The organism is Rivularia sp. UHCC 0363 (assembly GCF_034931125.1).
In the GTDB taxonomy this organism is placed as follows: Bacteria; Cyanobacteriota; Cyanobacteriia; order Cyanobacteriales; family Nostocaceae; genus Rivularia.
In genome coordinates this window covers 27,319-74,727 of sequence record NZ_JAYGHM010000017.1, presented here as the reverse complement: position 1 = coordinate 74,727, position 47,409 = coordinate 27,319, and the positions used below count along the sequence as shown (strand labels likewise).

44 protein-coding genes and 1 pseudogene are annotated in these 47,409 nt (G+C 37.6%); 19 read left to right on the top strand and 26 right to left on the bottom strand.

From position 1 onward, the window contains the following. Positions 1-34: 34 nt before the first annotated feature. Positions 35-970 carry an alpha/beta hydrolase gene (locus VB797_RS12095; RefSeq protein ID WP_323237933.1) on the top strand — a complete coding sequence of 312 codons (936 nt, stop codon included), beginning with the start codon at positions 35-37 and terminating at the stop codon, positions 968-970. A 799-nt stretch (positions 971-1,769) separates the two neighbouring features. Here the strand turns inward: VB797_RS12095 and VB797_RS12090 are convergent. The 5 genes from VB797_RS12090 to VB797_RS12070 form a co-directional block, all read right to left on the bottom strand. Continuing rightward, the gene (locus tag VB797_RS12090) at positions 1,770-2,444 is read right to left on the bottom strand and encodes a hypothetical protein (RefSeq protein WP_323237932.1); all 675 of its coding nucleotides are present in this window, start codon (positions 2,442-2,444) and stop codon (positions 1,770-1,772) included. A gap of 153 nt (positions 2,445-2,597) precedes the next feature. Further along, the gene (locus VB797_RS12085) at positions 2,598-3,662 is read right to left on the bottom strand and encodes a D-alanine--D-alanine ligase family protein (protein ID WP_323237931.1); all 1,065 of its coding nucleotides are present in this window, start codon (positions 3,660-3,662) and stop codon (positions 2,598-2,600) included. Between the two features lie 331 nt (positions 3,663-3,993). Next, the gene (locus VB797_RS12080; protein WP_323237930.1) at positions 3,994-4,431 is read right to left on the bottom strand and encodes a type II toxin-antitoxin system VapC family toxin; all 438 of its coding nucleotides are present in this window, start codon (positions 4,429-4,431) and stop codon (positions 3,994-3,996) included. Beyond that, entirely contained in the window at positions 4,428-4,802 is a 375-nt protein-coding gene (locus VB797_RS12075) for a type II toxin-antitoxin system HicB family antitoxin (RefSeq protein ID WP_323237929.1), read from the bottom strand. The genes VB797_RS12080 and VB797_RS12075 overlap by 4 nt, the downstream gene beginning before the upstream one ends. Before the next feature lie 88 nt (positions 4,803-4,890). Next, positions 4,891-5,928, bottom strand: coding sequence for a CHAT domain-containing protein (locus VB797_RS12070; RefSeq protein WP_323237928.1), 1,038 nt, complete (start codon positions 5,926-5,928; stop codon positions 4,891-4,893). 110 nt (positions 5,929-6,038) lie between these two features. Here VB797_RS12070 and VB797_RS12065 point away from each other — a divergent pair, with 110 nt between their 5' ends. Then, positions 6,039-6,275 (top strand): type II toxin-antitoxin system prevent-host-death family antitoxin, encoded by a 237-nt coding sequence (locus VB797_RS12065; protein WP_323237927.1) that lies wholly within the window; start codon positions 6,039-6,041, stop codon positions 6,273-6,275. Beyond that, positions 6,272-6,661: a type II toxin-antitoxin system VapC family toxin gene (locus VB797_RS12060; protein WP_323237926.1), complete on the top strand. Its 390-nt coding sequence runs from the start codon at positions 6,272-6,274 to the stop codon at positions 6,659-6,661. Before VB797_RS12065 ends, VB797_RS12060 begins: the two co-directional genes overlap by 4 nt. A gap of 471 nt (positions 6,662-7,132) precedes the next feature. On the opposite strand, the gene VB797_RS12055 is transcribed toward VB797_RS12060, so the two are convergent. Continuing rightward, entirely contained in the window at positions 7,133-7,342 is a 210-nt protein-coding gene (locus VB797_RS12055) for a toxin-antitoxin system, antitoxin component, Xre family protein (protein WP_323237925.1), read from the bottom strand. A gap of 197 nt (positions 7,343-7,539) precedes the next feature. Beyond that, positions 7,540-8,835: pseudogene (gene miaB / locus VB797_RS12050) on the bottom strand (tRNA (N6-isopentenyl adenosine(37)-C2)-methylthiotransferase MiaB); the annotation flags it as partial. Between the two features lie 120 nt (positions 8,836-8,955). Here miaB and VB797_RS12045 point away from each other — a divergent pair. Further along, positions 8,956-9,165 (top strand): immunity 17 family protein, encoded by a 210-nt coding sequence (locus VB797_RS12045; protein WP_323237923.1) that lies wholly within the window; start codon positions 8,956-8,958, stop codon positions 9,163-9,165. Between the two features lie 588 nt (positions 9,166-9,753). Then, positions 9,754-14,304, top strand: coding sequence for an eIF2A-related protein (locus tag VB797_RS12040; protein ID WP_323237922.1), 4,551 nt, complete (start codon positions 9,754-9,756; stop codon positions 14,302-14,304). 43 nt (positions 14,305-14,347) lie between these two features. On the opposite strand, the gene VB797_RS12035 is transcribed toward VB797_RS12040, so the two are convergent. The 3 genes from VB797_RS12035 to VB797_RS12025 form a co-directional block, all read right to left on the bottom strand. Continuing rightward, complete coding sequence (locus VB797_RS12035) at positions 14,348-15,787, bottom strand: carotenoid oxygenase family protein (RefSeq protein WP_323237921.1); 1,440 nt, start codon at positions 15,785-15,787, stop codon at positions 14,348-14,350. 316 nt (positions 15,788-16,103) lie between these two features. Further along, positions 16,104-16,364: a hypothetical protein gene (locus tag VB797_RS12030; RefSeq protein ID WP_323237920.1), complete on the bottom strand. Its 261-nt coding sequence runs from the start codon at positions 16,362-16,364 to the stop codon at positions 16,104-16,106. 82 nt (positions 16,365-16,446) lie between these two features. Then, positions 16,447-17,418 (bottom strand): hypothetical protein, encoded by a 972-nt coding sequence (locus VB797_RS12025; protein WP_323237919.1) that lies wholly within the window; start codon positions 17,416-17,418, stop codon positions 16,447-16,449. Positions 17,419-17,478: 60 nt separating this feature from the next. Here VB797_RS12025 and VB797_RS12020 point away from each other — a divergent pair, with 60 nt between their 5' ends. After that, on the top strand, positions 17,479-18,558 hold the full coding sequence (locus VB797_RS12020; RefSeq protein ID WP_323237918.1) for a DUF3616 domain-containing protein: 1,080 nt from the start codon (positions 17,479-17,481) through the stop codon (positions 18,556-18,558). A gap of 4 nt (positions 18,559-18,562) precedes the next feature. On the opposite strand, the gene VB797_RS12015 is transcribed toward VB797_RS12020, so the two are convergent. The 4 genes from VB797_RS12015 to VB797_RS12000 all read right to left on the bottom strand — a co-directional run bounded on the left by VB797_RS12015 (position 18,563) and on the right by VB797_RS12000 (position 25,099). Further along, positions 18,563-21,364: a tetratricopeptide repeat protein gene (locus VB797_RS12015; RefSeq protein ID WP_323237917.1), complete on the bottom strand. Its 2,802-nt coding sequence runs from the start codon at positions 21,362-21,364 to the stop codon at positions 18,563-18,565. Between the two features lie 654 nt (positions 21,365-22,018). Then, a complete protein-coding gene (locus VB797_RS12010; protein ID WP_323237916.1) occupies positions 22,019-23,422 on the bottom strand; it encodes an NAD(P)(+) transhydrogenase (Re/Si-specific) subunit beta in 1,404 nt (467 codons plus the stop codon). Positions 23,423-23,549: 127 nt separating this feature from the next. Continuing rightward, entirely contained in the window at positions 23,550-23,837 is a 288-nt protein-coding gene (locus tag VB797_RS12005) for an NAD(P) transhydrogenase subunit alpha (RefSeq protein WP_323237963.1), read from the bottom strand. A gap of 104 nt (positions 23,838-23,941) precedes the next feature. Continuing rightward, on the bottom strand, positions 23,942-25,099 hold the full coding sequence (locus VB797_RS12000) for a Re/Si-specific NAD(P)(+) transhydrogenase subunit alpha (protein WP_323237915.1): 1,158 nt from the start codon (positions 25,097-25,099) through the stop codon (positions 23,942-23,944). A gap of 1,008 nt (positions 25,100-26,107) precedes the next feature. Here VB797_RS12000 and VB797_RS11995 point away from each other — a divergent pair. Further along, on the top strand, positions 26,108-26,635 hold the full coding sequence (locus VB797_RS11995) for a DUF2808 domain-containing protein (protein WP_323237914.1): 528 nt from the start codon (positions 26,108-26,110) through the stop codon (positions 26,633-26,635). A 271-nt stretch (positions 26,636-26,906) separates the two neighbouring features. Then, on the top strand, positions 26,907-27,167 hold the full coding sequence (locus VB797_RS11990; RefSeq protein WP_323237913.1) for a hypothetical protein: 261 nt from the start codon (positions 26,907-26,909) through the stop codon (positions 27,165-27,167). A gap of 253 nt (positions 27,168-27,420) precedes the next feature. On the opposite strand, the gene VB797_RS11985 is transcribed toward VB797_RS11990, so the two are convergent. Then, positions 27,421-27,840: a type II toxin-antitoxin system VapC family toxin gene (locus VB797_RS11985; protein WP_323237912.1), complete on the bottom strand. Its 420-nt coding sequence runs from the start codon at positions 27,838-27,840 to the stop codon at positions 27,421-27,423. After that, positions 27,837-28,064 carry a hypothetical protein gene (locus VB797_RS11980; RefSeq protein WP_323237911.1) on the bottom strand — a complete coding sequence of 76 codons (228 nt, stop codon included), beginning with the start codon at positions 28,062-28,064 and terminating at the stop codon, positions 27,837-27,839. Before VB797_RS11980 ends, VB797_RS11985 begins: the two co-directional genes overlap by 4 nt. A gap of 277 nt (positions 28,065-28,341) precedes the next feature. On the opposite strand from VB797_RS11980, the gene rpmH reads away from it, so the two are divergent. The 9 genes from rpmH to VB797_RS11935 all read left to right on the top strand — a co-directional run bounded on the left by rpmH (position 28,342) and on the right by VB797_RS11935 (position 34,060). Further along, positions 28,342-28,476, top strand: a complete 135-nt coding sequence (gene rpmH / locus VB797_RS11975) for a 50S ribosomal protein L34 (protein WP_323237910.1) — start codon at positions 28,342-28,344, stop codon at positions 28,474-28,476. A gap of 28 nt (positions 28,477-28,504) precedes the next feature. Continuing rightward, the gene (rnpA, locus tag VB797_RS11970) at positions 28,505-28,924 is read left to right on the top strand and encodes a ribonuclease P protein component (protein WP_323237909.1); all 420 of its coding nucleotides are present in this window, start codon (positions 28,505-28,507) and stop codon (positions 28,922-28,924) included. Further along, positions 28,911-29,303, top strand: a complete 393-nt coding sequence (locus VB797_RS11965; protein ID WP_323237908.1) for a PH domain-containing protein — start codon at positions 28,911-28,913, stop codon at positions 29,301-29,303. The genes rnpA and VB797_RS11965 overlap by 14 nt, the downstream gene beginning before the upstream one ends. A 257-nt stretch (positions 29,304-29,560) precedes the next feature. Continuing rightward, positions 29,561-30,718 (top strand): membrane protein insertase YidC, encoded by a 1,158-nt coding sequence (gene yidC, locus VB797_RS11960; protein ID WP_323237907.1) that lies wholly within the window; start codon positions 29,561-29,563, stop codon positions 30,716-30,718. Beyond that, positions 30,718-31,233, top strand: coding sequence for a protein jag (locus VB797_RS11955; protein WP_416350861.1), 516 nt, complete (start codon positions 30,718-30,720; stop codon positions 31,231-31,233). Before yidC ends, VB797_RS11955 begins: the two co-directional genes overlap by 1 nt. A gap of 86 nt (positions 31,234-31,319) precedes the next feature. Then, positions 31,320-31,841 carry a YceD family protein gene (locus tag VB797_RS11950; RefSeq protein ID WP_323237905.1) on the top strand — a complete coding sequence of 174 codons (522 nt, stop codon included), beginning with the start codon at positions 31,320-31,322 and terminating at the stop codon, positions 31,839-31,841. A 36-nt stretch (positions 31,842-31,877) separates the two neighbouring features. After that, positions 31,878-32,204, top strand: coding sequence for a DUF433 domain-containing protein (locus tag VB797_RS11945; protein WP_323237904.1), 327 nt, complete (start codon positions 31,878-31,880; stop codon positions 32,202-32,204). Further along, the gene (locus VB797_RS11940) at positions 32,204-32,545 is read left to right on the top strand and encodes a DUF5615 family PIN-like protein (protein WP_323237903.1); all 342 of its coding nucleotides are present in this window, start codon (positions 32,204-32,206) and stop codon (positions 32,543-32,545) included. Before VB797_RS11945 ends, VB797_RS11940 begins: the two co-directional genes overlap by 1 nt. Before the next feature lie 1,089 nt (positions 32,546-33,634). Further along, the gene (locus VB797_RS11935; protein WP_323237902.1) at positions 33,635-34,060 is read left to right on the top strand and encodes a GNAT family N-acetyltransferase; all 426 of its coding nucleotides are present in this window, start codon (positions 33,635-33,637) and stop codon (positions 34,058-34,060) included. 27 nt (positions 34,061-34,087) lie between these two features. Here the strand turns inward: VB797_RS11935 and VB797_RS11930 are convergent, their stop codons facing one another. The 6 genes from VB797_RS11930 to VB797_RS11905 all read right to left on the bottom strand — a co-directional run bounded on the left by VB797_RS11930 (position 34,088) and on the right by VB797_RS11905 (position 39,261). After that, a complete protein-coding gene (locus VB797_RS11930) occupies positions 34,088-35,455 on the bottom strand; it encodes an alkaline phosphatase family protein (protein WP_323237901.1) in 1,368 nt (455 codons plus the stop codon). Positions 35,456-35,517: 62 nt separating this feature from the next. Next, positions 35,518-35,928, bottom strand: a complete 411-nt coding sequence (locus VB797_RS11925) for a hypothetical protein (protein WP_323237900.1) — start codon at positions 35,926-35,928, stop codon at positions 35,518-35,520. Positions 35,929-36,026: 98 nt separating this feature from the next. Next, positions 36,027-36,923 (bottom strand): AraC family transcriptional regulator, encoded by an 897-nt coding sequence (locus VB797_RS11920; protein WP_323237899.1) that lies wholly within the window; start codon positions 36,921-36,923, stop codon positions 36,027-36,029. Between the two features lie 90 nt (positions 36,924-37,013). After that, positions 37,014-37,445 (bottom strand): DoxX family protein, encoded by a 432-nt coding sequence (locus VB797_RS11915; RefSeq protein WP_323237898.1) that lies wholly within the window; start codon positions 37,443-37,445, stop codon positions 37,014-37,016. Next, positions 37,438-37,875 (bottom strand): DoxX family protein, encoded by a 438-nt coding sequence (locus tag VB797_RS11910; RefSeq protein WP_323237897.1) that lies wholly within the window; start codon positions 37,873-37,875, stop codon positions 37,438-37,440. The genes VB797_RS11915 and VB797_RS11910 overlap by 8 nt, the downstream gene beginning before the upstream one ends. Positions 37,876-37,965: 90 nt before the next feature. Next, positions 37,966-39,261, bottom strand: coding sequence for an NAD(P)/FAD-dependent oxidoreductase (locus tag VB797_RS11905; RefSeq protein WP_323237896.1), 1,296 nt, complete (start codon positions 39,259-39,261; stop codon positions 37,966-37,968). 575 nt (positions 39,262-39,836) lie between these two features. Here VB797_RS11905 and VB797_RS11900 point away from each other — a divergent pair. Next, complete coding sequence (locus VB797_RS11900; protein WP_323237895.1) at positions 39,837-40,898, top strand: hypothetical protein; 1,062 nt, start codon at positions 39,837-39,839, stop codon at positions 40,896-40,898. Between the two features lie 406 nt (positions 40,899-41,304). Next, the gene (locus VB797_RS11895) at positions 41,305-42,360 is read left to right on the top strand and encodes a hypothetical protein (RefSeq protein ID WP_323237894.1); all 1,056 of its coding nucleotides are present in this window, start codon (positions 41,305-41,307) and stop codon (positions 42,358-42,360) included. Positions 42,361-42,404: 44 nt separating this feature from the next. Here the strand turns inward: VB797_RS11895 and VB797_RS11890 are convergent, their stop codons facing one another. The 4 genes from VB797_RS11890 to VB797_RS11875 all read right to left on the bottom strand — a co-directional run bounded on the left by VB797_RS11890 (position 42,405) and on the right by VB797_RS11875 (position 47,400). Continuing rightward, entirely contained in the window at positions 42,405-42,977 is a 573-nt protein-coding gene (locus VB797_RS11890; protein WP_323237893.1) for a Uma2 family endonuclease, read from the bottom strand. An 80-nt stretch (positions 42,978-43,057) separates the two neighbouring features. After that, positions 43,058-43,843, bottom strand: a complete 786-nt coding sequence (locus tag VB797_RS11885) for an FHA domain-containing protein (RefSeq protein WP_323237892.1) — start codon at positions 43,841-43,843, stop codon at positions 43,058-43,060. Positions 43,844-43,977: 134 nt separating this feature from the next. Continuing rightward, entirely contained in the window at positions 43,978-45,714 is a 1,737-nt protein-coding gene (locus VB797_RS11880; RefSeq protein WP_323237891.1) for a sensor histidine kinase, read from the bottom strand. A 411-nt stretch (positions 45,715-46,125) separates the two neighbouring features. Next, on the bottom strand, positions 46,126-47,400 hold the full coding sequence (locus VB797_RS11875; protein ID WP_323237890.1) for a DNA double-strand break repair nuclease NurA: 1,275 nt from the start codon (positions 47,398-47,400) through the stop codon (positions 46,126-46,128). Positions 47,401-47,409 lie beyond the last annotated feature (9 nt).

Genomic DNA, 47,409 nt, shown 5'->3' with positions numbered 1-47,409 from the left:
TTGATAATTGATAATTGATAATTGATTTATTGTAATGAAAGATTGGTGGCAAAATACTTTTCCTCAAGGACAGCAGAAAGTAACAATTACTGATAGTCAAGGTTATCCCGTACAAATTGCCTATGGTGAAAAAGGTACGGGTAGACCTTTATTTTTACTGCATGGTATTGGTAGCTGGAGCTATAATTGGCGACATTTGATCGAACCTTTATCTAAATATTTTCGAGTTATTTGTTTTGATGCTAAAGGATTTGGATTTTCTGAGAAACCTTTGCATCGCGAAGAAACTACAGGTCATCAAGTAGTTGAATTACAGCGCATTATCAAATCATTATGCGATGAACCCGTAGCAATATTAGCAGAATCTTTGGGAGCTTTAATTGCGCTTGCTTTTGCTGAAGAATACCCTGAACTCGTTTCTCGATTAATCGTTGTTAATGTTCCAGTGTTTGCCAAAAAACTTCCTCATTGGGGTATGTCCGTACTCGCAAAAACACCTCTTGAATTAATAGAAACAATTGACAAATTACGTTTAAGCTACCTCTTTGCACCATTAATTAGAGAAATTATGGCAATAGAAAGACGTAACGTCCTATTTGACCCTTCTCTTTTGACTCAAGAAGATGTATTTTGGATAACTTACCCTTATATCGAGTTCCCCGGTACTTTTCTCAAAGTTGCTCAAGAATTACAACTTGCTGCACGAGAAATTGAGCATAATCAAAATAATCAACCTAATTGGTTGAGCAAAATTCAGGACAATTTAATTAATATTCAATGTCCTACATTAATTATGTGGGGAGAACAAGATAGCTGGTTCAAGATTGAAGACGGGATAAAACTGCATCAGCTTATTTCAAATTCTCAATTTCAAATTCTTAATGACTGTCACCATGATGCTTCCAGTGGTGCTGCGGATGCAATTAAAATAACCACTGTTGATTTTTTAAAAACTACAAAATTTTTATAGGAAGGGATTGTAGTAAGGGTAAGGAAGGCAAAGAAAGCCTGCTTTACCCATCAAAAACTACCCATAAAAATAAGAGTGGGAGGATGCATACCACAAGCATTCACTCCCACTCTTACATTTGCCGCTGAAGCGTTCAGGAATACGTACAAACACTGCCTTGATTTTGGGGGCTGTTTTTGGGTCAACGCAACATTTGTACGCGGTTGGTATTCCTAATGCGGCAAACTAAACTTAATTTTTCTAATATTTTGGATGATTGACAATTATCTATTTGACCTGTTAGGATATATATCCCATTCAGAAAAAGATAATTTGTTTGGTAAAAAGTGTATCACCATCGGTTATTAAAGTGATACACCCTGATAACAACACCCTTGAAGTCGTTTATCTTGATTAAAGATAACTGACTAAATCGCTAGTGAGTTGCCATTTTGGCAGGTTTTATAATTTATTTTAAAAAGCAGGCAAGAATACGGTTGATATCGTGTTTAATATAGATATTTCTCGGACTCTCAATCTCGTTCCTAAGCTCCATCCAGGGAACACAATTTTAAAGGCTCTACTTAAACGTAAATCCAGCATTCGCGCAAGGATGCTGTAAAGCACTTCGCGTTTGAATTCGCAGGATTTATATTTAAATTCGCTCAAATATAGCTTTCTTGTTCCTACAAAGAGAGAGCAGTTGGGTGTGAAGCTTGCACCTAAGCATACAAAAAACACGCATCTCGAAGGTAAGTTCGCGAAAGCGTGGAATAATGGGCTTTTGCTTTGATCGGAATTAATGCTTTAAAACTAATTACTACTTATGTAACATCGAGGACAAGGAATTCTGTTTGCGAATATCCATAATATCCGCTAAAGAATCTTGATTATTTTGATTAGGTTTAAAACTATGTTCGGGGGGTAAAACTGTAACCACAGGTTTTGGTTGCGGCTTTTGCGGAGGGACAGCCATTATAGGAGTCCTGCGTGTGTGGGACACGTAAGCAGGTGTTTTCCTTTTTGGTAAACGTGCTTCCATTGCTTGATAGCGTCGCTGTGATAAACGTATTTCATCGCGACTAATAACACGTTTGATAATTTTTTTTTGTCTGGGACGATTAATAAATCTTAAAATTACTAAGCATCCACTAGCGCAACTAAGAGCGATAGCAGCTACCATCCATAAGGGTATAGGCTCGTTGCTTTCCACAGCCTCAGCAGGTGACTGTGGTAGTGCAACTTCAGTTTGTAACGGTTCCGAATCTTTGCGTTTTAGATTTTCATCAACATAGCCCAAACTGTATATTGATAGCGCACCTCCTCCCAAAAACATCAACAATACACCAGTCAAAAATAGCCAAGGGTAATGCGTGAATAAATATATTGCTACATTTTTAAAGCTATTTATTTTTTTTGTTGATTCGTTCTCTGGAATAGGTGTTGACTCTTTGACTTTGGACCGCTCCTGCTGTACACTCTGATTGTTTTCCATGACTTTTTTCAGATTTGTACTTCTCAAGATATAGATTGTACTGGAGTAACAAGGTTTCATGTATCCGTAATCAATCTAGGAATTTAAGTAGTCTTTTTTAGAAATTTAGACTACTTAATCCATTAGTTATTAGGAAAATATGGGTGCTTAATGCTACTCGTGTTTTTCTGGGATTGAGCTTCTTTGCAAAGCGAGTTGAATCAATTGATCGACTAACTCTGGAAAAGAAACACCGCTGTTTGCCCAAAGCTGCGGATACATACTTGTTGAAGTAAAACCAGGCAGAGTATTGATTTCGTTGATCAAAACTTCTCCGGTCGCTTCAACGTAGAAGAAGTCTACTCGTGCTAATCCGGCGCAGTCAAGGGTGGTAAATGCCTGTATTGCTTTCTCTTGAATTTGTTGAATTACGGAATTAGGAAGCGGTGCCGGTATCAGTAAATCTGCCCTACCAATAGTATATTTAGTTTCATAGTCGTAAAAGTCACTTTCGTAAGTAATTTCACCGATGATGGAAGCTTTCGGGCTGTCATTTCCTAAAATAGCGCATTCAACTTCCCTTGCGGTAACTCCAGATTCGACAATAATTCTGCGGTCGTAACTTGCTGCACTATCCAAAGCGGCTTCTAATTCGGAGCGCGATCGCACTTTGGCAATACCGACGGACGAACCTAAGTTAGCAGGTTTGACGAAACAAGGATAGCCCAAAGTTTGCTCTATGTCATCGCATTTGGCAAAAATAGTGGACTTTGACCAAATTTCCTCTCTAGTTAGCGCCATATACTTAACTTGCGGTAATCCAGCTTGAGCAAATATGGATTTCATGCCAATTTTATCCATACCCGCAGCGGAACCCAACACCCCGGAACCAACAAAAGGAACCTGCATCAAGCTCAACAATCCTTGAATTGTACCATCTTCACCGTTTGGCCCGTGCAAAATGGGAAACCACACATCAATACTTTCCGCTTCTGCTGGGAATTGCCAAAGATTAGATTTAGAATCACAAGATAACGCTTCCCCCGTAGATAAAACCTGACTTGCGACATCGGGACCTTGCCAAGCACCATCTTTTTTAATATAAAAAGGCAATAATTCGTACTTATTAGCGTTTTCCTGTGCATTTATAGCTTCTGCGATCGCTCTTGCTGAAACTATAGAAACTTCATGTTCTCCAGAACGACCACCAAAAAGCAAACCTACCCGCAATTTTGTCATGTTGAATACTTATAAATCGTCACTAATTGCAGATAGGGTATCACAACCTGATAGTATTGCTGTATTTTTTTGATTACATAATTAAACAACAAAAACCCAGCCATAAAGACCGGGTTTCTGAAGGTTACATATAAAGTAGGGGTTATAGTTCCCCAGGTAAATATAGGATTCTGCCATAATTTGCTCATCTAAGATAGAATACTAATCCGAAGATGTCAATTCCGGAAAGTTAGAAATTTTTTTGGGAAGATTTTTGGGAATGGAATATTTTCTTTGAATCGCAACGCTTTTGAATGTACCATTATCTTTTCTAATAAACAACATTAGTATTTTAGGTGTTGTCTTTGGGGGCTACCGTCCAATCTTCAAACTGTAAATCAGGTATGCGAGAAAAATCTTGTTGATTCCGCGTTACCAAAATACCATTGTGAGAAATGACAATTGACGCTATTCGTAAATCTTGCGTACCAATACGAATTTTTTGACGCAACAATTGAGAATAGCAATTAGCAGCTTCTTGCGTAAAATCCAGTACGTTGATAGTTTTAAAATCCTCTAACGTTTCATGTAATTGCATATAAGCAAGTACTGATAATTCTTGTGAATTAGCTCTTCTAATCCGATTCAACCTTCCATACATCTGTTCCTCAAATGTAATAATCGTTACAGCTAATTGTTCTTTAGGTATGGCATTTACACGTTGACTTATTAATGGATGCGCTCTTTGAAAAAGGGACAGAGTATCCGTATCAAGTATCCAAAGCTTCACTTGACTTCTTCCTCTGCATCTAATTGCCGATAATATTCTTCCATTTCTGCATCTAGTTCGCGTCGATATGCTTCAATATCCGCCAGCATATCATCAAATTGTGGGTCATCCTTATACTTGCCCGCAAACTTCATCCAAGGATGTTCAGTTGTTGGTGATTCTATCTCTTGGGTAACTATTTCTACATTTTTTAATCGATTTTCCATTAATTCATGCAAATTATTGATTGCTTCTTCTTTCGTTGTCGCAAATACCTGACAATCTGGTAAACCCCAAACTGTTGCTTGATATCCACCTTCTTTGGCTTCAATTAATATTGAATAATTTAGTTTGTGAGTTTGGGCAGTATTTTTGATTAAGTTAGTAGTCATATTTAAGTATTTATAGGGTGCTTTGGGCTGGAGTCATATCTTTGTTTCATTTTAATATCTCTTATTCGCCGTAACGCACCATCTAATATCAAATTGTTAAACCAACCAAACCTAATAATTTATGCCAATTATCACCCAACCAAGCAGTAGTTTTACTTAAATGAGGCTGAAGTTTTTCTATGGCACTAGCAAACCCTTCAGCTTTCTTAGCATATTTTAAAGCTCGGTTTAATGCTTCACCCACTTCATCTTTATCTGGCTGTGGTTTTTTTATTTCTTCCTGGGCATCTGCAAAGGCATTTTCTATTTTACGACGGTCTGAGGTTTCTAATTTTGCAATTATTTCACGTAAAGCGGTGAATTCTGCTTGTATATCGACGCTTTCAGGTGCGGGTAAACTAACTTGTTGATAATTTATGTTGGCAGTGTTGCTGTCTCCTGTTTGAATTGCACTACCAGTAACGCTACCCCCAATCGAAACTGAACGGTTTTGCGAGCCTTGGTTATTGTTACTCATATGATTATTCTCAGATTTTGTCGGGTTTATTGACTGTTGCTTTTGATAGCTGCGTCGCCGAATTTTGATTTGTGGGGTTGCATATTCGGGAATTCCCTGTAAATCAATGGCAGTACAACCCATATCAAAACAATCTTGATAATTTCTCTCGCTAAATAAAGCTGTATAAAAACCGACACTAAATTTAATCGCGGCTCTATCGCCAATCGCTTGATTCATCCCCACCACACAATCAATGTGTTGGTGAATAGCTGCGGCTTGTTCCTTGCTATAACAAGCATTGAGTAAAACACACTCTACTTCTTCTTGGAACAAATCAAATAGCTTTACCAGGGATTGAGTACTTACAAGTTGTTGGTGTCCGAAATTATCTTCCAAGGCTAATCCATCAGTACCAGAACCATGTCCGCAAAAGTGAACAATTGTTGGTTGATGTTGAGATAAGAAGCGGGTTAAATCATCCACTTGTACGGCAGATTCTGTGATGATTTCAAATTCATTTCGATGGGGAGATAGTTGCAGCGTGTTTTTGATTTCTCGCACTTCTTCATCCAAGCGGAGATTACTTGTATTTTTCGGGTTTGCGGAGAGGATGAGGATTTTTTTCATGGTGTTATTTGATAAGGTGATGTGTTGCGGTAAATTAAAGAGAGAATTTTTGCAATATCATGCAGATCGAAAGGGGATAATAAAGATGAACCAAGCTATTAAACCCAAAAATGCAACAAATTAGTACCAACGAATTACCCGAAAATCTTCAGAAACTACTTACAGAAGTACAACGTACTAAAACACCCTTAACTGTTACCCATGAGGGCAAACCATTAGTAATTATATCTCCTGCGACAACTCAACCCAAACGTGCCACTTTTGGAGTAATGAAAGGAAGCGGGGAAATTTTAGGAGATTTAATAACTCCAGCAGTTCCTCTTAGCACCTGGGAAGTGCTTCAGTGAAACTTTTACTAGATACCCACATCTGGCTTTGGTATCTTCTGGGTAACGAACATCTATCTACCAATCTCAAAACTGTAATTGTAGAGGAAACAACCGAGCTTTGGCTTAGTCCTATTAGTATCTGGGAGACTTTAATCCTAGCAGAAAAAGGACGAATCTCTTTACAACCTGATGCAGTTACATGGATAGATTTAGCCTTACAAACTCTAGAAATTATTGAGGCTCCCCTCGTTCATCAAATTGCTATTTTAAGTCGCCAGATTGAACTACCGCACCAAGATCCAGCCGATAGATTTATTGCAGCTACAGCAGTTCACTACAATTTGATATTAGCTACAGTTGATAGCAATCTCACGGGTGTTTCTTGGTTGCAAACATTAAGCTAGCCGAAAACTAATCCATCAGTACCAGAACCATGTCCGCAAAAGTTGTAGGTTGGGTTAGACGCACGAAAAGATTTAACAAACAACCAATTATTTTATATTGCGTCGTAACCCAACATCTGTGTTGTGATTCGATTTGAAATTACCCAATATAATTTTTTGAATGAAGCGCGTTGTTTTGTTGGGTATTTTATATTGTTTTGAGTTGAATTATTTGCTTTAATCTCTAAATTATGTTGGGTTTCTTACCTCAACCCAACTTACAAACTAAGTAGGTTGGCACTAATAAATCTAACTATGTAACGAAAAGTAAAAACCCTAAAACGATTGAGATTGCGTCGTCGTGCCTCCATTCCCGGTGTAGGGAACACTCCATGTTCAGCTTGCTGACTCGTTAGAGTAACGGCTTCGGACTTTATACAATTATATTTATTCACGCCGACTTACTTAGGTACTAAAACAACATCACCAAATTTATAATTGATCATATTCAGCGTCTTCAGGATTATCCCAAATTTTTTGCAGTGTTGGTTCGGAAAGCTTTGTAGCAGCTAGGGTAAGGTTATAATCTTCATTTTGCTCAGACAAGGAATCAATAAAATTTTCAACCAGCACCACTTGTTCCGGAACTAGCTGACGTATTTTTTCAATTAATCTTTGTTCGGGTATTTTATTAACTTGCATTGTTTTATATCCCTATTGAGGACTTATTTTCTCATAGAATTTCGCTTTTATGTTTTTATAATAGCGGCGTTGCACTTTCTAGGGTTGAAATATAAAAATTGATTTGTTACCAATCAAATTTAGGGAGACGTTGCAATGCAACGTCTCTACATTATTAATCAAACACCCACAACTTCCCGCACTTCCACAGCTTCCCCGGTCAAGCTAAACGGACGCACTACGGTAATTTTCACTTTGACTATCTTCCCTTTAAGTTCGTTGATATCACCCGTGAAGAAGGTAAGACGATTTCCTTCTGTACGTCCCATAACTTGATGATTATTTTTAGGATTTTCGTCCTCTACCAGCACCTCTTCAATCCGTCCCATGTATCGTTGCGATCGCTCTGCGGCTTTGATATTTACCAAGTTATTCAACCGCTGCAATCGATCGCTTTTAACTTCTTCACTCAATTGTTCTGACCACTCTGCTGCTGGTGTATGAGGACGTGGGGAATATGCAGCGGTATTTAATAGGTCGAAACTAATATCTTCTGTTAACTGCATCGTCTTTTGAAACTGCTCTTCCGTCTCCCCAGGGAAAGCAACGATCGCATCGGCAGTAATTGAAGCATCTGGCATATACTCGCGAATTTTATCGATGATTCTACGGTACTTTTCATGGGTATAACCCCGTGCCATGCGTTTCAAAACTTCGTTATCTCCCGATTGGAAGGGGATATGAAAATGCTCGCAAACCTTGGGTAACTCCGCACAAGCTTTAATTAATCGTTCCGTGAAATAACGGGGGTGAGAAGTAGCAAATCTGATTCTTTCAATACCCGGTACATCGTGGACGTAATAAAGCAAGTCAGTCAAAGTATTCTCGCGACGACCTTCTGAAGTTACACCCGGTAAATCTCGTCCGTAAGCATCAATATTTTGACCGAGTAAAGTAATTTCCTTATAACCTTGTCTACCCAACTCTTCCATTTCAGCACGAATTGCTTCTGGTGTCCGCGACTGTTCTACCCCCCGCACGCTGGGGACTACACAATAAGTGCAGCGTTCGTTACAGCCGTAAATTACGTTTACCCAAGCCGTGACCTGACTATCCCGACGCGGCTTGGTGATATCTTCCATAATATCCACTGGCTCAGTTGCGACAACTTGGCTACCATCAAACACTTGATGCAGCAAATCTTTTAAGCGGTTCGCGTGTTGGGGTCCCATGACCAAATCTAATTCTGGAACCCTTCTTAATAACGTTTCCCCTTCCTGCTGTGCTACACAACCCGCTACAACCAAAGTTAAATCTGGCTTTTGACGCTTTCGTCTGGCTTGTCTGCCGAGATAAGAATATACTTTGTGTTCGGCATTATCGCGGATAGAACAAGTATTACAAATAACTACATCTGCATCGTATTGATCTTCCGACCACTCAAAGCCCATGTCTTCTAGGATGCCAGCCATACGTTCCGAGTCGGCTTTGTTCATCTGGCAACCGAAGGTCATAATATGGTATTGGCGTTTGGTGGTCATTGGTAATTCGTTTGGGTATATAGGATTTACAGTTTCCATTATCAATTTTAATAAAGTACTTTGGGTAAATAAAATTATCGAGACTATAAAAAGATGGAAGAAATACTTATTTGCATCTTGATTATATTAGCGGGTTTATTTTCAGTAGCAGCTAGTTATTTTATTAACTGGGATTGGTATTTTAACAATTATCGCGCTCGATTCCTGGTTAAAATAATTGGTCGTAAAGGCGCACGAATATTCTACACGGTTTTCGGATTGTTCCTCATTGGTATGGCAGTCGCTATTTTACTCGGCAGTTAAAAGTTGATTTTATTGGCGATCGCTCTCTTCGCACTTTTTCTTGTACTACAATGTAATACGAGATAGGTTCTACGTGCCGCGATTTATCGCTTTACTCCCTTCCCGGTGAAAGATTTACCTATAAAAAAACCTTACTAGAGCGCAGAGTACGCAGAGGAAAGAGATAGCGAAAAGTGCTGTCTTGGGGAGCCAAAGAAGGTGCGGAGGTTCCCGTAGTACGAGAGAAGTAGCGTGGTTCCCCCCCATGAGCAACTTTTCAAGACAAGAGAGATAGGTAATTATAGAGCGGAAAGGGAGTAATCATGGAAAACACAGATAGCAATATTCAAGATGGGGAATATATAGCTTATGAAAAGATACCCGAAAATATCAATCAATGGAATTACTTTGAATAAAACCGATTGGGTAGTGACAGAAAAGATTCACGGTGCCAATTTTGGGATTATGACGGATGGCTATGATGGTAGAGTTAAATAAAGCGTCGCAGAAGTTAGTTGATGATTATTTTAAATAACCTGATTAAATAATCTGAATTTGATGCAGGTTTTGACGCAGTACCTTTAAATTCACTAGGTGTTTGACGTTGCCATGAGTAAATTAGTTGTGATTAATTTAGGCAATGGCGAGTTGGAAAAAGGATTCGAGCAAGTTACCGCTCGATTGTGGGAAGTGGGTAATTCCCTTCCAGAGCAGTTCATTGGCTCCTTACCTCCAGCACCAGAACTTGCTCAACTCTATAGAAATTGGCGGCTAAATTATCAAAGTTTGTTCGATCTTAGGCTGCGTACTCGTACATTTTATGAAGATGACGAAATAGAAATTGAGGTCACTGGTATTACCAATGTTTCTAGCATTGACTTTAATAATTTAAGTACAGGATTACAACAATATCTCAATAATTGGCTAAAATCTGTAGAGTTTCTTAATATTGACCGTAAATTACGTTCGGCATTAAACTCAACAGAAGAAATACGAATTATTCTTGAAACTAATCATGCATTGCTACGGCGATTACCTTGGTATTGCTGGGATTTTTTTGATGATTATCCCAAAGCCGCAATGGCTCTTTCTCAACTTGAATACCAACGCATTGCAAGCTCAAGACAGCCAAAATTTCCCAGAGATAAAGTGAGGATTTTGGCAGTTTTAGGCAACAGTAAAAATATTGATTTGGAAGCAGAAGCTAGATTTCTCGAAAGCCTGCAAGATGCACAAGTGGAGTTTCTTGTTAAACCTTCACGGAATACATTTAACAATTACCTTTGGGATTCAAAAGGTTGGGATATTCTGTTTTTTGCAGGTCATAGTAAAACGGAAGAAGAAACGGGACGGATTTATATTAATGAAAATAATACAGATAATAGCTTAACTATTGAACAGTTAAAAGAAGCTCTTAAGCAAGCAATTGAAAAAGGTTTAAAATTAGCAATTTTTAATTCCTGCGATGGGTTGGGATTGGCTGATGAATTGCAAAGATTGCATATTCCTACAGTGATTGTGATGCGGGAGCCAGTACCAAATCTTGTTGCTCAGAAATTCTTTGAGTATTTTTTAGACTATTTTGCCATTGAGCAGCTTCCTTTATATTTATCAGTCAAGCAAGCACGCAAAAGATTACAAGGATTAGAGAATGAATTTCCTGCTGCTTCTTGGCTACCCATAATCTGTCAAAATCCTGGTGTAGCTCCACCAGTTTGGTTGGATTTAGGTCGTCATCCTACCAAAATTAGTCCCTACCGGGGTTTATTTGCTTTCCGAGAAGAAGATGCACGGTTCTTTTTTGGGCGGGAAACTTTCACCCAGATGTTGGTGAATGCGGTGCAAAATCAACCCTTTGTTGCGGTTGTTGGTTCTAGCGGTAGTGGCAAATCTAGCGTTGTGTTCGCTGGTTTGGTAAAGCGTCTGCGAGATACTGGGGAATGGTTTATTATCGACTTTCGTCCGGGTGAAAGACCTTTATTTAATCTTGCAACTGCGATTATTTCCCAGCAGGAAGACAACCTCAGTCGTACCGAACGCTTGCGAGATATTAGAAACTTTACTACCGACTTACAACATTGCGAGAATGGTTTACGGGATTTGGTAGATAATATCCTTTCGGAAAATCCCAATGGTTGTTTTTTGCTGGTTGCTGACCAATTTGAAGAACTTTATACTCTTTGTAGAGATTCCCAAGAACGCAAAGCATTTTTAGATAGATTGCTAGAAGCAATAAGTCATAGTCATAGATTCACTTTAGTCATCACTCTGAGGGCAGACTTTCTTGGGCAAGCACTGTCTTACCGTCCCTTTGCTGATGTATTGCAGTATGCAGACTTAAAACTTGGCCCGATGACCTACTCCGAACTGCAAGCGACGATAGAAAAACCTGTGGAGTTACTAGGAGTAACAATCGAGGATAAACTCACCGAACGTATCTTATCAGAACTAAATCCGGGAAATTTACCTTTATTGGAGTTTGCTTTAACTCAGCTATGGGCAAAACAGCAAGATGCTCAGTTAACCCACGCTGCTTACAATGAAATTGGTGCAGTAGAAGCGGCATTGGCTTGTTATGCTTCGGAAGCCTATAACCAGCTTAACTTTGAAGAAAAAGAAAGAGCGCAGCGGATTTTTATCCAACTGGTGCATCCCGGTTTTGGAACGGAAGACACCCGTCGTGTAGCCACCTTAAAGGAAATAGGTGCAGAAAATTGGAACTTGGTGACTCGCTTGGCTGATGCTCGTTTGGTAGTTACGGGATACGACGAGAAAACGAATTTAGAAACCGTGGAAATAGTTCATGAAGCGCTGATTCGCAATTGGGGACAACTACGAGAGTGGATGCATCAGGACAGAGACTTTCGCTACTGGCAAGAGCAGTTAAGGGTAGCGATGCTTACTTGGGAAAGTAGCGGTTGTGATGAAGGAGCGCTGTTGCGAGGAAAGCCACTTACAGATGCCCAAGATTGGCAGAATCAACGTTTTTTGGAATTGAGTTCGGTGGAAAGGAGTTTTATTCGGTTGAGTGTAAAATTTCGAGAGCGCGAGAGCAAAAACAAAAAGCGCAGAAGACGATTTACTATTTATGGACTTTCTGTTGGCTTGGTTTTAGCCTTGAGTTTGGCGGGGTTGGCTTGGTGGCAATGGCGAAATTCGGTAAAGAATGAGATTAAAGCTCTTAGTGCATCCTCGGAAGCGTATTTAAGCTCAAATCGTGAACTAGATGCGCTTATAGCAGCAATAAGAACAAAGCGAAAATCGCAAAATTTAACTTGGATTAGTACAGATATTAAGAATGAGGCAACTAAAAATTTAGAACGGGCAGTTTATAGTGTAGTTGAATATAACAGATTGTCAGGACATGAGAAAGTCATTTGGGCGGTTGTTTTTAGTCCAGATGGTAAAACTATTGCTTCAGCCAGTGCAGATGGCACTATTAAACTCTGGAATCGCAATGGTAAAGAGTTAAACACGTTTAAAGGTCACAATAATGAAATTTGGGCAGTTGCTTTCAGTCCAGATAGTAAAACTATTGCTTCTGCGAGCGTAGATGGCACTATTAAACTCTGGAATCAAAATGGTAAAGAGTTAAATACTCTCAAAGGTCACAGTGATAAAGTTTACTCAGTGCAATTTAGCCCAGATGGTAAAACTATTGCTTCAGCCAGTGCAGATGGCACCATTAAACTCTGGAATCAAAATGGTAAAGAGTTAAACACGTTTAAAGGTCACAATAATGAAATTTGGGCAGTTGCTTTTAGTCCCGATGGTAAAATGATTGCTTCAGCCAGTGGAGATGGCACCATTAAACTCTGGAATCAAAATGGTAAAAAATTAAATACTCTCAAAGGTCACGAAGACAAAGTTTACTCAGTGCAATTTAGTCCAGATGGTCAAAAAATTGCTTCGGCAAGTGGAGATAAAACCGTAAAAATTTGGAATGTGTACGGTGGAGAATTAAATACTTTCCGAGGTCATAGCGATAAAGTTTGGCAAGTAGTATTCAGTCCAGATGGCACAAAAATTGCTTCAGCAAGTTGGGATAGCACTGTCAATATTTGGAATCATGATGGTAAGTTACTAAAAACTTTGGAAGGTCACAGCGATAGGGTGAGGGGGGTGGCTTTTAGCCCAGATAGCAAAACTATAGCTTCAGCGAGCGAGGACAAAACCGTTAAACTGTGGAAACTTAACAACGGTTTGTTTCAAGTTCTTAAAAATCATAACAAAGCAGTTATCGGAGTGCGTTTTAGTCCAGATGGCAAAACAATTGCTTCGGCTTCAGATGATACAACTATTAAAATTTGGAATCAAGATGGCAGTTTGCTTTCGACCTTAGAAGGACATGATGCTGGCGTTTTGGGGGTAGATTTCAGCCCAGATGGTAAGATAATTGCTTCAGCTTCGGATGATAAAACTATCAAACTTTGGAAATCGAATGGCACTTGGTTGCGAGACTTCAAAGGACATAATAAAGGAGTTTGGGGAGTCGCTTTCAGTCCAGATGGTCAAAAAATTGCTTCAGCAAGTATGGATAGTACCATCAAAATCTGGGATATTAACGGGAAATTACTTAAGACACTCCAAGGACATAGCAATGAAGTTAGAAAAGTTATTTTTAGTCCCGATGGTAAAACGATTGCTTCAGCGAGTTTGGATGAAACTGTTAAATTATGGAAAGTAGATGGTACTTTATTGCATACTTTACCCCATAAAGACTCCGTATTTGCAGTTTCCTTTAGTCCAGATGGTAAAACGATTGCTTCAGGGGGCTTGGATAACAGTATTAAGCTTTGGAAAGTTAAAGGTCAATTCGTAAAAAATTTCAAAGCAGACAGTGATGGGGTGAGGGGAATATCTTTCAGTCCTGACGGTAAAATTATTGCCTCAGCAGGGGGTGACAACAACATTAAACTTTGGAACTCTAACGGAATCTTGCTTGCAACCCTAAGAGGACATGAGCAAGGGTTAAGAGAAGTATCCTTCAGCCCAGATGGTAATACCATTGCATCCGCAGGTGAGGATAAGATAGTCATTCTGTGGGATAATAACCAAAGTGCGCTCATAGATCCATTGATACCGGGCTGCAAGTGGGTACAAGATTATCTGAAAAATAGTGCCAGTTTTGATAAAAGCGATCGCAATTTGTGTAATTGAGTGAAGCTTTTATTTTATTATCAAATCTACCTTGCGATTAATTCTATTCTTTCCAAGTACCATGAAAACCGGGAGGAATCACGCTAGGTAAACTCAATTTACAAACTGGTGCTTCATTTAACCTATCTGCATCAAATATCCATACTTCGCTACTATCTGAATTGCCATTGTAGACAACCGTTAGAAGAAAACCTTGCGCGTAAATTGGTTCGGAAGGATAAAGATTTTCGCCAAAGTTTGCTTCGGTAATACTATTTGTTTGATGGTCAAAGCGAGCAATACTATTTAATATCTCTTTACTAATATCCGTACCTTCCTTAACTGTGGAAAGATAAGTATATCGAGAAGATTTTCCGACATTTTGCTGCGGTACGGTCGGAAATTCGCAGTGTCTATCAAATAATGTTTCTATATTACTTACTTTACCAGTTTGCGGATTTAAGTTGACTCGCGTTAGGCTACTTTTTGCCGCAGTATGAGTTTTTCCTGTCGCAACTTCCTTAAGATATCGATTTGTTTGAAAGTCCTGATAACTCGCGATATCGACAATTACCGCACCACTATCGTCTATATAACCGTTAGAAAAATGCCATTGAAACCAGGGTTCTGTCTCGCTACGGCTGATAATATCTAAAGAATCGCGATCGCAAACTAAAATCTGAGTTCCTTTACTTGGTTGCCATTGTAGCGCATCACTATAGCAACTTAATCCAATTGCAGGCATTAATAAATTTAACCGCACTGGAGGAATAAAAAATATTAAATATCCTCCTGCTAAAACAAAGTCATGTACTAAAGGTACACCATCAATTTGATGTGCAGCTTTTTTAATAATCTTTCCCGTACAATCGCTTTTGTAGATATTTAGAGTTGCATTTAATCCAGGTGACACACCAAAATTAAAAATTTCCCCAGTCTGAGAATCAACTTTTGGATGTGCGGAATAAGCTAACCCATTATCCAATCCCCCCAAATCATCTTTTCCAAAAGTATCGAGGTTTTGTAAATCCAATGCATGGGGGTTGTCACCTTCCCACAAAGCTAAAAGTTTATCGGGTAACGCTAAAACCGAAGTATTTGCAGCATTTTTAATTGGCTTTAACCACTGATTCCAAACTGCTCCCGGTGCTGTCATCCCATAATTACCGTAAAGCAATTTACCCGCACTTTCTTCTTTTTTAAATCCCTCGGTTTGTACATAACGGTAAACAGCTGATGCATTACCCCCCTTAGTCCCCCCTTCTGAAGGAGGGAAACTGGAATTAAAATGTACGGCAAGAATTGCACCATCTCCATCAAACCAGTGTCCTACAGAAATACCCCCACGTTCCAATCTTCCCGGACCATTGCGGTAAAGCGTACCATTTAAACTTGCGGGAATTTCACCTTCAATTATTGAAAGTGGAGTTAAGGGAAATTCCGTCGCGGGTTGTTTGAACGCTTGCGACCAAGCTTTTGTTGCGGACTTTTGAACTGTTTGCATATTAAGATTCCAGTGCTTTTACTATAATATTAATATTTATTTATTATCGTTTACATTCTTAGAATACTTTTCCCTTACTCCAAAATAATCCATATCTCTTTATCTCTTCCTCTGCGCTCTCCGCGTCTCTGCGGTTTTTTAAATCAGTTACTTTATGAGGATAAAATTATATGATCGTTGATTATTTTTGGTTTTTTATTCAACTTTCTTCCAAAGAGGAAACAAGGATTTTACCGATTTATCAAGATGCTGTGCAAAAAGCTGTTTTATCAGATTAACTTTGGTAATGTATCCTTGTTAAGAAAAAAACTGACTGTTATCTAAACCTTGAAATCAATTCCTCACGGGACAATTGTATTAACAACGGACAAAATTCTTCTGGAGTTAATGCTGATAGTGGTTGAATAATTGAATTTAATTCGTCATCTAAAGAACCAAATCTGGCTCGTAATAAATTTTCTATAACGATACGACGTTCATTTTGTATTGCTTCGTTACGTCCTTGTTGTATTCCTTCGTTAAGTCCTTTTTGTTTAGCTGCTGCTAATCTTTCTAGATAAATCGGTGATAAATTCATCAGTAACTCCCTATCCTCTTCTTCTGGACTTGATTTAGCTTATATTTAGTAAAAAATAACAAGCTAAATCGTAGTTATAATATTATCTTATAAATCTCGAAATCAATTCCTCACGGGACAATTGGATTAACAACGGAGAAAATTCTTCTGGAGTTAATGCTAATAATGGTTGAATAATTGCTTCTAATTCGTCATCTAAAGCACCAAATCTGGCTCGTAATAAATTTTCTATAACTATACGACGTTCATTTTGTATTCCTTCGTTACGTCCTTGTTGTATACCTTCGTTACGTCCTTGTTGTATACCTTCGTTACGTCCTTCTTGTATTCCTTCGTTACGTCCTTTTTGTTCCGCTGCTGCTAATCTTTCTAGATAAATCGGTGATAAATTCATTAGTAACTCCTTATCCTCTTCTTCTGGATTTTGTCTAATTTCTATTTGGGTCTTTAAACTCAATAATAAATCAATTGCTTTATCCCGTAGGGGATTATTTTGGGGAAGTGCTTCTAATTCTTCTATGGCTCGTTGTTGTACTCTACCTTTGCCTAAAAGCCTTAACCACAATGTTTCTGGTGTACAAGGTAGCTGATGAATGGCAATAATTACGGTTTTGAGATAGTCTCCTAAAAAATGAACTCCTGCACCCCAATTTTCTTCGTCGAGACTGGCTTTAAATCCATCTAATATCGTTGTAGATGCTGTAGGAGATAAAATCCACAGTTTGGGTAAATCGTCTTCTTGGGTGGGGATATTATCGCGTTTGTTTTGACGTTCTATATCGGCAATAATATAGAACAACTTGTTCATACAGCTACGCATTTCTGAGATTTTTACCGCATTTCTAAATGGTTCTATAAGTGCGGGTTTCTCGGCTAATTGTCCTAACAATCCCAATTGTATTGTATCTGTGGTAGGTTGAGACGAAGGCGCAAAGTAAACGTCAATTTCCCGGATCTCTGCCGGTACTGTCTTACTGGTTTCTATTTTTCCTAATGGTTGTAATAATTCTTCAAGATAATCCTTCGCGAACTGGTCGTATGGGAACCTAGTCATTGAATAATGTTTATTAACTGCCGTTCAATTTTATGATGTATTTCAAATAGATAAAGCTTTATGTCACAACTTGAATCTTTTTTATTAACTCGCGTTTTACTCCACTTCGAGCAGAGAAGTGATGATATTGTCAGCGATATTTCTGCTGCTACTTTTAGCGATGATGGTAGTTTGTGGATTGGTTCTGATGAAATGGTGGGGGTTGAGCGTCTTTCTCCTATTGATTGTCATAGTTATGGTAAACATCAACGTTTTTTATTAAAGGATTATATCAAGCTATTTAATGATGATGAAATTGATATTGAAGGTATGGATTTTAGGGATGGATATCTGTGGTTGACTGGTTCTCACAGTACTAAAAGAAAGAAGCCCAAAGGCAAAGATTTAGAAACAGATTTATCTCGACTTGCTACTATTACTACCGACCTAAACCGTTTTATTTTGGCAAGAATTCCTGTTGTGAATGGTGAATTAATTAAATCTTGCGTTCCTGTTGAAGGAGAAACTTTAAGCGCAGCTTGTTTGCAAACAATTGGCGATCGCAATTTATTATTTGAAGCGTTAAAAGAAGATGTACATTTAAAACCATTTATTACTAGTGGAATACCTTCTAAAGATAACGGTTTGGATATTGAAGGTTTAGCAATAGCAAGTAATAACCGCCTTTTTCTCGGTTTACGAGGACCTGTATTACGGGGATGGGCTTTAATTCTTGAATTACAATTAACAGAATCCGAACCGGGTGTGCTGGTGCTGCAAGAAATTACCGATCGCGGTGCAAAATACAAAAAGCATTTTCTCGATTTGAACGGTTTGGGGATACGAGAATTATGTTTGCAAGATTCAGATTTAATTATTTTAGCTGGCCCAACAATGGCTGTTGAAGGAGAAATGGAGGTATTTCGCTGGAAAAATGCTGTAAATGATGCGAGTAGCAATGATAATATTCACCAGCAACATGAGGATAGCTTATATCCCTTGTTTGACTTACCTTTTACCATTGGTTCCGACCATGCTGAAGGATTAGCGCTGTATTCCTGCTGGGGGGAACAAGATAGCTTGATGGTATTTTACGATTCTCCTAACGATCGCCGAATCAGAGCAGATAAAAAAATATATGTTGATGTTTTTCAAATTTAGTTAATTAGTTAAATTCTCCAACTCCTCGATCTCCCTCATTATGTAATCGATTCAAATTGCTTTGTACGGTCTTGGTATGAGAATGTTCTTTCCCCAAAACAGCAATACAAATATCTAATGCTTGTTGAAAAATCGGTTCAGCTTTGGCTTTAATTCCTTGACAAAGATACATTTGTGCCAAATTATTTAAGGTTGTTGCCGTATGGGGATGCATTTCTCCAAATTTGTTTTGGCAGATTTTTAATGCTTGCTGTAAAAGGGGTTCCGCTTGTGAGTATTTCCCCATACAACAGTAAAGTGCAGCTAAACTATTTAAACTGTTAGCGGTGGTAGGATGTTCTTCTCCCAGCATTTGAGAACGAATTTGCAGAGCTTGTTCAAAACACCCTTGTGCAATATCATATCTTTTTTGAGATTTGTAAATTAGTCCTAGGTTATGGAAACTTTCGGCTGTCTGAGGATGCTGTTCGCTCAGGATTTTACAATTAATCTTTAGCGCTTGCTGTAATAAATTTTCAGAACAAGCAAAATTTCCTTGTTGATAAAGTAAGCAACCCATTTTATTCAGCCTGTCAGCAGCAGCAGGTGTTTCTTCAAAATTACTAATTTCCATGTTGGCATGGCGGCGTTGTGTGAGAATATCTACTGTATCGTATTCGCCACGAATGCGGGAAAAATTTATTATACCAGTAATTAGTTGTAAGGTTTGCGGATGTGTCAAACCAAAGCTAATTTCGGCGGTTTCTAATGCTAGCTTGTACTCCTCATAAGCTTGCTGATATCTAAAGTAACCCATTTTTTGGTAGATATTGCCTAGCATCTCGTGACAGAAAAATCCTAGGGGGTGGTTTCGATCTGCAAGGTGGAGGATATCCAAAGTTTGTTTAAACTGCTTTGAAGCTGTATCCAGATTTTTGGCGATCGCGTTTAACCAAGCGGTGGTAAACTTAGTGTGAGCAAGCTGTAAATATTCGACGTTTTGATGAGATTCCAATATCTGTAAAGCCTGCTGACTTAACTTTAATGCTTCTGAATAATTTTCTTTAAGGACAGCAATTTCTACTTGAATATTTAAGACTTCGGCTATTTCAATAGAATTACGATCTAATTGAGTTGTGCGGATGTGAAATGCATTTTTTGCAGCGCGATCGGCATCTGCATTACGTAAAACTTTTAGGTAACAAATTGCTAAATGTAATTCTACAGTTGCAACAAGATTTTGTTCAATATCAGCATCCCATAAAGAGAGCGCTGTTTCTAATGCAATTATTGCTTGTTCGTAATCTCCTAAAGCCGAAAGAGATTTACCTAGTAAAGCAAAGAGTAAAGCATTTTGTTGATATTTGAGTAAAGATTGCAGCATGACAGCAGAAAACTGATGTTTACCTACTTGTTGCTGTTGATTTAAACCATGTTCGAGTAGCTTTACCAGGGTTAACTGTAATTGCGTTAAGCGAAGCTCACCGGAGGTATCACTTTGATAATATTCATACAGCCAACAATTAACAGATTGCAGTAAATTCTCCGGCTGATTGTGATACAAGTATTTTCCCACAATTGGGTGCAAACAGAATCCTTGTGAATTTGATTCTACAAAGGGTGATTTGACAACTTTGTGAAATAGTTTACCCCAACAATCACAGATCCAGTTACAGTTGGCAATTTCAAATTGACTCATCAATTTTGCAAACAACACCTCATCCCAACTATCACAGTTAGATAAAATTTGCCAGATTCTTTGTTCGTACCAATCCCAAGCTGCATTTAGTTGCGGTACAATTTCTGAAATATTATCACCAAAATCTTCAATATGGGGAGTTTTTTGCTTTACAAGTGATAGGTAAGTTTCTATTCCCAAATGCAGATACAGAGGAATACCCCCAGATGCTTGAATTATCAGTTGCGAAATTTCTAAGTTATTAATACCTGATTTCTGTACAATTGCCTTACATTGGCTATCTGTCAAACTTTGAAGCGGGATATTTTGAGTATGATTTGTTAAATCAACTGGCTTTTCTGCAAAAACAACCCATAATATTCCAGAACTGGGTTTAACTAAATTAATTAAATCCTTTAACCAATTGCACTTATTCCCAGCATCGGTTAAATATTCATAATTATCAATAAAAATTACTGCTTTTTTACGACTTTCTGAAAAATGTAGCTGTAAATCTCGTGCTAGAAGTATAGGTAGTAATTCCAAAATTTCTTGTAAATTTGCACAATTTTTTAACTCTTGTAAATATTGACTACCCCGCAACTTCCACCATTGACGAATTGTTTCTGTTTGCTGGATAAAAAACCAGTTCAAACAAGAAAATATTTTATCTCCAAGCAATACTGATTCAAATTCACGTTTATTTGAATTACTACCGAAAATTTTAGTATATTCCAATAATGGAAATTGGTATAAACCTTTTTTAACTACTTCAATAATTGGTAATATTTGGTTTTCTTGAGCAATTGATGAATTTGTCAGTGCTTGATACAGTAGATATATTATTTCAAAACTACTTATATCAGAATTATTTTTTAGTAAGCATTTTCCCAACTCAAATAAAGCTGCGTTTGCAGAACTTGAGATGACATAATTATTAAGTATTTCCGTTCCATTAATAATTGTGCTGTATAAACCTGATTCTGTTACTTGATTATACAAAGCCTTACAAAGAGTTGATTTTCCAATTCCCAATCGTCCGTAGAAAACCACTGCATCGGCAGAATTACTCTCATCACTAACAAGTCTAAATAATAATTGTTCTACGTATTCGCGATTGCTTATTTCTTCGTAACGTCCTTTTAACATAATTATGGCTGACTTTAACAAGTAGTTATTCGCAAGACTTCAGTTAGCTAAACTCCGAGATTAGAGACACGAAAATTACGTTCTTATACAGAATAAAAGAACGTTTTAACAAGACTTTTAACTTATTATTAGGATTCTCTTCCTAAATTTAGGAATTACATTGCACAATATTAATAATTCAACAAATAACCTATAGGTAAATTAAGCACGCATTGTTTGTACTTGCGGACTCAAATCATCTAATCTTGAAAATGCATTAAAGATAAGTTGAAAATTATGTTGAGCAAAAGACAAAAGTATTCAAGTTATCTTCAACTATTGCAGTCCTTATTAACTCAAGTATAAATTATTGCAAACATTTCAAGGGTATATCCAGATAAACTTCATCGAATATAAATAGAAATTTCATCAAATTTAGGGATTGACTATTAATAATATTTATGTATTGTAGTTTTATTTTTTAAATTAGCGCTGTAAATCTTTGAGCGAAAGCCAAATAGCCCTCACTCTTGAAGAGTGGGGCTACATTTAATAAGCCCACCTACGTGGGCTTTGTTTGTATAGCTATACCCTGACCGGGTGTCGGGTCAAATATTTGTTCAAAATTGGGAGCATCCCAATAAAAATCTATTCCCCCGTCATTATTTTACAGTTTTACAACTGCTTAACTTCAGACACTAACTTACCTACCATGTCTTTCGCACTACCAAAAAGCATCGAGGTTTTATCTTTATAAAACAGGCTATTATCAACACCTGCAAAACCTTTACTCATGCCGCGCTTAATCACAATCGTTTGCTTAGCGCGATCAACTTCTAAAATAGGCATACCATAAATCGGACTATTTTTATCGCTTCTGGCTGCTGGATTAACTACATCATTTGCCCCAATAATCAAAGCAACATCAGTTTGTTCAAATTGGGGGTTGACATCTTCCATATCGTGAAGCTGTTCGTAGGGAACGTTTGCTTCAGCCAATAATACATTCATATGTCCCGGCATTCTTCCAGCTACCGGATGAATGGCATACTTAACGTCTACACCCATCCGCTCTAACTGGTCAGCCAACTCGCGAACGCCGTGCTGTGCTTGAGCAACAGCCATCCCATAACCGGGAACAATCACTACAGACCGAGCATAACCCAGCATCATCGCACCTTCTTCTGCATCAATGCTGCGAACAACTTGGTCGGTTACACCACCAGTAGCACCAGCACCACCACCACCATCTGTACCGAAAGCACTAAATAACACGCTGAACAAAGAACGGTTCATGGCCTTACACATAATTTGGGTCAGGATTAAACCGCTGGCTCCTACCAATGCACCAGAGATGATTAACATATTGTTCATCACCACAAAACCAGCAGCAGCAGCAGCCAAGCCAGAAAGCGAGTTCAATAGCGAAATTACTACCGGCATATCTCCACCACCGATAGGAATGACGAACAAAACACCTAGCAGTAATGAAATGCCAACTATCCCTAAAAACACGGGTAAATTGTAAGGGTCTACAATTAAAAATCCACTGCCGACAATATAAGCACCCAGCAGCAAAATATTTAAAGGTTGCTGTAAAGGATAGGTAATCGGCGTACCTTTGAGAATACCTTGCAGCTTAGCGAAGGCAACCGTACTTCCCGTAAAAGTGATACCGCCGATAAATACATCCAACAGCATCGAAATATTTACATCCAAACCAATCGGTTGAGAAGTTTCCAGCAACCGCCAAAACTCTGCAACCGCCACCAGAGCCGAAGCAGAACCACCTAAACCATTGAGTAAACCGACCATTTGGGGCATTTGCGTCATCTGCACCGTATAAGCGGCGATCGCACCTACAGCCGAACCAATCGCCAAACCCAACAGAATCATTTGATAATTCAACACCTGTTGATTGAGGAGAGTCGCGGCGATCGCCAACAACATCCCCACAGCGGCGATCGTATTACCGTTTCGTGCCGTAGCAGGTGAACCTAACTTTTTTAAACCCAGAATAAACAAAGACGCAGCAACTAAATAAGTTAGCTGAATTCCAGTTGGGAGAAAATCGCTCATAATTTGTTAATTATTAGTAGTTAGTGCTTGAAATTTAGTTGATTATTAGCCATGAATTAAAAGTTAAAAGTAATGAGTACAATTGTATTTTACTCCTTACTCTTAACTGCTCACTCCTAACCAATATCTAGCTCGCTTTTTTCTTAAACATTTGCAGCATTCTATCGGTAACAAGAAAACCGCCGACAACGTTAATAGTTGCTAATACCACTGCAATCAAACCAAGAATTACTGAGATATTGGATTCCTTCGCACCAGAAGCCACAATTGCCCCTAGAACAGCAATTCCAGAAATTGCATTAGAACCAGACATCAAAGGCGTGTGTAAAGTTGGTGGGACTTTATTAATGACTTCAAACCCAATAAAAGAAGCCAAAACAAACACAAATAAAGCAGCAATTAATGCTTCTGTCATCTCAAAAAAACTCCTAGATTTATGAATTTTCCACTGATACACGCCCCACTTTGCGGCGAGTGGTAGTTGATAAAAATTATTTTCCATTACCAATTACCAATTACCTATTTAGTAACTAAAGCTTGCAAAGCATCTTTTACCCTTTGATTGCGAATTTCACCGTTATGGGTGACGCAAGCCGCATCTACAATATCGTCTGCAAAATCAAGATTCAAAGCCTTGTCTTTTACCAGTAAATTCATCAATGAAACTAGATTCTTTGAATACAACTGGCTGGCATGAACTGGAACTGATGATGGTAAGTTAATTGGACCAATGATTGTCACGCCGTTTTTAACTACATTACCACCAGGTTCTGTATAAGCTGCATTTCCGCCTTGGTCTGCTGCCAAATCCACAATTACCGAACCGGGCTTCATTTGGGCAATCATTTCTTCTGTGACCAATCGAGGCGCTTTTCTACCCGGTACTTGAGCAGTAGTAATTACGACATCTGCATTTTTTACGCGCTCGGTAACGGCTTCTTGAGTACGCTTTTTGCTTTCTTCAGAAATTTCTTTAGCGTAACCCCCTGCGGTGGCTGTTTCTTCATCTAATTTAACTTCGACAAATTTCGCACCCAAACTCTGCACTTCTTCTTTAACAGCGGGACGAATATCAAAAGCTTCTACCACCGCTCCCAAACGTCTAGCAGTGGCGATCGCCTGTAACCCAGCCACACCCGCACCCATGACAAATACTTTTGCCGGAGCGATCGTACCCGCAGCGGTTGTTAGCATCGGGAAATACTTTGGTAGGGCTTCAGCGGCGATTAATACTGCCTTGTAACCCGCAATTGAAGCCTGGGAAGACAAAGCATCCATACTTTGCGCTCTGGTACTGCGGGGAATCATTTCCATACTAAAAGCAGTTACTTTGCGTTGTGTTAGTTGCTCAATGAGTGATGGATTCCCCAAAGGATTCAGAAATCCCATTAATATGCTGCCTTCTTTCAATAAATCAACTTCCGAGCTACCATCTTCTCGTTGTTGCGGGGGACTGACTTTGAGCAGGATATCTGCTTCACTCCACAATGACGCAGTATCAGAAATAACTGTCGCTCCAGCCGCTTCGTAATCAGAATCGCTGAATAATGCTTTTTCACCAGCACCCGATTCGATCCATACCTCAAAACCTTGTTTGACTAACTTTGAAACTACATCTGGTATTAATGCTACACGGCGTTCGCGAGCTTCTATTTCTTTAGCAACTGCGATTCTCATGAATTCTCCTAATATGACGAATTATTTTTTAGCAAAAGTGAAAATATCTTGCATTAAAGCAATAAACGCGCTGTCATTTTATCCCCTACCATTGCTAACAACAGACTTTTGTCAGTCAATCTAGAATGGCGATCGCCAATAAACTATGAAAACCAAGTAAAGCCTCTTAATTAAACTAGGACTTAGCAAAAAGGCATATTTTTCTTGTAGGGGAGGCGGTTGAGGGGGCGTAGATAATATCCCCCTTTATTGCCGTTGCTAGTACACAGACTAATTATCAACCTAGTAATAAGACGGTGAGTGTACGGCACCATCCGAGTTTTGTGACACTTGCGGCCATTCCTGTAAACTTAATTATGCTTCATCGTCAGTTTATTCTCAAATTCAGTGTCCTATGTTTAACTTTTTTTCGGGATTGAGGATGAAGCAAAACCAATTTTACTTTTACATAATTAATTTTTTGTTCTTTATATCATTTATAAACTCGTCGAACTTGAATAATTCAATAATAATTTAGCTTCGCTTAGATTTGCTTATAAACAACAAAAATGCAATCAAGCAAATAAGCAGCAAAAATAACCCTGTTAGATCAAACTTGTCCCTTTGAAGATAACGTAATTAACTAATAATTGTTCGATTATATATTTCAATTTTTTTAACAAAATACTTCATTCTCGAAACACTTATACACATTTGGAAACACTATCAAATTTTCATTACATTTTATTTCTCATCAACTTAAATTAATTTTGTCTGATGAAAAATCATGCATTTAATATAAGCGTCTAAATACTTATTTGGGTATATTTTAGTTAACCTCGGTAAATTAAATTGTTTTTAAGTGCTTAAATAAATCATTAACTTAACATTTTACATATTTATACGGTTAAAGACACTTTTTGTAAGTAACTTACGTCCAAGATTTAGGATTCAGTAGTAAAGTCTTAGTTACGAGCGTTAACTTCGTACTGCCTTTATACAACAATTTCTGCCAGAGGAGTGATTATTATGCGACGTTTACTTTCTGCTGTAGCCGTAACGGGCTTTTTGCTTGCCGGAATGCCATCTGCTATCACCTACGCGCAAGGTTTACCAGGGTTAACCTTGTTTAGCGGTGTCAAGAGCGAAAATCAGCTATCATACCGATTAGACTTTGGCGGTCAGAGAAACGACTGGGACAGATACCGCTTGAGAATTCCCGGCAAAAAATTAGGTATGGCGGTTGAAAAGTTTGTGATCGCTTATCCAGATTATTACACTGGGGAATTTGATACCAAAGAAATTGAAATTCAGATCGGAGGAAAGAAAGGCAAGAAAGTTGCTGTCTCCGAAGTTAAATGGGATAAAGAAGGTAAAGTAATTGAAATTTATCCAAAAGAAGCCATTCCCGCTGGTAAAAGCGTCGAGTTGATTTTATCAAACGTCGAAAATCCAGATTTCCCCGGAACCTTCTACTTCAACTGCTTAATTCAATCTCCTGGTGATAAAACAGCGCTTACCCGCTATGTAGGAACTTGGATTATCGGCATTAATTAAATCAATTTTGGATTTTAGATTTTGGATTTTGGATTGAAGATTAAAAATCCGAAATCCACCCATTGCGATCGCAAATCCCTGGCTTCAGATATACAGCCGATTTCATGTTTTGGAGGTACAGAACATATCGTTACAAGTCAAGGAGCAGGGACAATCTACCTTATTTACGCAGAATTGTGCTGTAAAAAAATCTAAAGTTGCTTGTAAATTATCACACTCTAAAGCCAAAATGGGTATTACTGATTTCTACCCTTGAGCCAAAAACTGCTGCATGAGTGTCAACAATATCCTCCAATACGAATCAAATATCTGGGCAACTGCCGATTTGCTCAGGGGAAGCGGTATCAAGGAGTCGGAATGGCCCTCCTATATGATGCCGTTTTTTGCGTTGGTGATGATTGAAAGCCGCTTGGTAAGGATGTTTGATGAGTTAAAGGCGGAGATTGGCGAAGCAGCATTAGCGGAGATTGCATCGGAAGATTTGACTGGGTTGATTGAGGATAAGGGGCAAGGCTACAACGTTTATCAGTAAACCAAAAACTTTTTCCCAAAGAGCAATCGCTAATTACACTTGCGTATCTCAATGCAATATAAAGCACGAACTTCATGAGTAATAACCGCCCAAATTGATCGAATAATCCAAACCATCAACACCCAAATCGAGAAACTCAAAGAATTCCGTAAAACCCTAATTAATGATGTCGTCACCGGGAAAATAAAAGTCTGAATCACGGATAAAAAAGATTTCACAGATTTTGGGGTTACAGGCTTATCAAATTTTAGTGCTATACAACAAACCAATTTTCAAGCATCAAATCATCAAAAAACTTGAAATCAGAAATATTATTAGTTACCAAAATTAAATTATTACAATAAGCAATACTCGCAATTTGACTATCTACAAAAGCAGGAGTTTTGCCAATTTTGGATAATCTAGACCTTTCTTGGGCGTGCCATTGTGCTGCCTTTAAATCATAATCAAGTATTGGTAAGTTCAATACAGATTCACGAATATAATTCCAAAGAGACTGTTCTCGCTTGGATTCTGGCAACCGCAAACAACCATATAAAAGTTCATGCACAACAATGCTAGAAACAACAATTTCTGCTTTATGAATATTTAGTTTGTGCAAAACATTGGCATTAGGAATAGGACGTGCTGGCTCTGAGAGAATATTTGTATCAAGTAAGTATTTCAGGCTCATAGTTCGATCTCTCTTCCCACACTCCGATCTCGTAAGTCAGCGAAATCATCATCAGTAAAAATAATCTCCTCACTTTGGATTACGCTTGTAAACTTTTGTAATCCCTGCCAAAAATCATCTCCTTTGGATTCCTGCTTTTTTTTACGGAGAAATTCAAACAAATACTCTCGTTCTTCTGTAGGCAAACTTTCAATAGAATTAATAATTTCTTGTAAAGTCATCATCAAACCTCTAATAAACAAAAACTTATCTTTGCTAATTATATTTTAATCTTTGAATCACAAGCCTCAGTCTCTTACATCGGCAGCAAGTCGGTGATTATTTTTTCAAGGAAATGGAAGATTTAGTAAGTAAACTTTGCGATGATTTTGAAGCTATAGTGCGTAAGGGACTTCCAAACTAAAAAATTGTGAAACACCTCCTCTTTTATTTACCTTTTACATAATTGATGGTAAAATTACAGATTGTAATTTTTTATTAAGTCGCCGGGAAGGAAAATTTATGAAAAGAACGCTAGGCGGCACTTGCCGTAAGAGAAAGAGAACATCTGGATTTCGTGCGAGAATGCGAACTCCGACTGGTAGAAATGTGATCCGAGCTAGAAGAAGCAGAGGTCGTCATCGCTTGAGCGTGTGATCGCGGTTAAAAGGATGGATTTTTAGCTGTGGCTTTGCCTAAATCAAATCGATTAAGGTCACGACACGATTTTAAGGCAGTTTTCCGGGAAGGAGTTCGCTTTCATGGTAGTTACATGACTTTAAGAGCATTACGACCATGTAGTAAAAAATCGCCTTCTTCGGATACTTCCCCCATAAATCAACCAGAACAAACCCTGCAAACTACTCCAGCACGAATTGGGATATCGATTAGTACCAAAGTTAGTAAAAAAGCTGTAGTCCGCAACCGCTTGAAACGGCAAATTGCGGGTGTTTTGTCGGGATTATTGCCGAAATTAGCCTCCGAATGGCGATTAGTGGTAGTAGTAAAACCAACAGCCGCACAACAAGAGTGCGAAAGCAAAGATTTTCTGCAAGAATTAGAGCAGTTGTTGGTAAAAGCCGAGGTCATTGATGGGCATTCGTGAAGAAGTTTATTATGAAGGTGGTCCTCATATTGGGGATTTAATTATAGGTATACTAATTGGTCTGACTGTGGTTGGTTTGCCTTTAGCTGTTGGTTCGATTGTGAGAGCCTTATGGCTGCGCTACCGAATTAGCGATCGCCGCATTTCCGTTACTGGTGGTTGGATGGGTCGCGATCGCACGGACATCATTTATTCGGAAGTAGTGAAAATAGCCTCAGTTCCCCGTGGTGTTGGCTTATGGGGCGATATGGTGCTAACTCTTAGAGATGGCAGCCGTTTAGAATTAAGAGCGCTTCCTAAGTTTCGGGAACTTGAAAGTTATATTTCGCAACAGGTAGCTACTAGAAATCCCAAGTTTGCGGATGCGAATAAAAAGTAACTCGAACATTAAGAGTCATTTTCGTGGATTATAAGGATTAATCAATTCAAAATGCACAATACAAATTTTAAAAATAATTTTTAGTTTTGAATTATTTTGAATTGGTAATATTATCTTTATTATTTACAAAGCCGATCGCACTATCAGTAGATTGGAAAATGTGCGGCTATCCGTAGGGTAGCTATTAGCATTTTTCAGAAAGATTTAGATAAATTAGATTCAGTTAATTTGCAGTCGCTCAGGTTGAATTCAAAATAATGGATTTTGGTATTGGGTTCCTCTCGAACAATGTAATGCTGCCAATCATAGACTTGTTCTATAGCATTGTGCCGAGTTATGGATTGGCGATTATTGCTCTAACATTAATCATTCGCTTTTCACTCTATCCTTTGAGTGCAGGGTCGATACGCAATATGCGTGAAATGAAGATTGTACAGCCAGTCATGCAGAAGAAGATGGCTGAAGTCAAAGAAAAATACAAAGACGACCCGCAAAAGCAGCAAGAGGAGATGATGAATGCTCAAAAAGAATTCGGTAATCCTCTTGCAGGTTGCGCTCCCTTGCTTTTGCAAATGCCGGTACTGCTAGCGTTGTTTGCAACTTTGCGGGGTTCGCCCTTTGCTACTGCAAACTACAATGTAAATCTACAGATTTTGCCTAGCGAACAAATTGAACGGATTCAACCAGCCGCATTTGCGACAAAGCCGCAAAGTATTTACGTTGATGAAGGCGATCGCATCAAGGTAGCTGCGATTCTTCCCGGAGGTAACAAGCTAGCCGTGGGGGAACACACCAAGATTCAGTATCAGACGGTTGATGGTAAGCCGTTTGACGAAGTTTTGGCACAGCACCCCGAAACTGAGAAAAAGATCGTTCCTCAGTGGAAAGTAACCAAGGGAGAAGAACGGATCGCTATTGACGCTGAAGGCAATGTGGAAGCGTTGCAGCCCGGAGATGTGACTATTCAGGGGAGTATTCCTGGATTAGCAGCAGATACGGGATTTTTGTTTATCAAGGCTTTGGGTCGAGTCGGCGCATTTGATGATGATGGCGGGATTCGTTGGGATATAGTCTCAATGATTGGACTGTTCGGCGTTTCACTTTACGTCAGCCAGTTGATTTCCGGACAAAATAATACAAGTGCAAGTGCAAATCCGCAGCAGGATACTGTAAATAAAATTACTCCAGTTCTATTTTCTGGGATGTTTTTATTCTTCCCCTTACCTGCTGGTGTATTGATGTATATGGTAATTGGTAACATCTTCCAAACCGCACAAACCTACGTACTTTCTCGCGAGCCTTTGTCAGAAAAAGCACAAAAAATAGTGGAAGAACAAGCCAAAGAAGCGAAAAAAGATGAAGAAAAAAATATAGCGTTTGAGCCGAAAAGTAATAAAAAGAAAGCAACAAGTTAATCATGAGCGATACTCGGATAGAACGCGCCGAGCAGTGGTCAAAAAAACTGCTGCAATTATCTGGGTTCTCGGTGGAAATTAAAAGCCATAAAGAGGAAAACACTTTGGGAGAAAAAGACCCACTTTCTCTTAATAGCTATTGGTTGACAATTGAGGAATCCAATTTAACCGAAAATCAAATTGAGTCTTTAATTGGACGCGATGGCAAAGTGCTAGATGCTATTCAGTATCTAGCAAATTCTATTCTGAACTTGAACCAAGAACCGGACGATCAAGCATCTTATACAATAGAGTTAAACGGCTACCGCGTTCAAAGATTAGCCGAAATTCGCGGCATGATAGAAGAAGTAATTGATCGAGTCCGTAATACCGGACAAGAAGTAGAAGTTAAATCCCTTAGTTCAGCCGAACGTCGTCAAGTCCATACTTTATTGAAGGACTTTGAAGATTTAGAAAGCTTCAGCCAAGGTAAAGAACCGCATCGCCATTTGGTTGTACGTCCAGCAGCATGGTAATTAGGTGAGGGTTCGGGAAGAAATCAAAACTTCTTCCCCATCCTCTTCTTATTTGCATTATTAAAAATAAATTAACGGTAAATGATATGGACGCAATTTATATTCCTCAGCTTGCTCAAGCGTCAAAACCAGTAGAAGAAATAGAATTCAAAGAATTTCTACCCGGTCTAGATACTTTAACCCCGGTTCGCGGCAATATTCGCGTCCAGCATTGCGGTAATTACTTACAAGTAGCGGCAAAGGCTGAAACAATCATAACTTTGACCTGTAACCGTTGCTTGCAGCAATACAACTATCGGATGTCGCTCAACCCTTCAGAAATTATTTGGTTAGATGAAGAAGCCAATATTGAGCAAGAATTTTTGGCAGAAAGAGAAATTGCTCTAGACGAATTGTTAGAAACACTGTCACCACATGGATACTTTCATCCCAGCGTTTGGTTATACGAGCAAATGTGTTTAGAGATTCCCCAACGGCAATTATGCGAAGAAAAGTGTCCGGGGATTGAGCCAAATCAGCAAAATAGTAAAGCGGAAAAACCTGTTGATAGCCGTTGGGCTTCTTTAGAATCTTTAAAAAAACAGTTGCGATCGAGCATGACGGATTGAAAAAATACCCATATCCTTTGAGTTGGTAGTAATATAATGACACTGCAAAAATTGGAACCAGAACTACTTGCTTTAACACCTAACGAAAAAGCCCAAGCGATTCAGATATTAGCTCAAAGTTTGGGTAATCCTTGGCGTGGAATTGAGAAAATCCCAGGAATATGTGGTGGAGACGCTTGTATTAGTGGGACACGCATTCCCATTTGGGTGTTAGTTAACGCTCGCAATTTGGGTATTAGCGAAGCTCAGTTGTTGAAAGACTATCCAAGTTTGTCGGCAACAGATTTAGCGAATGCTTGGGTTTACGCTACAGTCTATCAAGAGGAAACTGCCACAGCTATTCAGGAGAATGAAGAAGACTGATGGCTCGTTTGTATGCGGATGAACAGTTCCCCTATGAGGTTGTCGAGTATTTACGGAATTTAGGACATGATGTTGTTACTGTTCAAGAAGCAGGAAAGGCTAATTTAAAAATTCCTGATGATAAAGTTTTAGAATTTGCAAGCATTAAAGAACGTGTTATTCTAACGTTAAACCGCAGAGACTTTAAACGCTTGCATCGCTCTGAGCAAAGTCATGCTGGTATAATTATTTGCACGGATGATGTGGATAGGAATCGATTAGCAGAACGAGTTCATGCAGCTATTTTGGTTGCAGAGCCTTTGGCTGGTAAGTTGGTCAGTGTAGTGCGTCCTGTAAGATGAACTTGGTAAAGTAGTAGACTTACCGATTGAAGATTGGACAGTTTGAAGCATAAATAAAAATAATCGTATTGATCGCACCGTAATGCTAAAAATAGCGATCGCCTTCTCTAATACTTGACTTGATTTATCACTAAATAACCATTTAACATAATTTGGAGCGATCGCTTAACATGATTGAGTTCAACTCCGCCGTTAGATGGCTTCAGTTCTCGTTTGAGGCAGTATTCTAAACTTCATTTTTAAAATTTTGATTTCAGCTATGCCATTATCTCCAAATGACATTGGGAAGACAATAGAAGCCATTGAATGTCTTGTCGATCCATCAAGTGAGCGTTATGGACGTTTACTCAACTGGCAGAATCCACCCGATCCGTTCTGGCAGGAATTGGTCTTTCAGATACATATATCTTTGATACAGGTCAAGGATTATGTCCATTTGAGAGAAAGGAGGCGAAATTTGTTCTTGGTATTGACGATATTGCTTTTAAACCAGAACAAATCACTGAGCGGATAAAACAAGCCCTTCATGTTTTTTCTAATTGGGAGTACAGTTTCACAGGTTGGAATTGCGAACATCTTGGTAGATTAATTGCAACCGATCGCCCAAGATGTTACCAAAGCAGCTTTTTGTGGTGGATGTGTGATGTGTCTCCAGAAGGCGACCATAAAACTGCACATCAAATATTTCGGGATCATCTCATTCAAGTCGATTCTAGTCTTGCTAGATAACTAATGAAAATTATGCTATGCCAGCTAACATTTCATTACACTGGAACGGAGATATACGCTATCTATTATGATGCAAATATGATCGTCGCCATCCGGTGAATTTAAACCTTAAGAATAGCGATAAGTGGAGCTTGATGCCTTTGGCATATCTCCTTTCTTAATAGTTGACTCAATCGCTCTACGAGTGAATAATAAAAATGATTAAGATCATACTCCATGAATATTAATTTTTACTTAATTTATTTATTCGACAGTTTATAGGATTTACACCTTTCAAGTATAAAATTAGCTGAAAATTATTTTTTTATGATCGAATTCCAGATTGTCGATAATCTTAACGCTATTACTAAAGTTTCAAAATTGGCTAATAATATTTGGAGCGAACATTATTTACCAATAATTGGCAACGAGCAGGTTTTATATATGCTTGAAAAGTTCCAAAGTGAAGATGCTATTAAACAGCAAATAGATCGAGGATCTAAATATTACATAATTACTGTTGACCAAGTTGAAGCCGGATATTTCTCAGTTGAAGATAAAGCAGGAAAATTATTTCTGAGTAAATTATACGTTTTGAAATCCTTTCGCGGAAAAGGTATTGGTAAACAGGGAATTGAATTTATCAAAGGTATTTTTAATCATCCTGTTATTCAATTAACAGTAAACAAAAATAATTTTGACAGTATCGCTTTTTATAAAAATATTGGCTTTGAAATTGTTGATGATGTAGTTACGGATATTGGAGGTGGCTTTGTTATGGATGATTATGTAATGGAAATGGGATGAAATCTCCCATGTCCCCATTTCCTCTTTCTAAAACCGATAAGCAAGAAATGGAATCAACATCTCAGCACGACTCAATCCAGCATGAATACCAAGAAGTCCTTTATAGCGTTCTTCGTTAGTTATATGCTGACGACATGTCCAATCTTTATGGGAAATCAGTAGTAAATCACCAATTCTATCTTCAGCTTCCCTGCTCAGGGGTTTACCGGGAATTCCAAATAAACCCAATTCCATCGCTTCAGATGGGGTAATAGTAAAAAAGTTTTCGCTAAAATTGTGCTTAATATAATCTACAACAGCAGCTTGTTGATTATGTTTAATATGTAAATAACGAATCCGCGATTCACCCGTAATCGGAGCAAATAAATTTTGAGTTAATTCGGGATGTTCTTCTAACCAAAGTGTATTTTCTAAGGGATTATATCTTTGTCCGTGGTCGGCTGTAAGTAATAAAACGGTATCATTTCTACCTGCTAAAGGTTCGAGCAACTGCTTCTTTAGAGCAAAATCTAATGCAGCAACTTCGGCTTTATAAGAAGAACTTAGTGGCCCGTAACGGTGAGAAACTGCATCTATAGTAGGTACGTATAGATAAGTAAAACTTTTTTGCTGGCTGCTTTTTGTTAACAAACGTTCGCGCAATTGAGCAAAAGCATCCGAAGGTGTAAGATAACCTTTAAAATTATCATTACCAGCTTCCGAACCAGCGCTGGTAAACCTACTAATACTTGTGTGTTTAAACTGATAAAAATTGATAATTTCTACATCTATCCCCGCTTTCTCCATGCGTAAATATATATTTGGTACCCGAATAAGAGTTTCTGGATTAAATTGTGTATCTGGTAAAGGAGTATTTGTAGAAGCAGTCTGGGGACGAAAGCCGATAAAATTAACAATAGTGCCAATTTCGCGCATATAAAGATTGGTTCCCATCATCCCGTGCTGTGCGGGTGCGTAACCAGTTGCGGCTGAAGTTAAAGCTGTGACGGTAGTACTAGGATAAACCGAAGTTGCAGGCATAAAAAAACCTTGGGGGCGATCGCAAGCTTCAGCTATGGTCGGAGCATCTTTGGAATCTGCAAGGGTTTGTAATTGTTCGTAACCAAAACCATCCAAAATCAACAGCACTACATGATTGATCGGTGCTTGATTTTGCCAAGATTCCCAAGCTTGAGTTATTTCAGATGTTGCTAATAGTTTGGGATTAAAAGCGGGAGCAGCAGCTTCTTCGCTCAAAGTCGGAGCATCGGGAGACAACCACTCAATCGCTAAGGAAGCAATATTAGCTAAACCAAGTCCGTCGTAGCTGGGTTTTACCGCTTCTGAACCGAAGAAATCCGGTAACTTTTGACGAGCAAGTAGTTTTTCTAAAGCTATAGCTGATATTCCGCTCATTGTTTTAGTTTGCGATAGGTCGCAATTATTCTAGCTAAATTTGGTAAGGGGATATTTAATTTTTATTCGTTAACTAATTTCCATTCTTTTAAAAATAATCCCGACCAAATTATAAAACCAAGTATCAATGTACCAGCGATAAAATCTAGCCAAATTAATGTATACATTTTAAAAGAAAACGTTTCGGTGGTCTGGAAAAAGTAATGTCCGGGACTTGACATTCCAGTTAGTGAATAAATACCTAGACATACATAAGCTAACCATAAAATATTTTTTAGATACAAAATGTAACCCATTATTCCCACAATTGTTAATATAAACCAAGATTGATAAACGCTTTGAGGAGTTAACCATTCGGGGTCGGGATAGCTGGAAAAGTTGATAAAGTTATCTGTATAGTGAAAGGCTGTAATTACTGTACTAATAATTAACAGGGTTAAGAGTAATCTGTAATGTAGTTTTTTTGTATTCATTTTTTTGCGATTACGGACAAATTCATAATTTAGAATACAAAGCTTTATAAATAAAAATCTTGGCAATTATCATCAAAAATAGTCAATTATTATCAAATTTATAAACTATCTCGATATCTTTTCGGTGTAATTCCCATACGTTTGCGAAATGTGTTAGTAAATCGGCTTTGGTCGTAAAATCCTAATTGTTGTGAGATTTGTGCAAGAGTTAATTTTTGATTCTTTAATAATGTTTTTGCTCGTTCAATTCGACAGTTAATTAGATATTGATAAGGTGTAACTCCGGTAGATTGCTTGAATAAACGAAGGAAATGATTTGGACTTATTTCTACTAATTTGGCAAGTTCAATTAAACTCAAATTACGGTCTAAATTATCATTAATGTAGTTAATTGACAGATTTAATTTAGACCGAGATATTCCCCCGGTAAAATCCTTAATTATCGGTTTTTGTACCGCATAATGTCGCAATAGGTGAACTGCTAACATAGTTGCTGCGGATTCAACATAAAGAAAACTATCATTATTATCCGATTCAATTTCTCTTTTTAATGCAAGTCCAAGACTATAAACTACTGGGTCTTCAATAGCAAACTGAGGTAAAATTTCGATATTGTTACTATCAATACATTCATCAGTACAATTAATTAAAAGATTGGGTTCGAGAGAAAGATTGATAAATTCTATTTGTTTATCCCAATTCATTCTTTGAGTTTGATGTGCAGGATAAATCGCAATTTTTCTATTTGTATAAGTTTCTTCGACTATACGTCCTTCTAATTGTCTTTCTCCCTTCACCGGGTATTTATCGACATGAATCGCAATAATATGCTGCGAAAAACTTATTTTAGGAGTTTCACTAGCAGGTAAACGGTAATACCCAACGCCGATATTATCCCATCCTTTTGCAGCACTAGAAATTATTGGAGAAAAAAGGATTGGTACTCTGGTATTTTGAGGATTAAAATCAATGTTTGTAGTTCGATCTGTTGACATTACATTTAATTCTTATTCAATCGAAAAAAATTATAATTAATGGTGCGTTACGCTCCGCTAACACACCCTATTAAGCATATTTTAAAATATTTATCCTTTCCGACGACTCAACCAATTATCGACAGAAATTAAATTAAAATTACAGCCAGCTAATAAAATAAATAAAACAAAATTATAAATTAATTGCGAACCCGCTGTATCCCATTTTTGTAGTAAACAAACCCCAAACATTAAAGTCATCATTAATAGAAAATTAGCTATCAAAGCGTTGCGGGTTTGTAATCCTAAAATTAATAAAAGACCAACAGCAAATTCGACAATGGGAATCAAATAAGCGGGTATTGCAATTAGGAATGCAGGAATGGCAATATCTTTATAAAGTCCGACCTGAGATTCTACAAACCCAGGTATATTGCCAATTCTAACTAAGCCATGTACAAACATATTAATTCCGAAAACTAGCCGTAAAAATGTGTAAGCTAGAACGATATCGGATTTACGCAATTGATTTTGGTTATACATTTGCTCTGTCTGATTCAGAAACGTAGGTGTCATCATAGTCGCTGGTAATTGAATTTGTATCCAAGCTCACCGGACCAGTACCATAATAGTAAATCAACAGCATCGCACCTACTAAACCGAAGTTCTTGAGAAAATCATTCCATTCTTTAGGGTCAGTAAAGGGATTATGAAAAACAAATGTTGTGGGAACTAAAAATATAATTAGTAAAATTGCTCCTATACGTGGTTTAAAGCCTAGTAAAATTGAAAGTCCACCGACGAAAGTACAGAATATATTACCAAGAAGTAATAACTGCGGTACGGGTAAACCTTTTTCAGTCATCATTGCGGCAATACCTGAAAAACCAAGGGTATTAGCAACAGCAGCTTTCAGAAAAATAGCTGCGAGAAAAGCTCTACCAATTAACGGAATATACTTTTGAAAGCCCATAATTAATTTTGGATTTTAGATTTTAGATTTTGGATTATTTTATTTAGTTAGGAGTTAGGAGTTAGGAATTAGGAGTTAGGAATTAAGAGTTTAAATTTCACCTTGTCCCCTCTCTTCCCTGTCTCTCCCCCTCTCCCTATCATCCATCAATGCATCTGTAGAAATAATAATCCGCGATGCACCTTCTCCGCAAAAATAATATTTAAGCCAGTTGAAAAGGACTCCTAAACGATTGCGAATTCCAGGAAGGTATAGCAAATGAACTTCTAACCACAGAAACCAAGCAATAAAGCCTTTGAGAGCGAATTTACCAATTTTTCCGACCCCAGCGTGTTTTCCAATAATTGCTAAACGTCCTTTGTTGAAATAATCAAAGGGTTTGGGTAATTTACCATCCATTTGTCGCAATATATTGTCTGCTGCTGTTTCTCCTTGCTGAATTGCTTCTTGTGCTACTCCATTAAGTTCTTGACTATCAATATAAGAAACGTCTCCTACTCCATATACATTTTTATGTCCGCACATCTGTAAAGTTTGTTCGACGATAATTTTATCTTTATCTGCGGTATTTACTGACTGCTTCATTTGTGGTGTAGCTGCTAATACTCCCGCTGTCCAAATTACTGTATCTGTAAATATAGCTGTGTCATCTTCAAGATATACGGCTTCGGGGGTGACTTTACTAACTTTAGAATTGAGATGTACTTTCACTCCGTGACGACGTAACCATTTTTCGGTGTAACTTCCTAATTCTTCGGGATAGCTGGGAAACAACCGTCCTGATTGCAGAATTATAACTCGTGCGCGATCGCAATTTAAGTTAGGATAATCCTTTTGCAAGCTGTGAATCAACTCGTTCAAACTCCCTGCTAACTCTACACCAGTTGCACCACCACCAACTATTACAAAGGTTAACAGTCGGTTTATTTCTGCTTCATCGGTAACTTTTATTGCTTGCTCAAAACAACTAAGGATATGATTACGAATCGCGATCGCTTCTGTCAAAGTCCGCATGGGTAAGCTGTTTTCTTCCGCTCCAGTTACTCCCAAATATTGCGATCGGCTTCCCGTAGCAATAACTAGATAGTTGTAATCAATTGCAATATTTTTGGCATAAATAATTTGACGATCAAAATCAATTTTTTCTACATCCGCTTGCAAAAAATTTACTGTCGGTAAACCTCGAAATAATCTACGCAAAGGATAAACTATTTGATGGGGATAAAGTACAGCAGTAGCTACTTGATAAAGCATCGGAATAAAAGTGTGGTAATTATGACGGTCAATTAATAAAACATTGACTCCATGTTTTCCCAACTTTTTCGCAGCTTCTACACCCGCAAAACCAGCACCGATAATTACGACTCTTGGTTTGTGAGAAGTCATTTCTCTTTCCTTAAGTAGTTTGGTTTTGCTTGCATTTTATGCACTATAGTGATACTCGATAAACCACAGATAAATTATCGCTGATAACTATCTATTTTAAAGAATATGTTAACTAGGTTTTTAAGTCTTTTTGAAGACAACACTCAAAATCTATCTTTAGACATAAATTTCTCCTATAAATCCTTTAATCATAGTTTCTTTGCAAGATTTATCATTTTATATTATTAACTATATAAATACTTAATAGCTGTGATAATGTTGACCATTTTTTTTAATTATATACGGTTTAAATATGAGAAATTAGCAATTATGTATATAAAGTTTAAGTAAAGAAAATCCCTTTATTCATAAAAGTGGTTCAACTGAAGGGAAAATGATGCCAAGGTTATTCCCATGAAGATTTTTTAGTTTATTCGTTGATAGCGAAGTTTAAATAAATATTGCTATGTTTGCCCTATTTATCATGCTGTAATCTCAGAAAATAAATAATTTCGCAATCAATAATCAACGAGTAATTAAGCTAAAAAATTAAACGGAATACGAAACAAAGTATCTACAAACCAGGGAGAATCATCATGGCTGAACAGAATAAAACTTCGATAATTAAAGTAGAAGGTGACATCCAAAGAAGTGAAACACAATTAAGAATTAATCCCAAACAAGCACCAAGAAATGTTATTGAAGGAACAGATGACTCAGATATACTTTTTGGTACTCCTGGAAATGATGATATCTTTGCTAAAGGTGGAGACGATACAATTATTGGGACTTTAGGAGATGATTCTATTAACGGTGGTGATGGTTTTGATACTTTAGACTACACAAAATTAGGACAAAAGATTACCCTACTTCCACAAGGTTTGATTGGGAATGGAAGTAGTCAAGGAAGTCAAATTCAAAGCATAGAAAGAATTATCGGTGCATCAAAAAAAGATAACACTATCGACGGTTCTGGAACTAAAGATAGTCCTGTATTTTTTACTATCGATTTGTCAGATAACTTGTTGGTAGTAGAAAATATTCCTCGACTTGGTTCTGTAAAATTCGTAGTTGAAAACTTCGTCAACGTTGAAGCAACAGAAAACTCCGATTCAATTACCGGCAATAATCGTAATAATAAGTTATCAGGAAACGGTGGTGATGATAATCTAATTGGTAAATTCGGCAACGATACCTTGATTGGAGGTTCTGGTAATGATACTTTAACTGGTGCAGATCCATCGAGAAAAGATACTGTAGGAGCAGAAAAAGATGTTTTAACAGGTGGAAACGGTGGAGATAAATTTGTTTTAGGTAATGAATTAGGTTCTTTCTACGATGATTTCGGTAATAATGATTTTGCTAAGATTACCGACTTTTCCTTTGGGGACCAAATTAATTTAGGTAGCGGTGAAAAGTATAATATCCAACGAACTAAACAAGGATTTAATATTTTCGTAGTTGAAGATTCAGTTAATGATTTAATTGGAAGAATAACCTTTGGAACTTCAATCACAAGTACAATGAATTCATCAATGAGATCTGAGTCTGGTGCGTTGATGACATCTAATTCTGAGATGATAGTTGATTTAAACGATATTTCTGAAAGTTCAACAATAAAATTTGACGAGCAAACAGGTTTTAATGTTGTCTCGTAATAAAATACTTCATTTTTGCATAAGACTATTTCATTAAATTATTGATACAAATAGCTATTTATATGTATCTTTAATATGAAAGAGTATAAATATGGATTGTCACAAATATTAAGTCTCTCTATCAAGGGAGGCTTTTTGTTTGATAATTGGTTAAACTTAGGTTTTATATTATTTTAAATTACTAGGACTTACGCTTACGCTGCATAAACCCGGTTTCTATACAAAATGTTTGTTTTTAGCACCACATATTTACGAAGAAACCGGGAATAAGCTCCTAATGCGTAAGTCTTGATTACTATAGACAGATGGAATAAGTATTACTTAAGATACATCTACTAACGATACATCTCGGTATAGAAACCAGAATACAACCAGCTACGTCAATAATGATAAATAGAAAAATATTATGGTATCAGCAACAGTAAAAAAATGGTTTTCGTATTTGTCAATTGGATTAACAGTTCAAATCATAACTGCTTGTCAATTACCTACAGCAGAATCAAAACAGTCCAGTAATTCCAAACAGCAAACTAATTTAATCAGCTTGGTTCGGATCGAGAAAGATAATACAAATCAACAATTTCAAGGTGAAGTTTATCCGATTGCTTTTTATGTTAACGGTAATTATGTTGATGTCAGCAACGATATTACACTTTCAATTAGAAATAACTTGCAAAGACAGAATTCTGATAAATATACTTTAAGCAAATTTGACCGTCAGAAGAGTTTCTTAAACGCTATCAAAGATTTTACAGTAGTTAGCGACAGTGGAAAAATTGGTAATATCACAGTAGATAACCTAGAAGCTACTCAGTTGAGTTGCTCTTACTTCGTAGCTGGAAAGTCGCAGAATCAACAGTTATTGTCAGAAGCGTTTAGTAAAATTCCGTCAGATAAACCTGATAATGTCACAAGACAAACATACCGTAGTGCGATCGCGATTGAAAATTATAATCCCAATTCTACGAAAAAACTCGAACCTTCACAAGCCGATTTAAATCGTTACAAGCAAGATTTATTGACACAAGCAAAAACTATTATCTCTAAGTCTCCTGAAACTCAAAATATCCAAACTTCCCCAGATATTGTGATCGAAGAATTTTCTGTACTCGATTTAGATGACGATGGGAATCTAGAAGTTTTTGGTAAGATTAGGAAAACAAAAGCAAACACCCCTTCTCAAAAATCTCCATACTCAGGAGCTTCTCCTTATATCTATCTAAACCTATGGTTAAGCTACAAAAACGAACAACCACAAGTAATTAGCAGCAAAGTATCGCTTAACACTTTTGAAGATCTCACTTCTGCTTATGGAATATTTAGCGTTTTAGATATAAACGGGGATGGTGTTAAAGAAGTAGTTGTGAAAAACTTTAACTTTGAATCAATTACATTTAGCATCTACGAATATAAAAACAACCAGCTAGAAGAAGTATTTACCGGCTTTAATTCCGGATGCTAAGGAGATGGGGAATTAGTAGTTTTAAATTTGATTATTGATATTATTCATTGTTCAATGATTACATCTTCATACAAAAGTTCTATCGGAAATTCAAAATCAATACTTGATAAAGTAACAATATCTCCTGCTGTGTAAGGATGATAAAGCCACATTCTTCCTTCTCCCCGACAATAACGCTCGACCGAGATTTTTTCCGAATCAATCAAGATATATTCTTGTAAAGAAGGCATACTTAAATAATAAGTAAATTTTTCTCCTCTATCTTTACCGCTTGTACCCGGAGAAAGAACTTCAGCAATCAATTTAGGCTTTTGATAAAATTTACGAGCTTGGAGGTCTTCAGGGTCGCAACTAACGATAACATCGGGATAGTAATAAGGACTTTTGGGAGTAACCTGCACTTTCACATCTGACACATTAGCCTTACAACCTTTAGGACGTAAATGCGGGTACAAGTTTCTGTAAAAGTTTAGAGCAATATCATTATGAGGAATTGTACCACCAGTCATCGCAAAAACTTCGCCGTTAACGTATTCGTAGCGAATTTCTTGCTGGGGTTCCCATTCGAGATATTCCTCGATTGTCATTATTTGCGATTGTTCGGGAATAGCTACCATGTCAATATTTTGGTTAAGAGTTTGATTTGATTTTAACTATAAATTCAAGTCCTGATTGATAATTAATAATTATTAATTGATTACTGTTTCTTAAATAAACCTTTAACAGAACTTAAACCGTAACCAAAGACTTTCCCGGTTTTAAATAACTTATATCCAGCAAATATTAAACTAGCTGCTGTAAGAATAGCTAAAAGATTGAACGAAGCGAATAGTCTACCGTAAAACACGATTAACGCAACTCCGAGTCCGATTAAACCCCATCCCCAATTGCGATTGATACGACGCTGTAAGAGAATTACAACTCCTCCAATTAATAATAGAATAGTTGAAATCCCCACACCAATACCAATTCGAGTATTTGCAGCAAAGATTAATACTCCTATAACCATTGATGCTAAACCAACGAATTTACTTTTACCGTCTACTAGTTGTACTTGTTGGGAGTTATTTACATTTTGATGCTGAATAGTTGTAGCTTGAGTAGTTGCGATCGCAGTTTGTTGATGCTGTTTGTATTGAAATATGAAAGTTACTTTATTATCGTTACCAAGGTCAATTCGATCTCCTAAGTTGAGCGGGTAGCGTGTATGAGCTTCCAACTTATTGTCATTCACAAAGGTACCGTTAGAACTACCGATATCAATTAAATAATAAGTATTACCTTCTACAATAATTTCTGCGTGGACACGCGAAACAATATCCGCAGAAGGTAAATCCGCAACATCAATATCTATGGGAAATTGTTCGTTTGGTTTCCCGATCCGAATCACAGGATAATTCTGCGGAATTTCAAACGAAGTATTGCTTTGTATATGAAACAGTTCTAAAGCCAACCCAGTTATTTGTAAAGTGCCTAATTGCATCAGGAACAATATTTCTATTTATTGACAGATTCTTATATAGTTCATTGTAGCGATAAAAATAGATTAAAGGGAATCGGGAATCGGGAACGATCGTCACTCCTGACTCTTAACTCTTCATTCCTAACTCCTAACTCCTAACTCTTAATTCCTAACTCCTCATTCCTAACTTCTTTCTTTTCCCGCTGATGTAAAGGAATTTGAATAATAAATTCAGTTCCTTCACCTGGTTCTGAAACGCAGTGTAGCTGACCTTGATGTTTATCGACAATTATTTGGTAAGTAATTGATAACCCTAACCCGGTTCCTTTTCCTACAGGTTTGGTAGTAAAAAATGGATCGAATAACTTGTTTTTTACCTGTTGATTCATTCCTTTCCCATTATCTATAATTCGCACCACTGCTGTTTTATTATCAATTAATTCGGTGTGAATGTGGATTTGCGGAGTTTGGGTATCGATATCTCTTTCTTCTTCCAATACATCTATGGCATTATTAATAATATTCATAAATGCTTGATTTAACTGTCCGGGATAGCATTCTATATAAGGTAGTTGAGAATAGTTTTTAAAAACTTCGATTCCGATACGGTTTGGTTTGGATTTGATCCGGTTTTGTAAAATTAGTAAAGTGCTTTCAATACCTTCGTGAATATCAACTTCTTTCATATCAGCTTCATCGAGACGAGAAAAGTTGCGTAAAGATAAAACTATTTCACGAATGCGATTTGCTCCCATTTTCATTGAAATTAATATTTTGGGTAAATCTTCCTTAACAAAATCTAATTCCATCTCGTCAAGTTTTTCTTCTATCTCATCTCCAGGATTGGGAAATTGCTGTTGGTAAAGTTCAATTAATTCTAAAATATCTTTGATATATTCATTGACATGATTAATATTACCGTAAACAAAACTAACCGGATTGTTGATTTCGTGAGCAACTCCAGCTACCATTTGACCCAAACTAGACATTTTCTCAGTTTGAATTAATTGCGCTTGAGTGCTTTTGAGTTCATCTAGAGTTTTCTGTAATTCTGCTTGTGCTTGAGTGCGATCGCCAATTTCGTGTTGAAGATTGTAGTTAAGTTTGGTTAATTCTTGACTGCGTTCGAGAATTTCGGTGTAAGATTCGGTTAACTTTTCCGCCATGCAGTTAAATTCGTCAGCAAGTTGCTCTAATTCATCTTTGGTACAAATATTAAGACGGTAATCCAGTTTACCCGCACCAATTGCAGATGCTCCCTTTTGTAATTTGTCCAAAGAATGGATCAATGGAAGCATAATTAAGAAAAATTGACTGATAAAAACCAGCAGAATAGTAATTACAATTGCATAGGATAATAGTTGAGAAGTATGGCTGGTTTTGTCCATATCAGCTTCAATTACAGCGATTTTTTTGTGAGTGCTATCTGTCAATTGATTCAAAAGCAAATTAATATCTTTAGCAAGAGCATTGATTAATCTAAAATCCTGCTGATAATCAGTTAAAGATGCATCGGACAGAACGTGACCGTGATTTCTCATTTCCTCGCTCAAACTTACCAAAAAAGAATGACTGCGACGAATTTGTGCTATTTCTTTGGTATTTGGAATTAAAGTTTCTAATCTATAAAGGTCAGCTAAAAATTGATTTTGATATTTTTCTAAATTTGATTTTTTATTATCAAGCAATACATCATCTTTGAGTGCATCAATTTCGTTTTTTAAATCAATTTCTAATTTCAAAGCTGCTTCAATGGCTCTACCCGATTTTTCTAACTTGAGGTTAGCAGTTTCTGAAACTTGATTTCGCCAAAAAGAAGTTCCGACTACAACAATAGCAATAAAACCCGCAAAACAAACAGAAGAGGTGATAAACTTAGTAAAAATTTTCATCGCACCACCTTAAATTTTAAACTTAAGTGTGTATGGCGATCGCAATCTTGAATCGAACCAAAAATATCTTCAAATATTGTCAAATTGTTGCTACTATCAAGCATAATAAAACAGCTTGCATTGAGAAACGCAACCGCTTTACATAGAAAATTATTGCTTTTTTGCATGGTACCAAATATAATTAAAGCCCTTTACTAACTTGAGAACTGTAGATGCATAACTAGACAAGTTATTTACCTAGTCCATGCTTAAATACAGTTTTCCCAAAAGAGTTACGAAGATAACAGGCTTTAATTAAAATTGGGAATTGAAGGATTTTGGATTTTGGAATTACAAAGCTTAAATTTCTCCTTGTCCCCTTGTCTCCCCATCCCCCCCTCTCCCCATCTCTTTCCATACTCCATGCACGTATTAAGCAATACTGCCTCTCTTCCGTGCTTCCTTGTAAGAAGTTCCCACATTTTTCAGCCCAGCTTTAATCATTTGTCGTTCCAATAAACCGAAGAAACGAGAGCGATCGCCACCCCGAACAACCGCTTGGTTATGAGCTTCTGCTAAAGCCACCGGATAACCGTATCCTTTGTGAACCTGTGCCAGCATTAAGCCCAGAGATTCCTCAAACATTTGCGTATCTTCTACTACCCATGCCGGAAATTCTATCCGTGCAATTTCGGTACCCACATGAACGTAACAAAAATAAATTTGCTGCGAATCGTACAAATCTAAAATCCGCGAATTACTCTTCCACAAAGGGCTGCGCTGTCCGGGTTTGAGTTGAGTTGACCATAAAGTACTATCTCGCAATCCTTCAAAAACCTTACAAGGAATCTTCTCCATTTGATTGGGACAAAAACTCATACAGTCAGGTACTTTATGAGGACAAGCAGACAACCGGAAAAAATTCATCCCTTCAATACTCCTTGAAGCACTCAGATAACCCATCAAAGGAATACCTGCATCCCGCAAATCCTTCCAAGACTGCAAAATCGGGGGTAAAATATGGTCTCTCGCATCAAAAGGTAGCTGTTCCAAAAACCAATAAATCAGCGAACCATCCACCATCGCTAAATTTGGTACCCTTTCCGAAACAGAAGTAGATGCAGAAATATTCTCCCCCTCTCCCCCTCTCCCCCTCTCCCCATCTCCCCATCCCTTCGTCCCCCCATCCCTTTGTCCCTTCGCTGTCGCTGCGATCGCTAACTCCGACAACACCACCGCTTCACTCGCAGTACGTCGGTAACTCATCCATTCCTCGGTTCTAATTCCCCATTGACGAGACATATATAGATCTTCGGGACGGTAAAAAACCTCTGGTAAACTATCTAGAATCGGGTGTTTATTTTGTCCGTAATGTAACACCACTCTACCGATATTTAAAAGATAGCAATAAGCGATTTCATGATGGTTGGGAGCAATTTGAGAACCATCAGTAGCGATAACCGTATGAGTTTTGGGAGGAACCATAATATCAATACAAGTATGTAGCGGTTCCACCGGAGTTGCATTTGCGAACAAAATGCGATCGCGCCATTTTTGTTGAATTTGAACTAACTCATCTTGACTAGAAAAAGCATTCTCAAGATGTTTTTGTCCTAATTGCAAACGTTGACGATTCGCTTCAGCTTCAGCCGTCAAATGTTGACTCAAACCACGCATTTGTCCAGCAAGTTTACTCAGATCTAGCATAATCAGTTA

Coding starts and splice junctions, on each gene's coding strand:
- VB797_RS12095 (WP_323237933.1), top strand. CDS start 35: ATGAAAGATTGGTGGCAAAATACTTTTCCTCAAGGACAGCAGAAAGTA.
- VB797_RS12090 (WP_323237932.1), bottom strand. CDS start 2,444: ATGGAAAACAATCAGAGTGTACAGCAGGAGCGGTCCAAAGTCAAAGAG.
- VB797_RS12085 (WP_323237931.1), bottom strand. CDS start 3,662: ATGACAAAATTGCGGGTAGGTTTGCTTTTTGGTGGTCGTTCTGGAGAA.
- VB797_RS12075 (WP_323237929.1), bottom strand. CDS start 4,802: ATGACTACTAACTTAATCAAAAATACTGCCCAAACTCACAAACTAAAT.
- VB797_RS12070 (WP_323237928.1), bottom strand. CDS start 5,928: ATGAAAAAAATCCTCATCCTCTCCGCAAACCCGAAAAATACAAGTAAT.
- VB797_RS12065 (WP_323237927.1), top strand. CDS start 6,039: ATGCAACAAATTAGTACCAACGAATTACCCGAAAATCTTCAGAAACTA.
- VB797_RS12055 (WP_323237925.1), bottom strand. CDS start 7,342: ATGCAAGTTAATAAAATACCCGAACAAAGATTAATTGAAAAAATACGT.
- VB797_RS12045 (WP_323237923.1), top strand. CDS start 8,956: ATGGAAGAAATACTTATTTGCATCTTGATTATATTAGCGGGTTTATTT.
- VB797_RS12040 (WP_323237922.1), top strand. CDS start 9,754: ATGAGTAAATTAGTTGTGATTAATTTAGGCAATGGCGAGTTGGAAAAA.
- VB797_RS12035 (WP_323237921.1), bottom strand. CDS start 15,787: ATGCAAACAGTTCAAAAGTCCGCAACAAAAGCTTGGTCGCAAGCGTTC.
- VB797_RS12030 (WP_323237920.1), bottom strand. CDS start 16,364: ATGAATTTATCACCGATTTATCTAGAAAGATTAGCAGCAGCTAAACAA.
- VB797_RS12025 (WP_323237919.1), bottom strand. CDS start 17,418: ATGACTAGGTTCCCATACGACCAGTTCGCGAAGGATTATCTTGAAGAA.
- VB797_RS12020 (WP_323237918.1), top strand. CDS start 17,479: ATGTCACAACTTGAATCTTTTTTATTAACTCGCGTTTTACTCCACTTC.
- VB797_RS12015 (WP_323237917.1), bottom strand. CDS start 21,364: ATGTTAAAAGGACGTTACGAAGAAATAAGCAATCGCGAATACGTAGAA.
- VB797_RS12010 (WP_323237916.1), bottom strand. CDS start 23,422: ATGAGCGATTTTCTCCCAACTGGAATTCAGCTAACTTATTTAGTTGCT.
- VB797_RS12005 (WP_323237963.1), bottom strand. CDS start 23,837: ATGACAGAAGCATTAATTGCTGCTTTATTTGTGTTTGTTTTGGCTTCT.
- VB797_RS12000 (WP_323237915.1), bottom strand. CDS start 25,099: ATGAGAATCGCAGTTGCTAAAGAAATAGAAGCTCGCGAACGCCGTGTA.
- VB797_RS11995 (WP_323237914.1), top strand. CDS start 26,108: ATGCGACGTTTACTTTCTGCTGTAGCCGTAACGGGCTTTTTGCTTGCC.
- VB797_RS11990 (WP_323237913.1), top strand. CDS start 26,907: ATGAGTGTCAACAATATCCTCCAATACGAATCAAATATCTGGGCAACT.
- VB797_RS11985 (WP_323237912.1), bottom strand. CDS start 27,840: ATGAGCCTGAAATACTTACTTGATACAAATATTCTCTCAGAGCCAGCA.
- VB797_RS11980 (WP_323237911.1), bottom strand. CDS start 28,064: ATGATGACTTTACAAGAAATTATTAATTCTATTGAAAGTTTGCCTACA.
- rpmH (WP_323237910.1), top strand. CDS start 28,342: ATGAAAAGAACGCTAGGCGGCACTTGCCGTAAGAGAAAGAGAACATCT.
- VB797_RS11965 (WP_323237908.1), top strand. CDS start 28,911: ATGGGCATTCGTGAAGAAGTTTATTATGAAGGTGGTCCTCATATTGGG.
- yidC (WP_323237907.1), top strand. CDS start 29,561: ATGGATTTTGGTATTGGGTTCCTCTCGAACAATGTAATGCTGCCAATC.
- VB797_RS11950 (WP_323237905.1), top strand. CDS start 31,320: ATGGACGCAATTTATATTCCTCAGCTTGCTCAAGCGTCAAAACCAGTA.
- VB797_RS11945 (WP_323237904.1), top strand. CDS start 31,878: ATGACACTGCAAAAATTGGAACCAGAACTACTTGCTTTAACACCTAAC.
- VB797_RS11940 (WP_323237903.1), top strand. CDS start 32,204: ATGGCTCGTTTGTATGCGGATGAACAGTTCCCCTATGAGGTTGTCGAG.
- VB797_RS11930 (WP_323237901.1), bottom strand. CDS start 35,455: ATGAGCGGAATATCAGCTATAGCTTTAGAAAAACTACTTGCTCGTCAA.
- VB797_RS11925 (WP_323237900.1), bottom strand. CDS start 35,928: ATGAATACAAAAAAACTACATTACAGATTACTCTTAACCCTGTTAATT.
- VB797_RS11920 (WP_323237899.1), bottom strand. CDS start 36,923: ATGTCAACAGATCGAACTACAAACATTGATTTTAATCCTCAAAATACC.
- VB797_RS11915 (WP_323237898.1), bottom strand. CDS start 37,445: ATGTATAACCAAAATCAATTGCGTAAATCCGATATCGTTCTAGCTTAC.
- VB797_RS11910 (WP_323237897.1), bottom strand. CDS start 37,875: ATGGGCTTTCAAAAGTATATTCCGTTAATTGGTAGAGCTTTTCTCGCA.
- VB797_RS11905 (WP_323237896.1), bottom strand. CDS start 39,261: ATGACTTCTCACAAACCAAGAGTCGTAATTATCGGTGCTGGTTTTGCG.
- VB797_RS11900 (WP_323237895.1), top strand. CDS start 39,837: ATGGCTGAACAGAATAAAACTTCGATAATTAAAGTAGAAGGTGACATC.
- VB797_RS11895 (WP_323237894.1), top strand. CDS start 41,305: ATGGTATCAGCAACAGTAAAAAAATGGTTTTCGTATTTGTCAATTGGA.
- VB797_RS11890 (WP_323237893.1), bottom strand. CDS start 42,977: ATGGTAGCTATTCCCGAACAATCGCAAATAATGACAATCGAGGAATAT.
- VB797_RS11885 (WP_323237892.1), bottom strand. CDS start 43,843: ATGCAATTAGGCACTTTACAAATAACTGGGTTGGCTTTAGAACTGTTT.
- VB797_RS11880 (WP_323237891.1), bottom strand. CDS start 45,714: ATGAAAATTTTTACTAAGTTTATCACCTCTTCTGTTTGTTTTGCGGGT.
- VB797_RS11875 (WP_323237890.1), bottom strand. CDS start 47,400: ATGCTAGATCTGAGTAAACTTGCTGGACAAATGCGTGGTTTGAGTCAA.